This window comes from Enterobacter sp. Taxon_8 (assembly GCF_058354585.1).
On the sequence record NZ_CM177989.1, the window covers coordinates 1602835 to 1660505 of the forward strand.

Annotated in this window: 51 protein-coding genes, 4 tRNA genes and 1 other annotated feature (2 of these 56 only partly in view); of the genes, 25 read left to right on the forward strand and 30 right to left on the reverse strand. The window is 56.0% G+C overall.

The genetic code is table 11. The annotated features are described in order from the left end of the window. From AC4IBF_RS07555 to ugd, 3 genes are all read left to right on the forward strand, one after another. Positions 1 to 382, forward strand: partial view of a glycosyltransferase gene (locus tag AC4IBF_RS07555; RefSeq protein WP_491463240.1) — the end only. It extends 428 nt beyond the left edge of the window; only the last 382 of its 810 coding nucleotides appear in the window; the start codon falls outside the window, past its left edge; the stop codon is at positions 380 to 382. Between the two features lie 152 nt (positions 383 to 534). Beyond that, the gene (gene gnd, locus AC4IBF_RS07560; RefSeq protein ID WP_491463241.1) at positions 535 to 1941 is read left to right on the forward strand and encodes an NADP-dependent phosphogluconate dehydrogenase; all 1407 of its coding nucleotides are present in this window, start codon (positions 535 to 537) and stop codon (positions 1939 to 1941) included. 226 nt (positions 1942 to 2167) lie between these two features. After that, entirely contained in the window at positions 2168 to 3334 is a 1167-nt protein-coding gene (gene ugd, locus AC4IBF_RS07565; RefSeq protein WP_111966133.1) for a UDP-glucose 6-dehydrogenase, read from the forward strand. Between the two features lie 79 nt (positions 3335 to 3413). On the opposite strand, the gene AC4IBF_RS07570 is transcribed toward ugd, so the two are convergent. Continuing rightward, a complete protein-coding gene (locus tag AC4IBF_RS07570) occupies positions 3414 to 3968 on the reverse strand; it encodes a GNAT family N-acetyltransferase (RefSeq protein WP_491463242.1) in 555 nt (184 codons plus the stop codon). A gap of 35 nt (positions 3969 to 4003) precedes the next feature. Next, entirely contained in the window at positions 4004 to 5008 is a 1005-nt protein-coding gene (locus tag AC4IBF_RS07575) for an NAD-dependent epimerase (protein ID WP_491463243.1), read from the reverse strand. Positions 5009 to 5200: 192 nt separating this feature from the next. Between AC4IBF_RS07575 and wzzB the strand changes: the two genes are divergently transcribed. Continuing rightward, positions 5201 to 6181, forward strand: coding sequence for an LPS O-antigen chain length determinant protein WzzB (wzzB, locus tag AC4IBF_RS07580; protein ID WP_491463244.1), 981 nt, complete (start codon positions 5201 to 5203; stop codon positions 6179 to 6181). Between the two features lie 38 nt (positions 6182 to 6219). On the opposite strand, the gene hisIE is transcribed toward wzzB, so the two are convergent. The 9 genes from hisIE to hisL form a co-directional block, all read right to left on the reverse strand. Then, complete coding sequence (gene hisIE / locus AC4IBF_RS07585) at positions 6220 to 6831, reverse strand: bifunctional phosphoribosyl-AMP cyclohydrolase/phosphoribosyl-ATP diphosphatase HisIE (RefSeq protein WP_133294760.1); 612 nt, start codon at positions 6829 to 6831, stop codon at positions 6220 to 6222. Continuing rightward, complete coding sequence (gene hisF / locus AC4IBF_RS07590; protein WP_111966136.1) at positions 6825 to 7601, reverse strand: imidazole glycerol phosphate synthase subunit HisF; 777 nt, start codon at positions 7599 to 7601, stop codon at positions 6825 to 6827. The genes hisIE and hisF overlap by 7 nt, the downstream gene beginning before the upstream one ends. Beyond that, positions 7583 to 8320, reverse strand: a complete 738-nt coding sequence (gene hisA / locus AC4IBF_RS07595) for a 1-(5-phosphoribosyl)-5-[(5-phosphoribosylamino)methylideneamino]imidazole-4-carboxamide isomerase (protein ID WP_111966137.1) — start codon at positions 8318 to 8320, stop codon at positions 7583 to 7585. The genes hisF and hisA overlap by 19 nt, the downstream gene beginning before the upstream one ends. Then, entirely contained in the window at positions 8320 to 8910 is a 591-nt protein-coding gene (hisH, locus tag AC4IBF_RS07600) for an imidazole glycerol phosphate synthase subunit HisH (RefSeq protein WP_111966138.1), read from the reverse strand. The genes hisA and hisH overlap by 1 nt, the downstream gene beginning before the upstream one ends. Then, positions 8910 to 9977 (reverse strand): bifunctional histidinol-phosphatase/imidazoleglycerol-phosphate dehydratase HisB, encoded by a 1068-nt coding sequence (gene hisB, locus AC4IBF_RS07605; RefSeq protein ID WP_491463245.1) that lies wholly within the window; start codon positions 9975 to 9977, stop codon positions 8910 to 8912. The genes hisH and hisB overlap by 1 nt, the downstream gene beginning before the upstream one ends. Further along, positions 9974 to 11035 carry a histidinol-phosphate transaminase gene (gene hisC / locus AC4IBF_RS07610; RefSeq protein ID WP_111966140.1) on the reverse strand — a complete coding sequence of 354 codons (1062 nt, stop codon included), beginning with the start codon at positions 11033 to 11035 and terminating at the stop codon, positions 9974 to 9976. The genes hisB and hisC overlap by 4 nt, the downstream gene beginning before the upstream one ends. Next, positions 11032 to 12336 (reverse strand): histidinol dehydrogenase, encoded by a 1305-nt coding sequence (gene hisD, locus AC4IBF_RS07615; protein WP_248174578.1) that lies wholly within the window; start codon positions 12334 to 12336, stop codon positions 11032 to 11034. Before hisD ends, hisC begins: the two co-directional genes overlap by 4 nt. 5 nt (positions 12337 to 12341) lie before the next feature. Further along, entirely contained in the window at positions 12342 to 13241 is a 900-nt protein-coding gene (hisG, locus tag AC4IBF_RS07620) for an ATP phosphoribosyltransferase (RefSeq protein WP_000886595.1), read from the reverse strand. Positions 13242 to 13286: 45 nt separating this feature from the next. Beyond that, positions 13287 to 13410: a sequence feature (His leader region), on the reverse strand. Next, positions 13386 to 13436: a his operon leader peptide gene (gene hisL, locus AC4IBF_RS07625; RefSeq protein WP_001364200.1), complete on the reverse strand. Its 51-nt coding sequence runs from the start codon at positions 13434 to 13436 to the stop codon at positions 13386 to 13388. Its footprint overlaps the feature before it by 25 nt. Before the next feature lie 175 nt (positions 13437 to 13611). On the opposite strand from hisL, the gene AC4IBF_RS07630 reads away from it, so the two are divergent. The 4 genes from AC4IBF_RS07630 (at position 13612) to plaP (ending at position 17037) form a co-directional block, all read left to right on the forward strand. After that, on the forward strand, positions 13612 to 14436 hold the full coding sequence (locus AC4IBF_RS07630) for an SDR family oxidoreductase (protein ID WP_111966141.1): 825 nt from the start codon (positions 13612 to 13614) through the stop codon (positions 14434 to 14436). 41 nt (positions 14437 to 14477) lie between these two features. Further along, entirely contained in the window at positions 14478 to 15407 is a 930-nt protein-coding gene (locus AC4IBF_RS07635; RefSeq protein WP_111966142.1) for a LysR substrate-binding domain-containing protein, read from the forward strand. 219 nt (positions 15408 to 15626) lie between these two features. Next, a complete protein-coding gene (gene yoeI, locus AC4IBF_RS07640) occupies positions 15627 to 15689 on the forward strand; it encodes a membrane protein YoeI (RefSeq protein WP_111966150.1) in 63 nt (20 codons plus the stop codon). Then, the gene (gene plaP, locus AC4IBF_RS07645) at positions 15679 to 17037 is read left to right on the forward strand and encodes a putrescine/proton symporter PlaP (RefSeq protein ID WP_023312362.1); all 1359 of its coding nucleotides are present in this window, start codon (positions 15679 to 15681) and stop codon (positions 17035 to 17037) included. Before yoeI ends, plaP begins: the two co-directional genes overlap by 11 nt. Positions 17038 to 17160: 123 nt before the next feature. Here the strand turns inward: plaP and sbcB are convergent, their stop codons facing one another. Beyond that, on the reverse strand, positions 17161 to 18597 hold the full coding sequence (sbcB, locus tag AC4IBF_RS07650) for an exodeoxyribonuclease I (protein ID WP_414146661.1): 1437 nt from the start codon (positions 18595 to 18597) through the stop codon (positions 17161 to 17163). A gap of 198 nt (positions 18598 to 18795) precedes the next feature. Here sbcB and dacD point away from each other — a divergent pair, with 198 nt between their 5' ends. From dacD to AC4IBF_RS07670, 4 genes are all read left to right on the forward strand, one after another. After that, on the forward strand, positions 18796 to 19962 hold the full coding sequence (dacD, locus tag AC4IBF_RS07655) for a serine-type D-Ala-D-Ala carboxypeptidase DacD (RefSeq protein ID WP_032646438.1): 1167 nt from the start codon (positions 18796 to 18798) through the stop codon (positions 19960 to 19962). A 119-nt stretch (positions 19963 to 20081) separates the two neighbouring features. Further along, positions 20082 to 20555, forward strand: a complete 474-nt coding sequence (gene sbmC, locus AC4IBF_RS07660) for a DNA gyrase inhibitor SbmC (protein WP_149367481.1) — start codon at positions 20082 to 20084, stop codon at positions 20553 to 20555. A 92-nt stretch (positions 20556 to 20647) separates the two neighbouring features. Further along, positions 20648 to 21706, forward strand: coding sequence for an FUSC family protein (locus AC4IBF_RS07665; protein WP_133294755.1), 1059 nt, complete (start codon positions 20648 to 20650; stop codon positions 21704 to 21706). A 158-nt stretch (positions 21707 to 21864) separates the two neighbouring features. Further along, positions 21865 to 22200, forward strand: coding sequence for a DUF496 family protein (locus tag AC4IBF_RS07670; protein WP_008499467.1), 336 nt, complete (start codon positions 21865 to 21867; stop codon positions 22198 to 22200). A gap of 47 nt (positions 22201 to 22247) precedes the next feature. On the opposite strand, the gene AC4IBF_RS07675 is transcribed toward AC4IBF_RS07670, so the two are convergent. Next, complete coding sequence (locus AC4IBF_RS07675; RefSeq protein ID WP_133294754.1) at positions 22248 to 22583, reverse strand: gamma-glutamylcyclotransferase family protein; 336 nt, start codon at positions 22581 to 22583, stop codon at positions 22248 to 22250. 53 nt (positions 22584 to 22636) lie between these two features. Next, positions 22637 to 22712, reverse strand: a tRNA-Asn gene (locus tag AC4IBF_RS07680). 161 nt (positions 22713 to 22873) lie between these two features. Between AC4IBF_RS07680 and emmdR the strand changes: the two genes are divergently transcribed. Both emmdR and AC4IBF_RS07690 read left to right on the forward strand, forming a co-directional pair. Continuing rightward, positions 22874 to 24328, forward strand: coding sequence for a multidrug efflux MATE transporter EmmdR (gene emmdR, locus AC4IBF_RS07685; RefSeq protein ID WP_252093215.1), 1455 nt, complete (start codon positions 22874 to 22876; stop codon positions 24326 to 24328). Between the two features lie 103 nt (positions 24329 to 24431). Next, a tRNA-Asn gene (locus tag AC4IBF_RS07690) sits at positions 24432 to 24507 on the forward strand. Between the two features lie 142 nt (positions 24508 to 24649). Here the strand turns inward: AC4IBF_RS07690 and AC4IBF_RS07695 are convergent. From AC4IBF_RS07695 to shiA, 3 genes are all read right to left on the reverse strand, one after another. Next, positions 24650 to 26416: an aminopeptidase P family protein gene (locus AC4IBF_RS07695; protein ID WP_491463246.1), complete on the reverse strand. Its 1767-nt coding sequence runs from the start codon at positions 26414 to 26416 to the stop codon at positions 24650 to 24652. An 18-nt stretch (positions 26417 to 26434) separates the two neighbouring features. Beyond that, positions 26435 to 27889 (reverse strand): AMP nucleosidase, encoded by a 1455-nt coding sequence (locus AC4IBF_RS07700; RefSeq protein ID WP_133294751.1) that lies wholly within the window; start codon positions 27887 to 27889, stop codon positions 26435 to 26437. A gap of 73 nt (positions 27890 to 27962) precedes the next feature. Beyond that, positions 27963 to 29276 carry a shikimate transporter gene (gene shiA / locus AC4IBF_RS07705; protein WP_133294750.1) on the reverse strand — a complete coding sequence of 438 codons (1314 nt, stop codon included), beginning with the start codon at positions 29274 to 29276 and terminating at the stop codon, positions 27963 to 27965. Positions 29277 to 29529: 253 nt separating this feature from the next. Here shiA and pagP point away from each other — a divergent pair, with 253 nt between their 5' ends. Beyond that, the gene (gene pagP / locus AC4IBF_RS07710) at positions 29530 to 30105 is read left to right on the forward strand and encodes a lipid IV(A) palmitoyltransferase PagP (RefSeq protein ID WP_045403108.1); all 576 of its coding nucleotides are present in this window, start codon (positions 29530 to 29532) and stop codon (positions 30103 to 30105) included. Here the strand turns inward: pagP and AC4IBF_RS07715 are convergent. Genes AC4IBF_RS07715 through AC4IBF_RS07725 form a run of 3 tightly spaced genes read right to left on the reverse strand, consistent with a single transcriptional unit; the run spans position 30102 to position 35211 of the window. Continuing rightward, positions 30102 to 31067, reverse strand: a complete 966-nt coding sequence (locus AC4IBF_RS07715; RefSeq protein WP_133294749.1) for an acyltransferase — start codon at positions 31065 to 31067, stop codon at positions 30102 to 30104. The genes pagP and AC4IBF_RS07715 overlap by 4 nt on opposite strands. Further along, positions 31064 to 34126, reverse strand: a complete 3063-nt coding sequence (locus AC4IBF_RS07720) for an efflux RND transporter permease subunit (RefSeq protein ID WP_252093214.1) — start codon at positions 34124 to 34126, stop codon at positions 31064 to 31066. Before AC4IBF_RS07720 ends, AC4IBF_RS07715 begins: the two co-directional genes overlap by 4 nt. Continuing rightward, the gene (locus AC4IBF_RS07725; RefSeq protein WP_252093213.1) at positions 34126 to 35211 is read right to left on the reverse strand and encodes an efflux RND transporter periplasmic adaptor subunit; all 1086 of its coding nucleotides are present in this window, start codon (positions 35209 to 35211) and stop codon (positions 34126 to 34128) included. Before AC4IBF_RS07725 ends, AC4IBF_RS07720 begins: the two co-directional genes overlap by 1 nt. 396 nt (positions 35212 to 35607) lie before the next feature. On the opposite strand from AC4IBF_RS07725, the gene AC4IBF_RS07730 reads away from it, so the two are divergent. From AC4IBF_RS07730 to ldtA, 3 genes are all read left to right on the forward strand, one after another. Then, the gene (locus tag AC4IBF_RS07730; RefSeq protein ID WP_111966056.1) at positions 35608 to 36039 is read left to right on the forward strand and encodes a universal stress protein; all 432 of its coding nucleotides are present in this window, start codon (positions 35608 to 35610) and stop codon (positions 36037 to 36039) included. Between the two features lie 47 nt (positions 36040 to 36086). Then, the gene (locus AC4IBF_RS07735; protein ID WP_133294747.1) at positions 36087 to 38780 is read left to right on the forward strand and encodes a cation-transporting P-type ATPase; all 2694 of its coding nucleotides are present in this window, start codon (positions 36087 to 36089) and stop codon (positions 38778 to 38780) included. 61 nt (positions 38781 to 38841) lie between these two features. Next, positions 38842 to 39738 (forward strand): L,D-transpeptidase, encoded by an 897-nt coding sequence (gene ldtA / locus AC4IBF_RS07740; protein ID WP_133294746.1) that lies wholly within the window; start codon positions 38842 to 38844, stop codon positions 39736 to 39738. 117 nt (positions 39739 to 39855) lie between these two features. On the opposite strand, the gene AC4IBF_RS07745 is transcribed toward ldtA, so the two are convergent. Further along, positions 39856 to 39931: transfer RNA gene (locus AC4IBF_RS07745), tRNA-Asn, on the reverse strand. 320 nt (positions 39932 to 40251) lie between these two features. On the opposite strand from AC4IBF_RS07745, the gene nac reads away from it, so the two are divergent. Continuing rightward, complete coding sequence (gene nac / locus AC4IBF_RS07750; protein WP_111966053.1) at positions 40252 to 41169, forward strand: nitrogen assimilation transcriptional regulator NAC; 918 nt, start codon at positions 40252 to 40254, stop codon at positions 41167 to 41169. Between the two features lie 96 nt (positions 41170 to 41265). Beyond that, positions 41266 to 42216: an HTH-type transcriptional regulator Cbl gene (gene cbl, locus AC4IBF_RS07755; RefSeq protein WP_028013741.1), complete on the forward strand. Its 951-nt coding sequence runs from the start codon at positions 41266 to 41268 to the stop codon at positions 42214 to 42216. Positions 42217 to 42270: 54 nt separating this feature from the next. Here the strand turns inward: cbl and AC4IBF_RS07760 are convergent, their stop codons facing one another. Continuing rightward, positions 42271 to 43191: a LysR family transcriptional regulator gene (locus AC4IBF_RS07760; RefSeq protein ID WP_133294745.1), complete on the reverse strand. Its 921-nt coding sequence runs from the start codon at positions 43189 to 43191 to the stop codon at positions 42271 to 42273. Positions 43192 to 43332: 141 nt separating this feature from the next. Here AC4IBF_RS07760 and AC4IBF_RS07765 point away from each other — a divergent pair, with 141 nt between their 5' ends. After that, positions 43333 to 43722, forward strand: coding sequence for a RidA family protein (locus AC4IBF_RS07765; protein WP_111966047.1), 390 nt, complete (start codon positions 43333 to 43335; stop codon positions 43720 to 43722). 191 nt (positions 43723 to 43913) lie between these two features. Here AC4IBF_RS07765 and AC4IBF_RS07770 read toward each other — a convergent pair. From AC4IBF_RS07770 to AC4IBF_RS07795, 6 genes are all read right to left on the reverse strand, one after another. Continuing rightward, positions 43914 to 43989: transfer RNA gene (locus tag AC4IBF_RS07770), tRNA-Asn, on the reverse strand. Positions 43990 to 44153: 164 nt separating this feature from the next. Further along, positions 44154 to 46343 (reverse strand): TonB-dependent siderophore receptor, encoded by a 2190-nt coding sequence (locus tag AC4IBF_RS07775; protein WP_491463247.1) that lies wholly within the window; start codon positions 46341 to 46343, stop codon positions 44154 to 44156. 26 nt (positions 46344 to 46369) lie between these two features. Continuing rightward, complete coding sequence (locus tag AC4IBF_RS07780) at positions 46370 to 47695, reverse strand: lysine N(6)-hydroxylase/L-ornithine N(5)-oxygenase family protein (RefSeq protein WP_491463248.1); 1326 nt, start codon at positions 47693 to 47695, stop codon at positions 46370 to 46372. Further along, positions 47692 to 49434, reverse strand: a complete 1743-nt coding sequence (gene iucC / locus AC4IBF_RS07785) for an aerobactin synthase IucC (protein ID WP_491463249.1) — start codon at positions 49432 to 49434, stop codon at positions 47692 to 47694. Before iucC ends, AC4IBF_RS07780 begins: the two co-directional genes overlap by 4 nt. Beyond that, positions 49431 to 50378, reverse strand: coding sequence for a GNAT family N-acetyltransferase (locus tag AC4IBF_RS07790; RefSeq protein ID WP_491463250.1), 948 nt, complete (start codon positions 50376 to 50378; stop codon positions 49431 to 49433). Before AC4IBF_RS07790 ends, iucC begins: the two co-directional genes overlap by 4 nt. After that, positions 50378 to 52120 (reverse strand): IucA/IucC family protein, encoded by a 1743-nt coding sequence (locus AC4IBF_RS07795; RefSeq protein WP_133294741.1) that lies wholly within the window; start codon positions 52118 to 52120, stop codon positions 50378 to 50380. The genes AC4IBF_RS07790 and AC4IBF_RS07795 overlap by 1 nt, the downstream gene beginning before the upstream one ends. A 138-nt stretch (positions 52121 to 52258) precedes the next feature. On the opposite strand from AC4IBF_RS07795, the gene AC4IBF_RS07800 reads away from it, so the two are divergent. Next, entirely contained in the window at positions 52259 to 53470 is a 1212-nt protein-coding gene (locus AC4IBF_RS07800) for an MFS transporter (protein WP_136195819.1), read from the forward strand. Here the strand turns inward: AC4IBF_RS07800 and mtfA are convergent. Then, the gene (mtfA, locus tag AC4IBF_RS07805; RefSeq protein WP_111966040.1) at positions 53467 to 54264 is read right to left on the reverse strand and encodes a DgsA anti-repressor MtfA; all 798 of its coding nucleotides are present in this window, start codon (positions 54262 to 54264) and stop codon (positions 53467 to 53469) included. The two genes, AC4IBF_RS07800 and mtfA, sit on opposite strands and share 4 nt — an antisense overlap. Before the next feature lie 215 nt (positions 54265 to 54479). Here mtfA and AC4IBF_RS07810 point away from each other — a divergent pair, with 215 nt between their 5' ends. The 3 genes from AC4IBF_RS07810 to psrA all read left to right on the forward strand — a co-directional run bounded on the left by AC4IBF_RS07810 (position 54480) and on the right by psrA (position 57144). After that, positions 54480 to 54626 carry a DUF2256 domain-containing protein gene (locus tag AC4IBF_RS07810; RefSeq protein ID WP_252093207.1) on the forward strand — a complete coding sequence of 49 codons (147 nt, stop codon included), beginning with the start codon at positions 54480 to 54482 and terminating at the stop codon, positions 54624 to 54626. Further along, the gene (locus AC4IBF_RS07815; protein WP_133294739.1) at positions 54623 to 56152 is read left to right on the forward strand and encodes a cryptochrome/photolyase family protein; all 1530 of its coding nucleotides are present in this window, start codon (positions 54623 to 54625) and stop codon (positions 56150 to 56152) included. Before AC4IBF_RS07810 ends, AC4IBF_RS07815 begins: the two co-directional genes overlap by 4 nt. Before the next feature lie 92 nt (positions 56153 to 56244). After that, positions 56245 to 57144, forward strand: a complete 900-nt coding sequence (gene psrA, locus AC4IBF_RS07820; RefSeq protein ID WP_133294738.1) for an L-proline-binding transcription factor PsrA — start codon at positions 56245 to 56247, stop codon at positions 57142 to 57144. On the opposite strand, the gene AC4IBF_RS07825 is transcribed toward psrA, so the two are convergent. Continuing rightward, positions 57119 to 57671, reverse strand: the 3' portion of a protein-coding gene (locus tag AC4IBF_RS07825) for a substrate-binding domain-containing protein (protein ID WP_248174552.1). 236 nt of this gene lie beyond the right edge of the window; 553 of the gene's 789 nt are visible here — the last part of the coding sequence; its start codon lies off the right edge, out of view; it ends in the stop codon at positions 57119 to 57121. The genes psrA and AC4IBF_RS07825 overlap by 26 nt on opposite strands.

Here is a 57671-nt window from a genome sequence, read left to right on the forward strand (position 1 = left end):
GATTTTACAATTTTCCAAAAAGAGAAATCCTTTTAACCATATGGCTGTAGCCTTCAAAAAGGACTTGGTATTAGCGGCTGGTGGTTACCAACGCGAGTATTTATATGAAGATTATGCGCTATGGATTAGAATGATTCAAAATGGTGTTATTACTGCTAATTTACCTGAAACGCTGGTTTATGCAAGAACTGGAAATGGGATGGCGGCTCGACGCTCAGGCTTAAAATATGCAAAATCAGAGTTCACTGCACAGGTTAATTTTTATAAAACAGGCTATCTTAATTTTTTTGAATTGATTAGGAACTTATCAATCAGAATACCCTTAAGGCTTATTCCCGTCTCATTTCTATCATTATTATATTCAACAGCTCTTCGTAAATGAATTATAATTTGATGGGGCATTTTTCTAAAAGTGCGTTTAAAAAACAAAAGTTAAGATAAACGTTTATCGCAAGACATCTATCCGCTAAGATACCAAGCAGTATGAAATACTCAGCCGTACTTGCTGAGAACCACACCTGACAGGAGTATGTAATGTCCAAGCAACAGATCGGCGTTGTCGGTATGGCAGTGATGGGGCGCAACCTGGCGCTCAACATCGAAAGCCGTGGTTATACCGTCTCCGTTTTCAACCGCTCCCGTGATAAGACCGAAGAAGTCATTGCCGAGAACCCAGGCAAGAAACTGGTTCCTTTCTATACGGTGAAAGAGTTCGTTGAGTCTCTGGAAACGCCTCGTCGTATCCTGTTAATGGTGAAAGCGGGCGCAGGTACCGATGCAGCTATCGACTCCCTGAAGCCTTACCTCGAAAAAGGTGACATCATCATTGATGGCGGTAATACCTTCTTCCAGGACACCATTCGTCGTAATCGTGAACTTTCTGCTGAAGGTTTTAACTTCATCGGTACCGGTGTTTCCGGTGGTGAAGAGGGCGCTCTGAAAGGCCCATCCATCATGCCTGGCGGCCAGAAAGAAGCATACGAACTGGTTGCGCCTATTCTGACTAAAATCGCTGCTGTTGCAGAAGATGGCGAGCCGTGTGTGACTTATATCGGTCCTGACGGTGCCGGTCACTATGTGAAAATGGTGCATAACGGCATCGAATACGGCGACATGCAGCTGATTGCTGAAGCTTATTCCCTGCTGAAAGGCGGTCTTAACCTTTCTAACGAAGAGCTGGCTGAAACCTTTACCGAGTGGAACAAAGGCGAACTGAACAGCTACCTGATCGACATCACCAAAGATATCTTCACTAAAAAAGATGAAGAAGGTAAATACCTGGTTGATGTGATTCTGGACGAAGCAGCGAACAAAGGCACCGGTAAATGGACCAGCCAGAGCTCTCTGGATCTGGGCGAACCGCTGTCACTGATCACCGAATCCGTCTTCGCGCGTTACATCTCTTCCCTGAAAGAGCAGCGCGTTGCGGCATCTAAAGTGCTGTCTGGCCCTCAGGCTAAACCAGCGGGTGATAAAGCCGAATTCGTTGAAAAAGTGCGTCGTGCACTGTACCTGGGTAAAATCGTCTCTTACGCGCAGGGCTTCTCTCAGCTGCGAGCGGCATCAGACGAGAACAACTGGGATCTGAATTACGGTGAGATCGCGAAGATCTTCCGCGCGGGCTGCATCATTCGTGCGCAGTTCCTGCAGAAAATCACCGATGCCTATGCTGAAAACTCCGGTATCGCCAACCTGCTGCTGGCACCGTACTTCAAGAAAATTGCTGACGAATATCAGCAGGCGCTGCGTGATGTGGTTGCCTACGCTGTCCAGAACGGTATCCCGGTTCCGACCTTCTCTGCTGCAGTAGCCTACTACGACAGCTACCGTGCGGCTGTTCTGCCGGCTAACCTGATTCAGGCACAGCGTGACTACTTCGGTGCGCATACTTACAAACGTACCGATAAAGAAGGCGTGTTCCATACCGAATGGATGGAATAAGTTAGCTTACTCGCTGTCATCAAAACCCGGAGCCTGTCTCCGGGTTTTTTTATGCAAAAAATGTCGCCTGTTATTCGAAGTTGTCTGAATCTCGCCCCGCTCGTAGTGATTACTCCTGGTTTGCCTTGACAGTTCAGTTTCCCAGGAGGTACAAAGCCCAACAGTTATGTTTATCGCGATGGTCTGGCGGCCATCAGTACAGTTAACTCACAGAAGTCATTAGCGAATGAAAATAACAATCTCCGGAACAGGGTATGTCGGTCTTTCTAACGGCATTCTGATTGCTCAGAATCATGAAGTGGTTGCGCTGGATATCGTGCAGGCCAAAGTGGATATGCTTAATCAGAAAAAATCGCCGATTGTGGATAAAGAAATCCAGGACTATCTCAGCCATAAAACGCTGAATTTCCGCGCCACGACAGATAAAGAAGATGCATACCGCGATGCGGATTACGTCATCATTGCGACGCCTACTGACTACGATCCTAAAACCAACTATTTCAACACCTCAACGGTAGAAGCGGTAATCAAAGACGTTATCGCGATCAACCCTGATGCGGTGATGGTGATTAAATCGACCATCCCTGTCGGTTTTACCAAATCCATTAAAGAAAAATTCGGTATTGATAATATCTTCTTCTCGCCGGAATTCCTGCGTGAGGGGAGAGCGCTTTACGATAACCTGCACCCTTCGCGTATCGTTATTGGCGAACGTTCTGAGCGCGCTGAACGTTTTGCTGCGTTGCTACAGGAAGGGGCGCTGAAGAAAGATATTCAGGTGCTGTTTACCGACTCCACTGAAGCTGAGGCGATCAAGCTCTTCGCGAATACCTATCTGGCAATGCGAGTGGCTTATTTCAATGAACTGGACAGCTACGCAGAGAGCCTCGGACTGAATACCCGTCAGATTATTGAAGGGGTATGTCTCGACCCACGCATTGGCAACCACTATAACAACCCTTCATTTGGCTACGGTGGCTATTGCCTGCCAAAAGACACGAAGCAACTGCTGGCAAACTATCAGGCGGTGCCGAATAATCTCATTTCGGCGATTGTTGATGCGAACCGTACCCGTAAAGATTTCATCTCCGACTCCATCCTCGCGCGTCAACCCAAAGTGGTGGGCGTATATCGTCTGATCATGAAGAGTGGTTCCGATAATTTCCGCGCCTCTTCTATTCAGGGGATCATGAAGCGCATTAAAGCCAAAGGGGTTGAGGTTATCATCTATGAGCCTGCCATGCCGGACGATCAGTTCTTCAATTCTCGTGTGATCCGCGACCTGGATGCATTCAAGAAAGAAGCCGATGTCATCATTTCAAACCGCATGGCTGAAGAACTGGCTGACGTAGCGGACAAAGTCTATACCCGAGATCTCTTCGGTAGTGATTAAGAGAACAATTTAGCTTAAAAGGACAGCCTGTTACGAGCTGTCCTTTTTAATCTCTAAGCTTAGAGCAGTTAAACGTTTCTTATTTGATTAAAATGCGCTCAGGAAGATATTTTTTAAATTTTTTCATTGAGTGCAGAATGCTGTCTTTCGAAATGGTGAAAAGAACATCATCTTCAGTTTCTTTTTGACGAACAGCACCGAAACGCTCATGAAATCTGAGGACAGAAAGATTACCTTTACGAACGTCGAAGTGGGCACTGGTAAATCCTAATTTCAAAGCGTAATAATAAACTAGAAGTGCCGATTCAATTGCAAAGTGTGAAGGTGCATCCTCATGAATGACCCATGATCCCCAGCAGAAAGAATCTTGCTGCTGATCGTAAATTCTTACCGTTCCAAAAGGTATATCTTCAAGGTCGGTAATGATGAAGTAGGCTTGGCCCTCGCTTTTAAGATAACTTTCGATCCATTTCTCCTGAGCTTTAATATCATCAGAGGTGGTGCTTATAAATCGCCCCTTTTTCTCATTCGTTCTCAGCGCAACAATGAAAGCTGCATCATCGGCTTTAACATTTCGAAGTTTAACAGAGCGACCAACGATAAGGTCTGTCTGGTGAATTACTGGAATAGACATAGCAGTTCCTTTTTGCGTAGACATATTGAATGTATTCAAATTTTATAGAAACGTTTGTACCAGTCTACAAAGTTCTTCACCCCATCTTTAATCGAGGTTTGCGGTTTAAATCCGATCGCATCATAAAGTGGCTGGGTATCGGCGCTGGTTTCCAGAACATCCCCGGCCTGGAGTGGCATCATATTTTTTTCCGCTTTTTTACCCAGGGCCTCTTCCAGAGCGGTGATGTAGTCCATCAGCTCTACTGGTGAACTGTTGCCGATGTTATAAACCCGATAAGGCGCTGAGCTGGTCGCAGGTGAGCCGGCCTCAACGGTCCAGTTTGGGTCTGACCGAGGAATAACATCCTGAAGGCGAATAATGGCTTCAGCGATATCATCAATGTACGTGAAGTCGCGCTTCATCTTACCGTAGTTATAGACATCGATGCTTTTGCCTTCAATCATCGCCTTGGTAAACTTAAACAGTGCCATGTCAGGGCGTCCCCACGGACCGTATACGGTAAAGAAGCGCAGCCCAGTTGTCGGCAGGTGGTAGAGATGCGAATAGGTGTGCGACATCAGCTCATTGGCTTTTTTGGTCGCGGCATAAAGCGAAACCGGGTGATCCACGGAATCGTCAGTCGAGAAGGGCATCTTGCGGTTGAGGCCATATACGGAGCTGGATGAGGCATAAAGCAGATGCTGAACATTGTTATGGCGACAGCCTTCCAGCACGTTGAGATGCCCAATAAGGTTGGCATCAGCATACGCGTGCGGGTTTTCCAGGGAGTAGCGTACACCCGCCTGCGCGGCAAGATGAATCACACGATCAAACTTCTCAGCCGCGAAAAGCGTGGCCATACCTTCCCGGTCGGCTAATTCCAGCTTGTGAAAGGTGAAACGCTCAGATTTTAACAGTTCCAGGCGTGCCAGCTTCAGGTTGACATCGTAGTATTCATTGAGGTTATCGATACCGACAACCTGATGACCAGCCTCAAGGAGGCGTTTACTGACATTCGCACCGATAAAACCTGCGGCACCCGTGACCAAAAATTTCATAGCTTCCCTCATAAACCTTATTCTTTAGATGCCGTAACGCATCACATGGCGTCTATGATAGCGCGAAGGGGGTTAGTTACATAACCCATCTTTCCGATATTACTCATCGGATTCTTATAGAAAAATCGCCAGTAATCGTTAAACTATACAAACTTAATTATGTTTGCCCTTTTTTTACCAGTTAGGGATTGTATGACGCAAAACAAGAATGACCAGGCCGCTCCAGGTAACGAGCTTGAGCAAATTGATTTACTTGATTTAGTGCTGCAGCTATGGCGTGGAAAATGGGTGATAGCAGCCTTTGTCGTTGTTTCTATCGCCCTGGCAATTGGATTTTTATCCGTTGCAAAAGAAAAGTGGACCTCAAGTGCAATTATTGCACAACCTGACGCAGCTCAGATTGCCAGCTACTCCAATGCATTGAATATTCTTTATGGTACCGCAGCGCCTTCAATGCTTGACAATCAAACGCGCGCTATTGACCGTTTTAGTGCCTCTTTCTCTGCATTATCTCAGGCGCTGGACAATCAGGCAGAGCCTGAAAAGCTCACCATCGAGCCTGCTGTTAAAGGGCAAGCGCTACCATTAAGCGTTTCCTATACAAGTACATCCGCAGAAGCCGCACAAAAGCAGTTGGCGCAATACATTCAGCAGGTTGATGAGCAAACGGCTAAAGAACTCGCTGCTGATCTTAATGACAACATCAAAGCGCAGATAAAAACCCTGAACGATTCTCTGAAAAACCAGGAGAAGGTCGCTCAGGAGCAGAAAGATCTGCGTATCAAACAGATTGCTGAGGCGTTGAAGAACGCTGAAGCGGCGAAAATTACCTCGCCTCAGCTTCAGCAAACCCAGGAGGTAACTCAGGAAACGATGTTCCTGCTGGGAAGTGAGGGGCTGAAATCAATGATTGACAACGAAGCTTCTCTCCCGTTGGTTTTCCCAAGAGCCTATTATCAGACACGAAGAAATCTCCTTGATATCCAGAATCTGAACGTAAACCCGGACACAATCCACGTTTATCGTTATGTCATGAAGCCGGATCTTCCTGTTCGCCGTGACAGCCCGAAAAAAGCCGTGATCCTGATTCTTGCCGTGCTACTGGGCGGAATGATTGGTTCTGGCGTGGTGCTTGGCCGCAACGCATTGCGCAACTACAAACCAAAAGCCTGATTTGCAGATAAAAAAACCGGGGATATTCCCCGGTTTTTTTATTTGTGCCGTTTGCGAAGATTTTCAATCACCGCCGTCAAATCCAGCTCCTGATCCTGCAGCAGCACCAGCAGGTGATACATCAGGTCCGACGCTTCATTCGTCAGCTCCTCGCGGTCATGCACCGTCGCGGCCAGCGCGGTTTCAACGCCTTCTTCACCTACCTTCTGCGCAATACGCTTGGTTCCGCTGGCGTACAGCTTTGCGGTATACGAACTTTCAGGGTCAGCCGTTTTACGCTCTGCCAGCAGCTTTTCCAGTTTATACAGGAACAACCACTGGTGGCTCGCCTCGCCGAAGCAGCTGCTTGTGCCCTTATGGCAGGTTGGGCCGATTGGGTTTGCCAGCACCAGCAGGGTGTCGTTATCGCAGTCTGGCGTAATGCTCACTGCATTCAGGAAATGACCCGAGGTCTCGCCTTTGGTCCACAGGCGCTGTTTCGTGCGGGAGTAGAAGGTCACTTTGCCGCTGGCGAGCGTTTTCGCCAGCGCGTCCTGATTCATATACCCCAGCATCAGCACTTCGCCTGAGACTGCATGCTGGACAACCACCGGCAGTAATCCGTCCGTTTTTTCCCAGTCCAGCTGCGCCTGTTGTTGCTCTGTTAACATACCCTGATCTCCACGCCCTGGTCGGCCAGGTACGTTTTTAACTCACCAATATTAATAATCTGCTTGTGGAACACGGAAGCGGCCAGCGCGCCGTCCACGTTCGCATCGCGGAAGGCTTCCAGGAAATGTTCCATGGTGCCCGCGCCGCCGGAGGCAATCAGCGGAACGTGGCAGACCTCACGAACTTTTTTCAGCTGTTCGAGGTCATACCCGTTACGCACGCCATCCTGATTCATCATGTTGAGGACAATCTCGCCAGCGCCACGCTTCTGCACTTCCTGCACCCAGTCGAGCGTTTCCCACTGCGTCACGCGCGTGCGGCTTTCATCCCCCGTGTACTGGTTGACGTGATACTTGCCCGTTGCGGCGTCATACCAGGTGTCGATCCCAACCACAATACACTGCACGCCAAAACGATCGGCGAGGCGGGTAATGAGCTCCGGGTCGGCCAGGGCAGGGGAGTTGATGGAAATCTTGTCGGCGCCAAACGAGAGGATTTTGGCGGCGTCGTCAGCGGACTTAATTCCGCCCGCCACGCAGAACGGAATGTCGATCACTTCCGCCACGCGTTCCACCCAGCTTTTGTCAACCACGCGGCCATCGCTGGACGCGGTAATATCGTAGAACACCAGCTCGTCTGCGCCTTCATCAGCATAGCGTTTTGCCAGCGGAACGATGTCGCCAATGATCTCGTGGTTGCGGAACTGCACGCCTTTCACGACCTGGCCGTCACGTACGTCCAGGCAAGGGATTATCCGTTTTGCCAGCATTGAATCGCCTCCGTCACAGTAAATTTACCTTCCAGCAAAGCCCGGCCCACAATCACACCCTGCACACCGGTACCGCGCAGCGCGGCTACGTCGCCTATATCACCGATACCGCCGGAAGACTGGAACGCTATCTGCGGATAACGCGCACAAACCTCTTCATAAAGCGAGACGTTGGAGCCAGCCAGCGTGCCGTCGCGGGAGATGTCAGTGCATAACACGTGCTTCAGGCCAACGGGCAGATAGATATCAACCAGCTCTTCCAGCGTCACGCCGGAGTTTTCCTGCCAGCCGCTGACGGCCACCTGCTTGTTGCCCTGTTCGTCAATACGCACGTCCAGCGCCAGTACAAGGGCGTCGGCGCCAAAGCGGCGGAACCAGCCCTTCACCGTCTCAGGATCTTTCACGGCGGTTGAACCTACCACCACGCGGGCCACGCCAGCGTCCAGCAGCGCCGCGACGTCATCTTCCGTACGCACGCCGCCGCCAACCTGTACCGGCACATCAACACCCGCAACAAGTTGTTTAAGCAGCGGGATCTGGCGTTTCGCCGGGTCTTTCGCGCCAGTCAAATCCACAAGATGCAGTACCTGTGCACCCTGGGCGGCATAATCCTGCAGACGCGGCAGCGGATCGTTTCCGTAGTCTCGCTGCTGCCCGTAATCACCCTGATGCAGACGGACAACCGTACCGTCAATTAAATCTAACGCGGGAATAATCATCACATCTCCAGGAAGTTTTTCAGCAGCTGCGCGCCCGCGGCGCCAGAGCGCTCCGGGTGAAACTGCACGCCGAAGAAATTATCTTTCTGCACGGCTGCCGTAAACGCCTCGCCGTAAGTGCACTGGGCGATCGTATTCACGTGCACCGGCATGGCGTAGCTGTGCACGAAGTAAAAATACGCGCCGTCTTCGATGCCGCGAAACAGCCTGTCGCCGGCTTTGGGGTACACGCGGTTCCAGCCCATATGCGGCAGAGGCAGACCGTGGTCAGTCATTTTCGGCACGTCTTCGTCAATAATGCCCAGCAGGTCAACGCCGTTATTCTCTTCGCTGCGGCGGCCCAGGATCTGCATGCCCAGGCATATGCCCAGCACCGGCTGGGTACAGGCCTTGATCAGATCGATCAGATCGCGTTCGCGAATCTGATCCATTGCAGCCTGCGCGGTACCTACGCCCGGTAAAAAGAGTTTGTCGGCTCGCAGCACCACGTCCGGGTCACGGCTCACCACCGGCTCGTAGCCGTGGCGAGCAATGGCCGATTTTACGGAGTTCAGGTTGGCGCATCCGGTATCCAGAATCACCACATTCATTACAGCACTCCTTTCGATGAAGGCAGGGCGTCACCTTCCACGCGAATTGCCTGGCGCAGGGTACGACCAAAGGCTTTGAAGAGACTCTCCACGCGGTGGTGGTCGTTCTTGCCTTTGGTTTTCAGGTGCAGCGTCAGTCCCATGGTGTAGGACAGGGAACGGAAGAAGTGCTCCACCATTTCGGTGCTGAGATCGCCGACGCGCTGGTAGGTGAAATCAGCTTTGTATTCCAGGTGCGGACGACCCGAGATGTCCATGGCGCAGCGCGCCAGGCACTCGTCCATCGGCAGGACAAAGCCAAAACGGTTGATGCCGCGTTTATCACCGAGCGCAAGCTTCAGTGCTTCACCCAGCGCCAGGCCGGTATCTTCCACTGTGTGGTGATCGTCAATATAAAGATCGCCTTTTACCGTAATTTCCATGCGGAAACCGCCGTGGGTGGCAATCTGGTCCAGCATGTGGTCGAAAAAACCCACGCCGGTGTGGATCTTGCTGCCGCCTTCGCGATCCAGCCAGACCTTCACATCAATTTGCGTCTCTTTGGTGTTACGTTCAACGTGCGAGTAGCGGTCACGTTTTGTCAGCTGCTCGCCAATCATCGTCCAGTTCAGGTTGTTGCGGTCGTATCGCAGTCCCGCGATGCCCATGTTTTCCGCCAGCGTAATATCGGTGATGCGATCGCCGATAACATAGCTGTTGGTTTTATCCAGCGCATCTTCAGCCAGGTAGCGCTCAACCAGCTTCACCTTTGGCTTACGGCAGTCGCACTCGTCGGCCGGCATGTGCGGGCAAATCAGCACCTCATCAAATACCACGCCCTGAGAGGCCAGCACCTGCATCATTAAATTATGCGGGCCGTCAAAGTCTGCCTGCGGGAAGCTGTCGGTACCCAGACCATCCTGATTGGTGATCATCACCAGCCTGTATCCGGCTTTTTGCAGCTTGAGCAGCACCGGGATCACGTCCGGTTCAAAGGCCAGCTTGTCGAATCGATCGACCTGAAAATCGGCTGGTGGCTCCGAAATAAGGGTGCCGTCACGATCGATAAAAAGGATCTTCTGGGTCATACTTTCTCCGCTTTCAGGGCGTCAATCACGCGCTGGCTCTCTGCGCGGGTGCCGACGGTAATGCGCAGGCACCCGCTCAGAGAAGGTTGTTTATTCTGGTCTCGTAAGATAATGCCCTGATCCCATAAAGATTTAAATACGGCACTCGATGCGGTGAAGCGTACCAGGATGTAGTTGGTTTCCGAGTCGAACACCTGCTCCACGCACGGGATATCCTTCAGGGCAGTCACCAGATACTGACGTTCCTCCAGGATTTGCGCCACGCGCTCGCGCATCGCGTTGATCCCCTGAGGCGTCAGCGCCTGTGCCGCAATATCGGCAACCGGCGTTGAGAGCGGGTACGGGGCGATCACCTTCAGCAGCAGGTCGATGACCTCTTTATTCGCCAGCGTAAACCCGCAGCGCAGGCCCGCGAGGGCGAAGGCTTTTGACAACGTGCGCAGCACAACGAGATGCGGATACTCTTCCAGCCAGCCCGTCAGCGTCGCCTGCGGGCAGAACTCGATGTAGGCTTCGTCGGCCACCACCAGCGCTTTACCGCGCGTCATCTCCAGCAGGGTGCGGATATCCTGCGGGTTAATAATCTGCCCGGTCGGGTTGTTTGGGCTGCAGACAAACACGACTTTTACGCCGTCGAGATTGTCGGCAATCCCCTGCAGATCCAGCTGCCAGTTCTCCAGCGCCTGCACGTTGCGGCACGCCACGCCGAAGGTTTCCGCGCTGACGCTGTACATGCCGTAGGTAGGTTGACAGTACATTACCGCGTCTTTGCCCGGCTCGCAGAACGCGCGGATCAGCAGTTCAATGCCCTCATCCGCGCCGCGGCTGACCAGCACCTGCTCTGGCTTCACGCCCGCGTACTGCGCGTAGTTTTCGATAACCGCTTTCGGCTGACACTCCGGATAGCGGTTCAGCGTTTGCTGCGAAAGCTCAAACTGCACCGCAGTCGGGAATTCGTTAGCATTCAGCCAGACATCCCCTTTTCCGCCCAGACGACGCGCAGACTGGTAAGGCGTCAGGCGACGGACATTTTCGCGGGCTAATTCTTCAATGTTCATGCTTGCTCCTTCAGGGCTGCAACGCGCAGCGTAACGGCATTTTTGTGGGCGGTCAGGCGCTCGGCGGCAGCCAGGGTTTCAATGGTCGAGGCCAGTGAGGCAAACCCTTCGCGGGAGAGTTCCTGCACGGTCATTCGCTTCTGGAAATCCGCCAGGCCGAGGCTGGAACAGGTTGAGGTGTAGCCGTACGTTGGCAGCACGTGGTTGGTGCCGGAGGCGTAATCGCCCGCTGACTCCGGTGACCAGTCGCCGAGGAACACCGAGCCCGCGCTGGTAATGCTGTCGACCAGATCGCGCGCGTTGCGGGTCTGAATAATCAGGTGCTCCGGGCCGTACTGGTTAGAAATGGCAATGCACTGCTCAAGATCGCGCGCCACAATCAGGCGGCTGGCCGCTAACGCCTGGCGTGCCGTTTCGGCGCGAGGCAGGTCGGCAAGCTGACGCTCAACGGCTTCGCCCACGCGTTTTGCCATATTGGCGTCCGGCGTCAGCAGGATGACCTGCGAGTCCGGGCCGTGTTCCGCCTGTGAAAGCAGGTCGGATGCCACGAAATCCGGCGTTGCGCCGCTGTCGGCAATCACCAGCACCTCAGACGGGCCGGCAGGCATATCGATGGCCGCGCCGTCCAGACGCTGGCTGACCTGGCGCTTGGCTTCGGTCACATACGCATTGCCCGGACCAAAGATTTTGTCGACCTTCGGAATGGATTCCGTGCCGAGCGCCAGGGCCGAAATCGCCTGCGCGCCACCCACTTTATAGACCGCCTGCACGCCGCACAGCTTCGCCGCGTAGAGGATCTCGTCGGCAATCGGTGGCGGCGAGCACAGCACCACTTTCTGACACCCGGCAATCCGCGCGGGAGTCGCCAGCATCAGTACGGTGGAGAAAAGCGGCGCAGAGCCGCCGGGAATATAGAGGCCGACGGACGCAACCGGGCGGGTTACCTGCTGGCAACGCACGCCGGGCAGGGTTTCGACATCTACGGTCTGCAGCTTCTGCGCGGTGTGGAAGGTATCAATGTTTTTCACCGCAACAGCCATTGCCTGCTTGATGTCGTCACCCAGACGATTGCTGGCATCAATGATTTCCTGCTCGGTAACCTGTAATGCGCCGACTTCCGTCTTATCAAACTTCGCGCTGTATTCACGCAGCGCGTCATCGCCACGGGCTTTGACGTTATCCAGGATCTCTGCCACGGTGAGCGAGATGCTTTCAGAGGCGGAAATCGCCGGGCGCATCAGGAGCTCGCGCTGCCGTGCGTCGCTACAGGTATTCCAGTCGATGATTGTGTTAAAGCTCATGGCCATTACTCCATCATCTTCTCAATCGGCAGCACCAGGATGGAGCTTGCACCCAGCGCCTTCAGTTTTTCCATGGTTTCCCAGAACAGGGTTTCGCTGCTCACCATGTGCATCGCCACGCGCTGCTGATCGCCCGCCAGCGGCAGGATGGTTGGGCGCTCGGCGCCCGGCAGCAGGGCAATCACTTCATCCAGGCGCTCGGTTGGGGCGTGCATCATGATGTACTTGGACTCACGCGCCTGAATGACGCCTTGAATGCGGGTCAGCAGCTTGTCAATCAGCTGCTGCTTGGCATCCGCCATCTCGCCGTCGCGCTGAATCAGGCACGCTTTGGAGCGGTAGATCACTTCCACTTCGCGCAGGCCGTTCGCTTCCAGCGTCGCGCCGGTAGAGACCAGGTCACAGATGGCGTCCGCCAGGCCCGCACGCGGCGCCACTTCAACAGAGCCGTTCAGCAGACAGGATTTAAACTGCACGCCTTTCTGATCCAGATAACGCTTTAACAGGTGAGGGTAGGAGGTGGCAATACGTTTGCCGTTCAGCGCGGCCGGGCCGTCCCAGGCTTCATCAACCGGCGTTGCCAGCGACAGGCGGCAGCCGCCGAAGTCCAGACGACGCAGGGTGAAGTAACGCGGATCTTCGCCCTGCGCGCGGCGGGTCAGCAGCTCTTCTTCCAGCACGTTTTCCCCGATGATGCCGAGGTCAACGACGCCATCCATGACCAGGCCGGGAATATCGTCATCACGCACGCGCAGAATGTCGATGGGCATGTTTTCAGCCAGAGCAATCAGGCGCTGGGTGTGCAGGTTAATTTTAATCCCGCAGCGGGCCAGCAGTTCGCGTGAATCGTCACTCAAACGGCCTGATTTTTGAATAGCTATGCGTAAACGTGAGTTATCTAACATTCTTTATTCCTCGTTAACCTGTTTTAACCTGTCTGAATTCGGTCCAAAAAAAAGCCCCCGGAAGAAGATCTTCCGGGGGCTTTTTCATGCGTTCATGCACCACTGGAAGATCCAAACGTCTTCCAGCACACATCGCCTGAAAGACTAGTCAGGATGATGGTGATGATGGTGGTGTTTAAATTGAACGCGTGTCATATAAATTCTCGATGAATGCTTATTCATTTGATGTCTTTTAACCTAAACCAGTTGTGCGACATATTGCAAGGGCTTTTTTTGATCATTAATTCATTTCATATTGATGCTATGAATTGTGTGTTCTGCCGGGCTGGCGTAGCCTTATGAAAGACGAGTAAGAGTCAGGAGAATTCGCATGAAAAAGGTCGCGATTGTCGGTTTAGGATGGCTGGGAATGCCGCTGGCGATGTCATTAGCCGCGAAAGGCTGGCAGGTGACCGGGAGTAAGACCACCCGAGATGGGGTCGAAGCGGCGCGCATGTGCGGTATTGATGGCGTTGAACTGCGTCTGGAGCCGGAACTGGTGTGTGATGCGGACGATCTGGACACGCTGATGAACGTGGATGCGCTGGTGATTACGCTGCCCGCGCGGCGCAGCGGACCGGGCGAATCATTTTATCTGCAGGCGATGCAGGAGATTGTCGACAGCGCGCTGGCGCATCACGTACCGCGCATTGTTTTCACCAGCTCGACGTCGGTCTATGGCGATGCTGAAGGTGTGGTAAAAGAGAGCTCCGAGCGCCGTCCCGTTACGGCGAGCGGTCAGGTCCTGAAAGAGCTGGAAGACTGGCTGCATAATCTTCCCGGCACGCAGGTTGATATCGTGCGTCTGGCAGGATTGGTGGGGCCTGGACGCCATCCGGGACGCTTCTTTGCCGGAAAGACGGCGCCAGACGGCCAGCATGGCGTGAATCTTGTCCATCTTGAGGATGTTATTGGCGCGATTGAGTTACTCTTACAGGCTCCGAAAGGCGGACACATCTATAATATATGTGCACCGTCTCATCCGGCGCGCAGCACCTTTTACCCGCTGATGGCACGTCAGCTTGGCCTGGCTCCGCCGGTCTTTAGTGAGGCAAAAGATGACAGCAAGGGCAAAATTGTTGATGGCAATCGCATTTGTCATGAGCTGGGGTTTGAGTATCAGTATCCCGATCCGCTGGTGATGCCCATGGAATAAGATCCGCAGCGGAGACGATCGCACACCAGAAGGGGGCGAGCATGAAACCGCTGCTGGATGTTCTTATTATTCTGGATGCACTGGAAAAAGAGGGGAGCTTTGCCGCTGCGTCGGCAAAGCTCTACAAAACCCCATCTGCGTTGAGCTATACCGTTCAAAAACTGGAAAGCGATCTCAATATTCAGATCCTCGATCGCTCCGGGCACCGCGCACGTTTTACCCGAACCGGACAGATGCTGCTGGAAAAAGGCCGCGAAGTTCTGCATACCGTTCGCGAGCTGGAAAAACAGGCCGTTAAGCTCCATCAGGGATGGGAAAACGAGCTGGTTATTGGCGTGGATGATACCTTTCCGTTTTCTCTCCTGACGCCGCTGATTGAAGCTTTTTATCAACACCACAGCGTGACCCGTCTTATCTTTATCAACGGCGTGCTGGGTGGCTCCTGGGATGCTTTAACGCAGGGCAGGGCGGATATTTTTGTCGGTGCACTCCATGAGCCTCCCCAGCTGAGCGATTTTGGTTTTGCCCGGCTGGGCGTGCTGGAGCAGGTATTTGCCGTGGCGCCCCATCATCCCCTGGCTCAGGAGCCTGAGCCGCTTAACCGTCGTATGATTAAAGGCTACCGCGCCATCGTGGTTGGGGACAGCTCTCGTCCGGAATGTTCGGCCTCCTCGCAGCTGCTTGATGAGCAGGAGGCCATCACCGTTTTCGACTTTAAAACCAAGCTGGAGCTGCAAATAAGCGGCCTGGGCTGCGGCTATTTGCCCCGCTATCTGGCGCAGAGGTTTATTGACAGCGGTGCGCTTGTTGAAAAACAGGTACTTGCTCAAAACAGCCATGAGTCGGTGTGGGTGGGCTGGAATGAACAGACCGCCGGGCTGGCCAGTGCCTGGTGGCGCGACGAAATTTTAGCAAATAGTGCTATCGCCGCTGTTTATGCTCAGGGCAGCGTCGAGAAATCAGCCAGTTAGCAAAAAGAAAATTACCCGCTGCGTTGCAAAGTATTGCCTTTTGTATCCGATGTGGGGCAAAATGCCGCCGCTGCAACCAAATGAATAATCGACGATATAAAAGGCGTCGGTTATTTTTTTTTGCATGTACGAAACGAAACTAAAAACCAAGAGGCCGGGCTTCGTACCGGATAGATATTTACTAAAATCCGACAGTTGTTGTCGCTGAGGAAGAAACAAATGGGGCAATTTTTCGCTTACGTGGCGGTTATCACCTTAAAGGAGAATAACTATGTCGCATAACGCAACTCCAAACACCTCTCGCGTGGAATTACGTAAAACGCTTACGTTGATTCCGGTTGTTATGATGGGCCTGGCCTATATGCAACCGATGACGCTGTTCGATACATTCGGTATCGTATCAGGCCTCACAGACGGTCATGTGCCGACGGCTTACGGCTTCGCGCTGATTGCGATCCTCTTTACCGCGCTGAGCTACGGTAAGCTGGTTCGCCGCTATCCGTCTGCCGGTTCCGCCTACACTTATGCACAGAAATCCATCAGCCCGACGGTTGGCTTTATGGTGGGCTGGTCTTCGCTGCTCGACTACCTGTTCGCGCCGATGATCAACATTCTGCTGGCAAAAATCTATTTTGAAGCGCTGGTGCCATCGATTCCATCCTGGATGTTCGTCGTGGCGCTGGTGGCCTTTATGACGGCCTTCAACCTGCGCAGCATTAAGTCTGTTGCCAACTTTAACTCCGTTATCGTTGTGCTTCAGGTTGTCCTGATTGCCGTTATTCTTGGCATGGTGATCTATGGCGTGTTCCACGGCGAAGGCGCTGGTACGCTGGCGAGCAGCAAACCGTTCTGGTCTGGTGATGCGCATGTGATCCCGATGATTACCGGGGCAACCATTCTGTGCTTCTCCTTTACCGGTTTTGACGGGATCAGCAACCTGTCCGAGGAAACGAAGGATGCAGAGCGCGTGATCCCGCGTGCCATCTTCCTGACGGCGCTGATTGGCGGTCTGATCTTTATTTTCTCGACCTATTTCCTGCAGCTGTACTTCCCGGATATCTCTCGCTTCAAGGATCCGGATGCGTCTCAGCCAGAAATCATGCTGTATGTGGCGGGTAAAGCGTTCCAGGTTGGCGCGCTGATCTTCTCCACCATCACCGTACTGGCATCCGGTATGGCCGCGCATGCAGGCGTTGCGCGTCTGATGTACGTAATGGGCCGCGATGGCGTATTCCCGAAAAGTTTCTTCGGCTACGTGCATCCAACCTGGCGTACCCCGGCGATGAACATTATCCTGGTCGGTGCGATCGCGCTTCTGGCGATTAACTTTGACCTGGTGATGGCAACGGCGCTGATTAACTTCGGTGCGCTGGTGGCGTTTACCTTTGTTAACCTGTCGGTTATCTCTCAGTTCTGGATCCGTGAAAAGCGTAACAAAACGCTGAAAGATCACTTCCAGTATCTGTTCCTGCCGATGTGTGGTGCCCTGACCGTGGGCGCGCTGTGGGTTAACCTGGAAGAGAGCTCGATGGTGCTTGGCCTGATTTGGGCGGGTATCGGCCTGATTTACCTGGCCTGCGTTACGAAGAGCTTCCGTAACCCGGTTCCGCAGTACGAAGACGTCGCGTAAGACTGTGTCGGGTGGCGGTTACGCCTTACCCGACCTACATAACCCGTAAGCCCGCGTAAGCGCAGCGCCGCAGGGCAAAAAAAAACCGGAGACCATCGCCTCCGGTTTTTTTATTTCTGACTTTCAGACTATCTCTTGCGCGTACTGGAACAGGGATTTCAACAGTGCCTGTTTCTCAGCATTCCCTTCATACTGGCCATAAAGCATTTCCAGCTCCTGAGCATAGCTGTGCAGATACTCTGGGGTAAATACGTTGCGACGGTGCTGCAGCCAGCGTTCCTGCTCTGCTTCATCCAGGGTTCCCGGGTAATTACGCGCGCGGTAATTAAACATCAGCTTTTCGATGCGCTTATCGGCGAAGGTGATATCAAGCGCCGGTAAGTTACGCGGCTCGGTTTGCAGAACGATATTCATGGCCGCGCGATCGGCATCGCTGAAGAAGCCGTTATAGAGCTGGGCATCCACGTTTTCAGACGGCACGAATGGTTCCGCCTCGGCAAAGATAGCAACCACTTTCTCGCGCACCTGCGGGTTTTCGCGCAGCACTTTCAGGTTATCGAGGCAGTGCTGACGGTTGATGCCCAGCCTGTCTGCATCTTCCGGGCGCAGCGTGTTCGCCTGAGCGAGTACCGGACATTTATTTATATGCACCAGTTTGACCGGCACCGCGGGCAGATCGCCGAGTTCATTTTTTGGCGTGTACAAACGTTCGCGCAGGGTATCGCTGTCGAGCTCCAGCAGGGGTGAAATATCGCCCGCCAGGTCCACCATGATGACCGCATTACGGTTGTCCGGATGCCACGCCAGCGGGGCAACCCAGCTGGTATTGCCGCGCCATGCACCAAACATGCCGGAAATATGCACCAGCGGCTTCATCTGCGGTACGTCGATAAGGGTCATAAGCTTCTGCTTGCTGCGATGGCTTAGCAGATACTCAAACAGCCGGGGCTGTGCGCTTTTCACCAGCTTCGCCATGGCAATGGTGGCATAGACGTCCGCCATCGCGTCGTGGGCGTTGCTGTGCTCGATACCGTTGGCGCGCGTCAGGTGTTCCAGCCGGAAGCTGGTCAGCCCTTCCTCATTTTCCGGCCAGTTAATGCCTTCAGGACGCAGGGCGTAGCAGGCGCGCATGATGTCGAGCAAATCCCAGCGTGAATTGCGGTTCTGCCAGCTCCAGGCATAGGGATCGTAGAAGTTGCGATAAAAGATATTGCGCGTCACTTCGTCATCGAAGCGGATGTTGTTGTAACCGACCACGCAGGTATTGGGGACGGTAAACAGATCGTGGATGCGTCGGGCGAACTCTGCCTCGTTAACGCCTTTCTCCCGCGCTTCCTGAGGGGTGATGCCGGTAACCATGACCGCGCCGGGCTGCGGCAGGTAGTCATCCGCAGGCTTGCAGTAAAAGACCTCGGGCTCGCCAATAATGTTGAATTCGTCGTCGGTACGGATGGCGGCAAACTGCGCCGGTCGGTCCAGCGCCGGGTGAGTGCCAAAGGTTTCGTAGTCGTGGAACAAAAAAGTCGGGCGAGCGGCAGAGTCAGACACCAGTAATACCATCCTGTTAAAAAATGACGTCACTATGGTAAACGATCGCGCGGGTCAGACCGAATAAAAAGCACCGCCGCGTGGCAAATTTGCGCGCCAGCTTCAGAGAAAAATCTGCGTTCTGTCACATTTTTTTGCAATTAAGCCAGGTAACGACATCAGAACTCCCGTAAAAAGGTCATCGATTTTTACTGACCTGAGGATATACCGTTGAAACGCCGTCTGTTTATTGCTGTTTCTTTACTCGCTTCGAGTGTCTCATCTGCTTTTGCGGCCGAACCACTGGATTTTTCGCCGCAGCCTCCGGCCATTCAGGCTGGCTCCTGGGTGCTGATGGACTACACGACTGGTCAGATTTTAACGGCGGGCAACGAACATCAACAACGTAATCCGGCGAGCCTGACCAAGCTGATGACGGGCTATGTGGTTGATCGGGCCATTGATAGCCACCGCATTACGCCGGACGACATTGTCACCGTAGGGCGTGACGCGTGGGCAAAAGGTAACCCGGTTTTTGACGGCTCGTCGCTGATGTTCCTGAAAGAGGGCGATCGCGTCTCCGTGCGCGATCTGAGCCGCGGCCTGATAGTCGATTCCGGCAACGACGCCTGCGTGGCGCTGGCCGATCACGTGGCGGGCGGGCAGCCGCAGTTCGTGAAAATGATGAACGACTACGTGCAGAAGCTGAACCTGCGCGATACGCATTTTGAAACCGTCCACGGGCTGGACGCGCCGGGCCAGCACAGCTCCGCCTATGACCTGGCCGTACTCTCCCGGGCCATCATCCACGGCGAGCCTGAGTTTTACCATATGTACAGCGAAAAGAGCCTGACCTGGAACGGGATCACCCAGCAAAACCGTAACGGCCTGCTGTGGGATAAAACCATGAACGTGGACGGCCTTAAAACGGGGCATACCTCGGGGGCTGGCTTTAACCTGATTGCGTCTGCCGTAGACGGCCAGCGCCGTTTAATCGCTGTGGTGATGGGGGCGGACAGCCCGAAAGGGCGTGAGGACCAGGCCCGAAAACTGCTGCACTGGGGACAGCAGAATTTCGATACGGTGCAGATCCTGCATAGCGGAAAAAAAGTGGGGACGGAGCGCATCTGGTACGGCGACAAGGAACAGGTGAAACTGGGAACCGACCAGGACTTCTGGCTGGCCTTGCCGAAAGCGGAAGTGCCGAACATCAAAGCCAAATACGTGCTGGATAAAAAAGAGCTGGAAGCGCCGATTGCCGCGCATCAGCGGGTCGGAGAAATCCAGCTCTATGACCGCGACAAAGTGGTAGCCCACTGGCCGCTGGTAACGCTGGAAGCCGTTGATAAAGGCGGCCTGTTCTCTCGACTGAGCGATTACCTGCATCACACGCTATAAGTCCTGCTGAGCAGACTGGCAGGGTTGCGAGTCTGCTCACATAATAAACACTCCTCGTTTGCTGATAATGATAATCCAGTTTTATAGTGTATAAATATACAGTAATAAATGGAGGCAGCATGGACTACAGCATTAAGCAGCAACAGAAACGTAAGATTGCCGGTTTTCATTTGGTCGGCCCGTGGGAACACACGGTAAAGCAGGGCTTTGAACAGCTGGTCATGTGGGTTGACGGGCGTCACATTGAGCCGCTGGAGTGGGTTGCGGTCTATTACGATAACCCGGATGAAGTCCCGGCAGAAAAACTGCGCTGTGATACGGCCGTTACCGTACCGGACGATTTCGTTATTCCGGAAAACAGCGAAGGCGTCATGATGACGGAAATCGCGGCCGGGGACTATGCCGTGGCGACGGCTCGCGTGGAAAACTACGACTTCGCCACGCCCTGGTATCAGTTCTTCAATTCCCTGCTGCAGGACAATAAATACCAGATGGCGCTAAAGCCCTGCTTCGAACGCTATCTCAATGACGGCAATGCGGACGGTTACTGGGATATCGAAATGTATATCGCCGTCGAGCATAAAACGGTTTAAGCCTGCTAAATGAAGGGTTTTTCAGCCGGGATCGATCCGCCCGGCTGAAAACACAGTACAATTGTGGTTTGCCGTGTAGCTGGAGAGCGGGTGTGCGTCCCGACAAATCATTAACTCCTTTTGAAATTCGGTTGTATAAACATTACCGCGTTGTGCACGGGTGTCGCATCGCGCTGGCTTTCGTATTGACGTTTGTACTGGTCCGTTTGCTGGACGTTCCGGAAGGGACGTGGCCGCTGATCACGCTGGTGGTGGTGATGGGGCCCATCTCGTTTTGGGGGAACGTGGTTCCGCGCGCCTTTGAACGAATTGGCGGGACTGTTCTTGGCTCGGCCCTGGGTCTTATTGCGCTGAAGCTGGAGCTCATCTCATTTCCGGTGATGCTGGCATGGTGCGGTGCCGCTATGTTCCTCTGCGGCTGGCTGGCGTTGGGCAAAAAGCCCTATCAGGCGCTGCTGATTGGTATTACTCTCGCGGTGGTTGTCGGGGCGCCCGCCGGGGATATGACCACGGCGCTGTGGCGAAGCGGGGATGTCATCCTGGGGTCACTGCTGGCCATGCTTTTTACCGGTATCTGGCCGCAGCGGGCTTTTCTGCACTGGCGTATTCAGATGGCTAACTACGTTACCGCCTTTAACCGCGTTTATCAGGCCGGTTTTTCCCCTAATCTGGTCGAGCGCCCGCGGCTGGAAAAGCACCTGCAAACCATCCTTAACGACGTGGTTAAAATGCGCGGCCTGATCACGCCCGCCAGCAAAGAAACCCGCATTCAAAAATCGATTTTCGAAGCTATCCAGACGGTAAGCCGCAACCTGGTCTGCATGCTTGAACTGCAAATCAACGCCCACTGGGCTTCGCGTCCCAGCCATCTTTTGATGCTTAATGCGCAGACCCTCAAAGAGACTCAGCAGATGACGCAGCAAACGCTGTTGACCATCGCTCATGCGCTTTATGAAGGCAACCCGCAGCCGATACTGGCCAACAGCGAGCGACTGAATGAGATCGTCGCGGAGCTGAAGCAGTTAATCAATGAACGCCAGAGCGATAACGTGGCTGAAACGCCTATTCATGGCTACGTCTGGCTGAGCATGGAACTGGCGCGGCAGCTTGAGCTGTTATCGCACCTTATTTGCCGGGCGCTGCGCAAATAAAAGGCGTATGTGACGGCTGCTGCTTCGATTCAGCAGCAATTGGGGTTATGATAGCTTTAAACGATATACTCATTGTCATTCGCAGCCGCTGTCAGTAAGGTTATTGTTACAACGGTTGCCTTAACGAATCCGAATCTCACATTATCAGGGGTGTAAAAATGGAAACTACCAAGCCTTCGTTCCAGGATGTTCTGGAATTCGTCCGCCTGTTCCGCCGCAAAAACAAACTGCAGCGTGAAATCCAGGACGTTGAGAAGAAGATCCGTGACAACCAGAAACGTGTTCTGCTGCTCGACAACCTGAGCGACTACATCAAGCCAGGCATGAGCGTTGAAGCTATCCAGGGCATCATCGCCAGCATGAAGAGCGACTATGAAGACCGCGTTGATGACTACATCATCAAAAACGCAGAGCTGTCCAAAGAGCGTCGCGACATCTCCAAGAAGCTGAAAGTGATGGGCGAAATCAAAAACGGCGAAGCAAAAAGCGAGTAATCGCAGCGAATCGTGAAAAAGGCTCTCTGGTGACAGAGAGCTTTTTTTTATGACTCAGAACGCGGGTGCAGCTGATAAATCCAGGCCTGAACCTGCTTGCCTTCAGAGGTGGTCACGGTGACCTCAACCCGGTCATAGCCGTCTTCAAATTCATCCAGCATTTGCCAGTGTGCGGCAAGGTTATCAGAGATAAACAGATAGCCTTCGACGCGGGGACCATCAGGGTGGAGCACGATCCCCGGGAAGTCCGCCGCAGCACCCCAGCCGCGTTCGTAAAACGTGCCGGATACGGAACCGGCCAGCCATTCGCCGCCGATGTTCTCAAGAATATGCGCATTAGAGTGGCCCGGGCGCAGCGTGCCGTAGACAAACAGAGCGTTCATTTTCCCTCATCCGCAAAGCAAAAAGCCTGCTTTAAAAGCAGGCTTTTTAAATTTGGCTCCTCTGACTGGACTCGAACCAGTGACATACGGATTAACAGTCCGCCGTTCTACCGACTGAACTACAGAGGAATCGTTGTGGAGGCTTATCTTAGCGGCGAAAAAAGTTTTGTCAAACCTGATCTTAGGGAAAATCGACCGATTGCTGATTCTATCGTCAGTTTGTTGTAAATCCACACATCTTTTTCTGGAAAATACTTTGCAGGATTAGCATTTGTCCCCCATCATTTGAAATGGAGTTTCAACTTTTCTCGCTAAGGTCCATTTTGAACGTCACTGCCTCCTTACGCCAGGCGATAACGCGCACGCCATGGTATGCAAAACGTAAAAGCTATCGTGTCCTGTTCTGGCGTGAAATCACCCCTCTTGCTGTGCCTATCTTCCTGGAAAATACCTGCGTTCTGCTGATGGGGGTTCTGAGCACCTTTCTGGTGAGCTGGCTGGGTAAAGAGGCGATGGCTGGGGTTGGGCTGGCGGACAGCTTTAACATGGTGGTGATCTCGTTCTTTGCCGCCATAGACCTCGGGACGACGGTGGTGGTGGCCTTTAGCCTCGGCAAGCTGGATCCCAAACGTGCACGCGAGGCGGCCCGCCAGTCGCTGATGATCATGATCATTTTTTCGAGCGTCCTGGCGGCGGTGATCCACTATTTTGGTAAAGAGATTATCGACTTTGTCGCCGGGGAGGCCACGAACGAGGTTAAAGACCTGGCGCTGACCTACCTGGAGATGACCGTCATAAGCTATCCGGCAGCGGCCATTGCCCTTATTGGCAGCGGCGCGCTGCGCGGGGCGGGCAACACCAAAATTCCGCTACTGATCAACGGCGGGATGAATATCCTCAATATCATTATCAGCAGCGTGCTGATCTACGGCGTGTTCTCGTGGGACGGGCTGGGCTTCGTCGGTGCCGGACTGGGTTTAACCATTTCACGCTATATCGGTGCGGCAGCCATCATCGGGGTACTGATGGCGGGGATCACTCCCTCGCTGCGCCTCACGCTGAAAAGCTATTTCCGCCCCTTTAATTTCGCCATTATCTGGGAAGTGATGGGGATCGGTATTCCTGCGAGCATTGAGTCGGTGCTGTTTAACGGCGGGAAATTGCTGACGCAGATGTTTGTCGCCGGGATGGGCACCGACGTGATCGCCGGTAACTTTATCGCTTTTTCCATCGCCTCGCTGATTAACCTGCCGGGTAACGCGCTGGGGTCGGCATCGACCATCATCACCGGTAAACGGCTCGGGAAAGGGCAGATAGGCCAGGCGGAGCGGCAGCTGCGGCATGTTTTCTGGCTGTCGACCATTGGACTGACGCTGATCGCCTGGGGAACTGCGCCCTTTGCCGGGCTGATGGCCTCGTTTTATACCCACGAAGACGACGTTAAAGAGGTCGTTAAGATCCTCATCTGGCTCAACGCGGCCTTTATGCCCATCTGGGCGGCCTCATGGGTATTGCCCGCCGGGCTGAAGGGGGCGCGCGACGCCCGCTTTGCGATGTGGGTTTCGATGCTCGGCATGTGGGGATGTCGCGTTGTGGCGGGGTATACGCTCGGGGTAATGCTCGGATGGGGAGTGGTCGGCGTCTGGCTGGGGATGTTCCTCGACTGGGCCGTACGTGGGGCGCTGTTCTACTGGCGGATGGTCAGCGGGCGCTGGCTGTGGAAATATCCGCGGAAAAATGCCTGACAATTGCGCGAAGTGGAGAATAATTCGGCAAACGATCGGAAATATGCATTCTGCCTTTGACATCCCGGGGGAGCATCGATAATATGCGCCCCGTTCACACGATTCCTCTGTAGTTCAGTCGGTAGAACGGCGGACTGTTAATCCGTATGTCACTGGTTCGAGTCCAGTCAGAGGAGCCAAATTTGAAAAGCCTGCTTTTGAAGCAGGCTTTTTGCTTTTCTGCGCAAGGTAAATGCAAAACGGCAACCAGGTTGCCGTTTTTAGTGTTAACTCCCTCTCCCGTGGGAGAGGGGTGGAGTGAGGGCACCAGACCGCACGAAATTACACGCGAACCGGTGCCGTCGCCTCTTCCAGCCACGAACGCGCATCGCCGTTCACCAGCGGTGACAGCGCCTCACGCACCTGCTGGTGATACGCATCCAGCCACTGCTTTTCCTGCTCGCTCAACAGTTCCAGCTCGACCTGGCTTAAATCAATAGGGATCAGCGTCAGAGATTCAAACCTGCAGAATCCCGGTCGGCTCTCCACAACCTCCACCTGGTTTTCAATACGAATACCGTGGCTATCGCCCAGATAGTATCCCGGTTCAATCGTTATGATATTGCCCGCTACCAGCGGCCACGGGTTAACCTTTTTGGCGATGCGATGCGGGTTCTCATGGATCAGCAGCTGGTGCCCCACGCCGTGCCCCGTACCGTGATCGTAATCCAGCCCCATCTCCCACAGCGGGCGACGCGCAAACGCATCCAGCTGATGTCCCTGAGTCCCGGAAGGGAACTGCAGGGTAATCAGCGACAGGAAGCCTCTCAGCACGGCAGTGTAGTGCAGGCGCTGCTCCGGGTCGACCTGACCCCATGCCAGCGTGCGCGTGGCGTCAGTGGTGCCATTAACGTACTGACCGCCGGAATCGTTCAGGTAAAAATGGTCATGGCCGATGGGCTTATTGCTGGCCTCGCTCGAATGATAGTGGCACATCGCCGCATTGCTCGAAGAGGCGGAGATGGTCGCAAAACTCTGCTCGATGAACCCCGGCTGCTGTTTACGGAACGCCAGCTGCTGCGACTGGACTTCCAGCTCGGTGAGCGGATCTCCTGCCGCCTCGCGCAGCGGCACTTCGCGGCTCAGCCAGGCGAGGAAGTTGACCCACGCGGCACCGTCCTGGTAATGACACTCGCGATAGCCTGCCAGTTCTACCGGGTTTTTAGTGGCTTTCATCAGGGTGATGGGGTCGGTCCGCCAGACAATCTCCCCCCGGGGTTCAATGGCGAAGCGCAGGGCAACCGGCGCGGAATCGGCATCCACCATCACCCGTTTGCCTTCAGCAATCTGCTGGCAGCGTTCGACAAAGGCCTTCTGTGGCGCAATGGTGAACGCACTGCGGACGTATTCAGGCAGGGCGCCGAGCTTGTTGTCGTTAACAAACCACTCAACGTGACCGTCACGTCCAAGAAGGGCAAAGGAGAGCGGTACCGGGCTGTATGGGATATCCGCGCCACGAACGTTTAACAGCCAGGCGATATTATCCGGCAGGGTAACGGCGAGATAATCGGCATAGTTTGCAGCCAGCACGGCGGCAACGCGCTGACGTTTGTCTTCGCTGCTTTCACCGCTTATCGCAACCGGCATTTCACGGATAAGCCCCGCCGGTGCGGCAGGGCGATCGGTCCATAAGGCGTCAAACGGTGACGCGTTCAGCGGCACGAGCGCGCACTGTGTGGCAGACAGCTGCGTAAACTCGGTATTCGTCATCAGCATTGGGTCAAAACCGATGCGAGTGCCCGCCTCGACGTTTGCCGTCAGCCAGTCTGCCAGCGGCTCGTTGTGCAGGTGGTGAATTTCAATCTCGTCCAGATTCACCTGAACGCGGGCCTGGACCTGATAGCGCCCGTCAACGAACAGCAGCGCTTTATCCTTCAGTACCAGCGCGACGCCGGCAGAGCCGTCAAAGCCCGTCAGCCAGGCCAGCTTTTCGTCGTACGGCGCGCAGTATTCGCTCTGCCATGCATCCGCGCGCGGGACGATCATCCCGTCGAGATGGCTGGCCTCAAGCCAGTGGCGCAGGGCAGAGAGCGGTGATGTGCTGGACATTGTTTTTCCTTATCGTTATTAGCGGAACGGCGGCTCGTTGAAGGTGCGCAGCTTGCGCGAATGCAGTCTGTCACCTTCCGCCCGAAGCAGGTCGATGGCGCGAATGCCGATTTGCAGATGCTCTGAGATAGCCCCTTCATAGAAACGGTTGGCCTGGCCGGGCAGCTTAATTTCGCCGTGCAGCGGCTTATCGGAAACGCACAGCAGCGTGCCGTACGGAACGCGGAAGCGATATCCCTGCGCGGCGATGGTGGCGCTCTCCATATCGATCGCCACCGCGCGGCTCAGGTTGAAGCGCAGCGCGGAGGCTGAGTAACGCAGCTCCCAGTTGCGGTCATCCGTCGTGACGACCGTACCGGTGCGCAGGCGCTGTTTGACCTCTTCACCCGGCATGCCGCTCACCTCTTTGGTGGCGTCGTACAGCGCGCGCTGCACTTCGGCGATGCTCGGGATTGGGATGTCCGGCGGCAGGACCGCATCAAGCACGTGGTCATCGCGCAGATAGGCGTGGGCGAGCACGTAGTCGCCAATCAGCTGGCTTTCACGCAGGCCGCCGCAGTGACCAATCATCAGCCACACGTCGGGGCGCAGTACCGCCAGATGGTCGCAGATGGTTTTGGCGTTTGACGGGCCGACGCCGATGTTGATCAGCGTAATGCCCTGACCGTCGGCGGTGATCAGGTGCCAGGCGGGCATCTGGTGTTTTTTCCACGCCAGATCGGAGATAGCCTGCTCGGGCGCTTCGGTCTCCGCGGTGATCCAGATACCACCCGCGCAGGAGAGCGCGATATACGGGCTTTCGGGGTCGAGGATCTGGCTGCAGCCCCAGCGGACAAATTCGTCAACGTAGCGGGTGTAGTTGGTAAAGAGCACGAACGGCTGGAAATGTTCGACTGGTGTACCTGTGTAGTGGCGCAGGCGCGCCAGGGAGAAATCGACCCGGCGGGCGTCAAAGTGCGACAGAGGAGAAAATTCGGCCGGGTGATAAATCCCGTCTGCCGTTTCATCGCCAATCTGCGAAAGCTCGGTGGTCGGGAAGTGGCGGGTCAGCCCCGCGCTCATGGAGCGGTCAAGGGTTAACGCCGAACCGTCAATCACGTACGGATAAGGGATCTCATGCTGCGAGGGCTCAACGGAAATGTACGCGCCGTAATCCTGGTACAAAAGCGTAAGCTGTTCTTCAAGATACGGGCGGAAAAGTGCAGGGCGGGTGACGGTGGTGCTGTAGCAGCCGGAGTGGGTAAAACGGGCGTAGGCGCGGGTTTTGGGATTACTGCTGGCGCTGCCGTCCCAGGTCACAGAGAGCGATGGATAAACAAAAAGGCCCTCGGTTCTGGCCTTTTGGTCGGGGAGTTTCCCTGTTTCGATGTATTCGCTGATGGCGCTGCGCAGCGCGTTGACGGACTGTTCATACAGCGCGTCGAGTTTTTCCAGCGCCTGAGCCGGGGTCAGGCTGGAGCCCTTATTATTCATCTCTGTCTCCTTGTTCCACAGGTGTGCGACTCTACCCGATAGTATGTCACACGCCTGTGAAACAAAAGTGAGATCAGCGGTGGCTCGTCTCTTTCATCAGCAGCGCCGTTGCCGCCGACAGCAGGCAACCGGCCAGAAGATAAATCGCCACGCTGTGCCAGTTGCCGCCGGAGAAGGTCACCAGCGCAGCGGCAATAAACGGCGTAAACCCGCCGCCAACCACGCTTGCGACCTGGTAGCCCACGCCCGCGCCGCTGTAGCGGTAGCTGGCGCCGAACAGCTCGGTAAACATCGGCTGCTGCACGCAGACCACCATATCGTGAGCGATGTTAGCGAGCATGATGGCAAAGAAAACAATCCAGAAAACAGACTGCGCCTCCAGCGCCATAAAGAACGGCCAGGCGCTGAGGGTTCCAATCAGCGCGCCGGTGATGTAAACGCGACGGCGACCAAACCGGTCAGCCAGCCAGGCGAAGCAGGGGATAGTCAGGCAGCTGATCCCGCCGACCAGCAGGCCAATATTCAGGAACAGTTCACGGGGCAGGCCGAGATTCTGCGTCGAGTAGTTCAGGGCAAAGGCGGTGACGATATACATCGTCAGCAGCTCGCACAGGCGCAGGGCGATAATTTTCAGAAAAGCGCCAGGGTGCCGGACAAGGGCTTCCATGATAGGAAGTCTTTTGTTAGCGGCCGGTTTTTCCTGCTGCTTTTCGAACTCTGCCGACTCCTCCATTCCGTTACGGATCCAAAGCGCGGCAATGACCAGCACGATGCTGAAGATGAACGGAATGCGCCAGCCCCAGCTCAGGAACTGCTCGTCGGTGGTGAGCTGGCTGATGAGCGATACCAGCCCTGTGGAAAGCAACAGCCCTACGCCGTACCCCACCTGCACGCCGCTGCTGTAAAACGCTTTCCTGTGCTTCGGCGCGCTCTCAACGGACAGCAGCGCCGCACCGCCCCATTCGCCGCCTACGGCGAAGCCCTGGATGGCGCGCAGGGTGACCAGCAGTACCGGTGCCCACCAGCCGATAGAGGCAAACGAGGGGAGAATACCGATAAGCGCGGTGGCGATCCCCATCATCCAGACGGTGAGCATCAGCATGCGCTTGCGGCCCAGGCGGTCGCCGAAGTGGCCGAAGATCACACCGCCCAGCGGGCGAAACAGAAAGCCGACGCCGAAGGTGGCAAACGCGGCGAGCGTGCCCATCGCGGGGCTGACCTGAGGAAAAAACTCGCGGTTAAACACCAGCGCGGCGGTAATGCCGTAAAGCAGAAAATCATACCAGTCGACGACGGCACCCGCGAAGCTGCCGAGTGCGGCGCGGCGGGCACGATTGAGCGAAGGGGTCTCCTCGTTGGGACGATCGGAGATGAGGGTGGAGTCCATAGTTGTCCTGTCCGTACTAATTTTTAATTATTGGTATAAGAAAAGGTCACTCACATTGCGCCGTCATATAAACGGAACCTATGAGACTACCGCGACAAAACGCCCGAGAAAACGTTTTTATCTTTCCTGAAGGTGCTGAATAAATAAATTTCATCTTCGCCTGCAGCGATATAATTGTGTCTTCTGGCTCCGTTAAAGGCTGAATGGTTTACAGTAATAGTGACCGCGCGTGAGTTAAGCTGAGGGAATAACGATGCAACGCACCTTTTCGGCATTCTGGATGATTCTGTTTTTATTCGTCGCACCGCTTCATGCGGAGCCCAACGTCTATGGTGAACAGCGTATCAGCGGCTGGTGGAACGCGCTGACGGACGATATTTCGCAAACCTGGGAGCAGCCTCAACGTTACGATCTGTACCTGCCGTTTCTGAGCTGGCACGCTCGCTTTATGTACGACAAAGAAAAAACCGATAAGTACAACGAAATGCCGTGGGGCGGTGGCCTGGGCGTTTCCCGCTATAACGAAGAGGGCAACTGGAGCGCGCTTTTCGCGATGATGTTCAAGGACTCGCACAACGAATGGCAGCCCGCGATGGGCTATGGCTGGGAGAAGGGCTGGTATCTGGATAATGCCAAAGATTTCCGCCTTGGGCTCGGTGCTGCAGCGGGCATCACGGCGCGAGATGATTTTGCAAACTATGTCCCGCTACCGTTTATCTTCCCGCTGTTCTCTGCCGGCTACAAGCGCGTTACCGTCCAGTTCACCTATATTCCTGGAACCTATAACAACGGCAACGTGCTTTTTGCCTGGCTGCGCTTAGGCTTTTAAAGGGTGATCACCTTTTTTGCCACGGCGTTAGACAATACCAGCATGGAGAAGAGAACAGAGGTGACGAACGTAAGCACAATCAGCGCCAGCTTCATTCCGAGAGAGGTCACCGGTATCAGCGCCGTCAGCAGATGAAACACCGAGTAGTGCACAATATATACGCCGGTCATCGTTTTGCTGATGGCGGCCAGAATGGACTCCTTGAACTCAGCATTGCGGCGAAAGCGCACGCCGTTCGCCGCAATCACCAGGGCAATAATCAGGATGTAGATCTGCGAGCCGGTGAGAATAAAGGCGTTTCTGTCGGCCTTAAACAGGGCAAAAAAGAAGTGGCGCTCGTAAAACCAGGTGAAAAGATAGATAAACGGGATGGCGATAACCGCCGCCCTGACTACATTTTTGCGGCTTATCCACTCGGCGATTTTAGGGTCGCAGAAAAGTTGCCCCGTCAGATAAAACAGCAGCCACGTCCACAGCCGATACTGCGGTGAAAGAGAAAGGACGTGCGTTTCAGGATAAAGCGCCGATAGCAGATCGTAGCCGTAAGAAAAGAACAGCAGGGCAGCAATTACGCCGCTGAACAGCGCTCTTCGCTGGCTAAGCCACTCAACCACCGGGTGGAAGGTGTAAATTACGACAAAGGCGAACACGAACCAGGGCTGGATTAAATACCCGCGCTGATAAGGTTCCCACAGGTAGTAGATCGTTATCCAGAACAGAAAAACAATCACCAGACTTTTAATTTTACCCAGCTGCCAGCGCGTGCCGTGCCGCGATTGTCCGTCGAGATAGCCCGACACCACAAAAAACAGCGGTGTGGCAATCGTCGAGATAAAGGTTAAAAACCCCAGGATCCAGTGATAGTCATAATCATAATGATCCCAGGTGTTGTAGATGGTAAAGAAGGTCACCGCCGTCATACAGCCCAGCGTCTTGATAATGTTCAGCCCTGTCGCATTCATTGTTGTTTGGCTTCGTCCTTACGATGGAAACACGCGTAGATCACGGGGAGTACCAGCAGCGTCAGGATTGTAGCAAACCCCAGTCCAAACATAATCACAACGGCCATGCTCTGGAAGAAAACATCCAGCAGTAGCGGAGCCAGGCCAAGTACGGTAGTGAACGCGGTGAGCAGGATAGGGCGCAGGCGCGAGGTGGCGGCATAAACGATCGCGCTGTGCTGATCCTTTTGCATTTTCTGCTGTTCAATCTCTTCCACCAGCACGATGCCGTTGCGGATGAGCATTCCGCTCAGGCTCAGCAGACCTATCAGCGCCATAAAGCCAAAGGGAATCCCGGTAATTAAAAATCCTGGCGTGACGCCAATCAGCGCCAGCGGTACGGTCAGCCAGATTGCGACGGCATTTTTTACAGAGCTGAACATCAGCACCGTTATGACAAACATCACCAGATACCCGAGGGGCAGCGTTGTGAATAGTCCTTGCTGCGCTTCGCTGGAGTTTTCCGCATCGCCTCCCCACTCGATGCTGTAGCCATGTGGCAGGGTAAGGGCATCCACTTGCGGCTTGACGCGGGCGAGAATATCGCCGGAGGTTTGCTGGCTCAGCGGGTCCGGGTCCGTCTGAACCGTCAGTACCCGCGAGCGGTCGCGTCGAAGGATGAGCGGATCTTCCCACTCCAGCGAGAAGCTGCTGACGACGTTACTCAGCGGGATATACTGCTGCCGCGCCTGGCTCCACACCAGCACGTTGTTCAGGTGGCTGGCATCCAGCCTTTCGCTTTCCGGGGGCCTCACCACCACGGGCAGCAGGTCGCTGCCTTCCCGATACAACCCCGCTCGGCTGCCGGAGAAATTCATTTCCAGCGCGTTGTCGACGTCCTGCTTATCCACGCCAAGCTCGCGTCCCAGCGCGGCGACGTACTGCGGACGGATCACTTTGCTGCGGTTTTGCCAGTCGTTTCGGACGCTCCCCGTGGCCGGGTCGCGCGCCAGAATATCGTCCACCTGGCTGGCAATCAGGCGCAGCCTGTCAGGATCCGGGCCTTTAATACGCACTTCAATGGCGCTGTCGCCGGAGGGTCCAAACATCACCCGCTTCGTGCTGGCGTTGACCTGCGGGTAGTTTCGCGCGATGTACTCATCCACGTAGCGCGTCAGAGCGGAGATGTTGCGCTGGTCATCCATGCGCACCATGATCTGCGCGTAGTTGCTGTACTGCCGCTGTCCGCTGTAGGTCAGAATAAAGCGCATGCTCCCCTGACCGATGGTAGAGACGGTGGTTTCCACGCCGGGCTGGCCCGTGATGGTTTTCTCAATATCGCCGGTCATTTTCTCGGTCCATTTGATATCGGTCCCGTAGGGTAACCACAGGTCGACAAAGAAAATCGGCGTATTGGACGACGGGAAAAAGTTTTGCCGCACCGCGCCAAACCCCCAGACAGACGCGGCCAGCAGGGCGGCCATCACTACCAGCGTCGGTGCCTTATGGTGCAGCAGCGTGTTAAGCAGGCGCTGGTAGAGGCGGTAGAGACGTTTGTCGTAAGGATCTGACTCGTCGGCGTTGTCCGGCGCGCTGTCGTTTTTAAACAACCACCACTTAATCAGCACCGGGGTGAGGGTGAGCGCCGAAAACCAGCTCAGCATCAGGGAAATCAGCAGCACCTGGAAAAGGGATTTACAGTATTCCCCGGTTGAATCCTGCGACAGCCCGATAGGCGCAAACGCCAGGATGGCGATCACCGTCGCCCCCAGCAGCGGCAGGGCGGAGCGGCGGATGATAGTGTTAACGGCGGTTAACAGCGGTGAGCCCTGCTGCCGGGCAATCAACACCCCTTCGACAATCACGATGGCGTTATCCACCAGCATGCTGAGGGCAATAATCAGCGCCCCGAGCGAGATCCGCTGCAGCTCAATGCCACACAGATACATAATCAGCAGCGTACCCAGCACGTTAAGGGCCAGAGAAACCGCGATGATTATCCCGCTGCGCACCCCCATAAAGATCAGCAGCACGCCGATGACGATCGCCAGCGCCATCAGAAAGTTAATAATAAAACCGTTAACAGAGTGGCCCACTTCGGCTGCCTGATCGTAAAACAGGGCTATCTGTATGCCTGCCGGTTTTTCCGCCGACATCTGGTTTAGCTTCGCCTCCAGCGCGTGGCCCACGTCGATCACATTCACGCCGGGAATAAACGAGACGCCCATGGTGACGGCTTTTTTGCCGTTGGCATGGTAGATACTGGCCGGCGATTCGTTTAGCCCGCGCGACAGCGTGGCGATGTCCCGCAGACGCGTCGCCGCCCCGGTGCCGGAAGGCGTGATGATGAGATCAGCCAGTTCATCAAGATTCTCGAATTCACCGGTCGGGTGCAGACGAATGGATTCGCTGCCGGAGGTGATTTCTCCGGCGCTGGAAACGACGTTAAGTCTGCTGAGCAGAGCGGAAAGCTGGTTCAGCGTAATGCCGCGCGCGGCCATTTTGGTCAGAGAGATATCGATGTTGACCTGCTGGCTAATGGCCCCGCCGATGGCGACCTTCGCAACCCCGGGAACCAGAATTAACTCGCGGCGCAGCTGTTCCGCATATCTCACCAGTTCAGGATTACTGAATTCATCCCCGGAAATGGCGAAGAAGAAGCCGAATACGTCGCCGAAATCGTCATTTACAAAGGGCGTGACGACGCCGGGCGGGAACTGACGCGAGGCGTCGCCAACGCGGCGGCGCAGTTCATCCCAAATCTGCGGCAGTTCGTTCGAGTGATAGCGTGACGCAATGTTAACGGTGATTTGCGACAGACCGTTTGAAGAGATGGAGCTCACGTTGTCCAGATAAGGCAGCTGCTGGAGGGCATTCTCCAGCGGAAGCGTCACCTCTTCTTCAACCTGCTGAGCGGATGCGCCGGGGTAGTGGGTGACCACCACTGCGGTTTTGATGGTAAAGGCGGGATCTTCCAGCCTGCCGATATTTAACAGGGCGAAAATACCCCCGATGCCCAGCAGCAGAATCGTTAGCCAGACGCGTACGGGGTTATTAATAAATTGACGAGAAATATCCATTACAGTCCCCGTTCACGCGTCCAGATACGCACCGGCTGGTTAGCATGGAGTTCCCCAACGCCTGCGGCAACCACGCGTTCGCCCGCTTTAAGTCCGCTGACGATCGTTACGCCTTCGCTACTCACTTGACCTACGCTGACCTTGCGGTCTTCAAGATGGAGCGCGTCGCCTTCTCCTGCCACGACCCAGACGTGCGGCTCATTGCGCGGGCTGTTGTCCGGGTTAAAGACGGCCTCAACCGGTACGACCAGCGCCTGAGCGCCTGCGCCAGCAGGGAGGTTGGTTAAATTGATGGTCACCGTACCGCTTACGCCACCGACGGCGGGAAAATCATCTGGTCGCGGCATGGTCAGTATCACCTGCCAGGTCAGGGTATTGCTGTCGCTGCTGCCCGAGTGCTCTTTGTAGACGGCGGTAAATTCCCGATCCGGAATGGCGTTAATTCTCACCACGGGGCGATACTGCGCGTTGCGAATATCAAAGGTCTTAAACAGGTTCTCAGGAATACTAAACACAACGTCCAGCAGGTCGGTGCGGGTTAACGTCGCGATGGGCTGACCGGCTGACACCACCTGATGGTTTCGGACATGTACGCTGGCCACCGTCCCACTGAAGGGGGCGACGAGCGTCATCTGATTCAGCTCTTCTCGGGCAATTTGTAGCGCCGCATTCGCCGAATCGCGGTTCGCGCGCTGCACGTCCATTTCTGCTTTCGAAATCGCCTGGCGGCCCGCCAGCGTCTGGAAGCGATCGAATTGCCTCTGGGCCAGCTTCGCCGCCGTTTGTCTGTCATTAACCCGTTGCTGGGCTTCACGGGCATTCAATCTTGCAAGCTGTTGACCCTGCTTGATGACTGCGCCCTGACGCACATCGAGCGCTTCAATTTGGCCTGCGCGCTTGAAGGAAAGGTCTGTGGCATCGCCCGATTCAATGCGGGCGGGGAAAACGCGCTGCTGGGCGTGACCGGGAACCGTCACCTCCGCCACTTTTACCATCCTGGGCAGGGGGGATGCTTGCTTGGGTTTCGGGTCGCACGCCGTGAGCGTTAACAAAACGAACGGTAAAAGAGAGAGGTAGCGGTTCACTGTATTCCCCTAATAAATAACTGTTTTATTTATTCCATAACCTGGACAGGGGTGACACTATTCAGCCAGAACAGTGACGACCATATAGGTAAATAAACCAATCGCCGTGCTGGCGATAATAGCAAGCGCGATAAACATACCCAGGCGGATCAGGCTTAAACCATACATAAATTCCTCCATGAGCCGGAAGCGGTGGCTGACTATGAGCATAGTCTGCGAAAAGATAAATGTTAAATAACCATTATCAGTGGGCAAGCGCTAAACCTGATATTCCTGTGCTACGTTTAATATCATCCATCTCTTTTTACCGTAACTGGCATTAAGGGCAACCCCCTGCATTTAATGCGTTTTTTTGCTTCATTCACTCTCGTGTTGGTTATAAAAAGGATGCTCGATATGTATAAAAACATTCTCGTTCCGGTGGATGTCTACGAGACAAGCCTGGCGGATAAAGCGTTGCAGCATGCACAGTTTCTGGCGCAAAGCGCATCGGGTGACATTCATTTACTGCACGTCATGCCCAAATTTTCAGCCGAACTGACGCGCGGTTTTATTTCAGATGCGCGCAAGATGGATGAATATATGATTAATAATTCGAAAGAAAAACTGTCTGACCTGGTCAAAAAATTGAATCTGCCGGAAGATCGTGTTCATCTCCATGTTCGTAGCGGAAATGTTCGTGATGAGGTTATTAAGCTGGCGGATGAACTTGCTGCTGGCGCGATTATTGTCGGCTCTCGAAATCCCAATATTCAAACCCATTTGTTAGGTTCGGAGGCGGCAAGTATTGTCCGTTACGCCCATGTTCCTGTTTTCGTTATTCGTTAATTACATGAAAGCAAGGTGATTTCTGAATAGAACCTGAGGAAGGAACGATGAAAACAGGAAAACCTGAACGTCCGTATTATCAACAAACCGTTGACGAAACCCTGTCGAATATCCACTCCACTCTGGAAGGACTTAGCGGCACTGAGGCATCAGCCCGACTTCAGCAGCATGGTGAGAATGCGTTGCCGCAAAAAAAGGGCAAACCCGCCTGGCTGCGCTTCCTGGCGCATTTTAACGATGTATTAATTTACGTTCTGCTGGTGGCCGCGTTGCTTAAGCTCTTCATGGGCCACTGGGTAGACATGTTTGTGATCCTTGGGGTTGCCATCATTAACGCGCTGATTGGCCATATCCAGGAGAGCAATGCTGAAAAATCGTTGCAGAGCATTCGCAATATGCTCTCCAGCGAAGCCGTGGTGGTACGACAGGGGAATCATGAAACGATCCCCACCACGGCGCTGGTGCCGGGAGATATCGTGGTGATCCGTGCCGGGGATCGTATCCCTGCGGACCTGCGCGTGATTGAAGCGCATAACCTTCGCGTGGAGGAGGCCATCCTGACCGGCGAATCCACCGTTGTTGAGAAAAACAGCGATGCGTTAAGCGGGGAACTGCCGTTAGGTGACCGGTATAATCTGCTCTACTCAGGCACCACCGTTAGCTCCGGCGGCGGTAAAGGCGTGGTGGTGGCAACCGGGGGCGAGACCGAGCTTGGCCACATCAATCAGATGATGTCCGACATTGAAAAGCACCGCACGCCGCTGATGGTGCAGATGGATAAGCTCGGTAAAACCATCTTTATTACTATCCTGGTGATGATGGTGGCGCTGTTTGTCTTTAGCCTCCTGTTCCGGGATATGCCGGTTTCTGAACTGGTGCTGTCGCTTATCAGCCTCGCCGTTGCCGCCGTGCCGGAAGGCCTGCCGGCCATCATTTCCATCATCCTTTCGCTTGGCGTACAGGCCATGGCGCGACGCAAGGCCATCATTCGCAAGCTGCCTACGGTGGAAACGCTGGGTGCGATGACGGTCATCTGCTCGGATAAAACCGGCACCCTGACGATGAATGAAATGACGGTCAAAGCGGTGATTACCGCTGACACGACCTATCGCGTGGAGGGCGACAGCTACGAACCGGTGGGGAATATTCACCCCGTAGATGACCCGACGCCCGTCAGCGTGACGCAGGGTTCCCTGCTGGAACGCTACCTGCGTACAATCGACCTTTGCAATGACAGCCAGCTGATCAAAGACGAGCAGGGGCTGTGGAAAATCACCGGCGGTCCGACCGAGGGCGCGCTGAAGGTGCTGGCGGCGAAAATTCCGCTTCCACCGCTTGATACCGAAATGCGCAGTAAAATCCCGTTTGATTCGCAGTATAAATACATGTCCACCCTGTACCGGCTGGGCGAAGAAGAGGCGATTTTAATCACCGGCGCGCCGGACGTCCTGTTCCGCCTCTGCCAGTACCAGCAGACGAATGACGGACTGCAGCCTTTCGATCAGCCTTACTGGGAAGGAAAGATTGAAGAGTATGCCCGGGAAGGGTTGCGTATGGTAGCTGCGGCCTGGAAACCTGCCCGCGAGGGGCAGCGCGAGCTGGATCACCCGGACCTCCATGATGGCGTGATCCTGCTGGGTATTGCAGGAATGATGGATCCGCCGCGTCCGGAGGCCATTACCGCGATTGCCGACTGTCTGCAGGCCGGGATCCGCGTGAAAATGATCACCGGCGACCACCCGCAAACGGCCATGAGCATCGGGCAAATGTTGGGGATTGGTAACGCCGCAAGCGCTATCACCGGACGCGAGCTGGAGGCAATGGACGATCGTCAGCTGAGCGACGCCGCGCAGCAGTACGATATTTTCGCCCGAACCAGCCCGGAGGATAAATTCCGCCTCGTGCAGGCCCTGCAAAGTAAACAGGAAGTGGTGGGCATGACCGGGGATGGCGTAAATGATGCCCCGGCGCTCAAGCGGGCGGATGTGGGTATCGCCATGGGGATTAAGGGGACGGAAGTCACCAAGGAAGCCGCCGACATGGTGTTAACGGATGACAACTTTGCCACCATTGCCAGTGCGGTGCACGAGGGACGTCGGGTTTACGATAACCTGAAAAAAACCATTCTGTTCGTTATCCCGAGCAACATCGCGCAGGCCCTGCTGATCATCATCGCGCTGCTGGCGGGGAACCTGATCCCGCTCACCCCGGTCCTGATCCTGTGGATGAACATGGCGACGTCGGCAACGCTGTCGTTTGGCCTGGCGTTTGAAGCGGGTGAGAAGGACATCATGAACCGCCCACCGCGTAAGGCGAATCTGCATGTGATGGATGGCTATGCCATCTGGCGCGTGGTGTTTGTCGGTCTGATGATTGCCATTAGCGCCTTCGTGCTGGAAGCGTGGCTACAGCCGCGCGGCTATTCGGCGGAATTTATCCGTACCGTGCTGCTGCAAACCCTGGTGACCGCGCAGTGGTTCTACATGCTTAACTGCCGCGTTAATGATGGCTTCTCGCTGAGCAAAGGCCTGCTGGCGAATAAAGGGATTTGGATCGTGAGCGGCGTACTGCTGGCGCTACAGCTTCTTATCATCTACGCACCGTTCATGCAGATGCTGTTTGGCACCGAAGCGCTGCCGTTCCGCTACTGGGTCATCACCTTGCTGATTGGTTTTGTGATGTTCCTTATTGTCGAGGCGGAGAAAGTGCTGACGCGCAGGTGGCGCAAAACCGAAGCGTAATAGCGTAAACTGAGAAAGCCTGCCTGAGCCCGGGCTTTCTCTTTTTTGAGCACAGGAAATTATGATGCGACTGACCTGGTTCGTCCTTGCGCTGTGTGCCGCTATACCCGGCGCGTTTGCCGTAACCTATACCCTACCGCCGGAAGGCAGTCGTCTGGTGGGAACCCCGATTATCATCACCGTTCCTGAAGGTAACAAGCTGCCTCTGGAAGCCTTTGCCGCGCAGTACGGGCAGGGGCTGAGCAACCTGCTGGAAGCAAACCCGGGCGTAGATCCTTTTTTGCCTAAATCCGGCACCCGGCTGACGATCCCTCAGCAGCTGATTCTGCCCGACACCGTCCGCGAGGGCATTATCGTGAATGCCGCGGAAATGCGTCTCTACTATTATCCGCCAGGCGGCAATACCGTTGAAGTACTGCCCATCGGTATCGGTCAGGCCGGACGCGAAACTCCGCGTAACTGGGTGACGGCCGTTGAGCGTAAGCAGGAGGGGCCAACCTGGTCTCCGACGCCGAACACGCGCCGTGCCTATGCGGCAGAAGGGAAAACGCTTCCGGCATTCGTACCCGCCGGGCCGGATAACCCGATGGGCCTGTATGCGATTTATATTGGCAGGCTGTATGCCATTCACGGCACAAACTCGAATTTCGGCATCGGGCTGCGGGTGAGCCAGGGCTGTATCCGTCTGCGCAATAACGACATCAAATACCTTTTCGATAACGTTCCCGTAGGAACCCGCGTGCAGCTTATCGACAGGCCGGTTAAAGTCACCACCGAGCCGGACGGCAGCCGCTGGGTGGAAGTTCACGAGCCATTATCACGCAACCGCGCGGAATTTGAATCGACCCGGAAAGTGCCGCTGCCCATCTCCGCCGCGCAGCGGACGCAGCTGATAAACGAGGGGGCAGGAGCCGAACTGGAACGGCGGTCCGGGATGCCGGTGAAGCTTGGCATGTAAAGGCATAGTGCGGGGACACACGAGTCCCGTAGGGCGGGTAAGGCGAAGCCGCCACCCGACAATTTTACCCGACGCAGGAAAGCAAAAAGCCTGCTTCAAAAGCAGGCTTTTCAAATTTGGCTCCTCTGACTGGACTCGAACCAGTGACATACGGATTAACAGTCCGCCGTTCTACCGACTGAACTACAGAGGAATCGTGTGAACGGGGCGCATATTATCGACCTGCGTTCGCCTTGTCAAAGGGTGGATCTACGCCTTTTGATCGTTTGCTGACAAAATCGGCAAAGTGATGTTTTTGGCAGCGGAATGCACCGTCATGGTGCGGGTATACCCCTAATGGGGCAGATCATAAACTGCTGTTTCGGTAATAAAACCCCCCTCCATGATTAGGTTTCCTTATTTTCAGGCGCTTAGCGCCCAATTCAGACCGCCTGGTAAAAGTGGCATTCATATTGCAAAACCTGTTCAACAACGACAGCCGGTTCCGGCACAGCATTTCGAACAGGGGGCAAAATGAACTTAAGACGACTGAAATACTTCGTAAAAATCGTCGATATCGGCAGCCTGACTCAAGCGGCAGAAGTGCTGCATATCGCGCAGCCTGCGCTGAGCCAGCAGGTGGCTACTCTGGAAGGCGAGATGGATCAGCAGCTACTGATTCGTACCAAACGCGGCGTTACGCCAACGGAAGCAGGCAAAATCCTCTATACCCACGCGCGCACCATTCTTCGTCAGTGTGAACAGGCGCAGCTGGCGGTGAACAACGTAGGCCAGACACTGAGCGGGCACGTTTCTATCGGCCTGGCGCCGGGAACGGCCGCGTCCTCTATTACCATGCCGCTGCTGCAGGCCGTCCGCGCCGAGCTGCCTGAAGTTCTGGTCTATCTGCACGAAAACAGCGGTTCCGTACTGAATGAAAAACTGCTCAACGGCCAGTTAGATATGGCGGTTCTTTACGATCGCTCCCCGGTCGCCGGGATCACCAGCCAGCCGCTGCTGAAAGAAGATCTCTACCTCGTGGGCACCCGCGACTGTCCGGGTCAGAGCGTAGACCTTACCGCCGTGGCAGAGATGAACCTCTATCTGCCGCGCGACTACAGCGCCGTGCGCGTGCGCGTGGACGAAGCGTTCTCCCTGCGCCGCCTGACGGCCAAAATCATCGGTGAAATTGACTCAATCTCCACGCTCACCGCGGCCATTGCCAGCGGGATGGGGGTGACCGTGCTGCCGGAATCCGCAGCCCGCTCGCTGTGCAGCGCGGCAAACGGCTGGATGGCGCGGATCACCACGCCTTCCATGAGCCTGCCGCTGTCGCTGAACATGTCTGCTCGCGGTTCGCTGTCGCCGCAGGCGCAGGCGGTAAAAGAAATTTTAATGTCGCTGGTCAGCAAGCCGTCGCTTGAGAACCGTGAACTCCAGCTCGTGAGCTGATATTCCATAAAAGCATAAGATGCTGGTTTTTATTATTTGTTCTGCAGCGCGGCAGACTCTAACAATAGAGCTATGTCAGATGCGCCGGAGTGAATCGTGAATTTCCAGCAACTTAAAATTATCCGTGAGGCGGCCAGGCGGGACTACAACCTGACCGAGGTCGCCAATATGCTTTATACCTCCCAGTCCGGCGTCAGCCGCCATATCCGCGAGCTGGAAGAGGAACTGGGCATAGAAATCTTTATCCGTCGCGGCAAGCGGCTGCTCGGCATGACGGAGCCGGGTAAGGCTTTGCTCACCATCGCAGAGCGGATCCTCAACGAGGCCAGCAACGTGCGTCGTCTGGCGGATCTCTTCACTAACGACGCCTCGGGCGTGCTCACTATTGCCACTACCCACACCCAGGCGCGCTACAGCCTGCCGCCGGTGATTAAAGCGTTCCGCGAACTTTTCCCTGATGTCCGTCTGGAGCTTATTCAGGGCACGCCGCAGGAAATTGAAGTGCTGCTGCAAAACGGTGGGGCGGATATCGGCATAGCCAGCGAACGCCTGAGCAACGACCCGCTGCTGGTGGCGTTCCCCTGGTTCCGCTGGTACCACAGCTTATTACTCCCGGTCGATCATCCGCTCAATCAGGTCTCTCCCCTGACGCTGGAAGACATTGCGAAATGGCCGCTCATTACCTACCGCCAGGGGATCACCGGACGCTCGCGTATTGATGAAGCCTTCAACCGTAAAGGGTTAACGCCGGACATCGTGCTGAGCGCGCAGGATTCTGATGTGATCAAAACCTACGTCGAGCTGGGTCTGGGCATTGGTCTGGTGGCGGAACAGTCCAGCGGAGAACGCGAAGACGGTAACCTGGTGCGTCTTGATACGCGTCATCTGTTTGACGCCAACACCGTATGGCTTGGCCTGAAGCGCGGGCAGCTGCAGCGCAACTATGTGTGGCGCTTTATCGAGCTGTGCAATGCCGGGCTGTCGGTGGATGAGATTAAACGTCAGGTCATGGAGCCGGAAGAAGTGGCGATTGATTATCAGATATAGCTGCTGGCTTGCCCGGCAGCGCTGCGCTGACCGAATCAGAGGGCAGGGATGTCGTCACTTGTTGTAAGTAGTGGGGATATGCTGCTGCATCAACTCAACGATCCAGTCAATAAAAACACGCAGTCTGGCGTTGACATGGCGGTTCGGCGGAAATGCCAGGTACAGGGGCATTGGAGCAATACGCCAGCGTTCAAATAGCGGAATCAAGGCACCGCGAGACTGATGTGCTGCCGCCATATAGACCGGCAGCGCAATCACGCCCAATCCCGCTAGCCCAGCTTCGAGGTAGGCGTTGCCATCATCCACGGCAAGTACATAGTTGCCCGTGATTTCAATATGTTCACTCTCATCGTGCAGTACCAGAGGATCAATCTTACCGGTGCGTGAGGATAAGAATCCCACTATGCGATGGTCGGTATTTTCCAGCTCTCGCGGGTGCGCAGGGGCGCCGAGGCGTTCCACATAGCTCGGTGCGACGTAAATACCGATTTGCAAATCACCGACATGGCGTGCGATCAGGGACTGGTCGTTGATTTCGCCGCCCCGCACGACACAATCCACGTTGTCGCCGATCAGATCCACCACCCGGTCACTCACGCCCATGTCGAACTGGATTTCAGGGTAGCGTGCGTGAAAAGCCGGTAGCGCGGGCACCAGCACCAGGCGGGCGAGAGGAGTCGGCACATCTACCCGCAGGCGTCCCCTGGGCGTCATCGTCGCACTGGACAGGCTGTTTTCAGCATCTTCCATGTCCGCCAGCAGGCGGATGACGCGCTCGTAGTAGACCGCGCCATCAGGAGTAACGCCGAGCCTGCGGGTGGTGCGATGGAGCAATTTGACGCGCAGGCGCGCTTCGAGCTGCTGAATGAGCTGCGTCACTGTAGTTTTGCTCATATGAAGCGTTTGGGCAGCCTTTGTGAAGCTACCTGCCTCCACCACGCGAGCAAAGGCGCGCATCGCGTCGAAACGATCCATCCCTTGTCCTCTCTTTTCACCGATTGTTTGGATATTACAAACAATGATGGACAAAGTCGCTTGTTTATCCGCCCGAACCTGCACCTGTAAAGTGTCTTTATGTTCAACGGGCTGATTTCGCCCTATTTCAAAGGTACAAACATGACAACACGCGAAGCTGTTTTTCCCCTCGGACGCCAGGCGCTCTATGAGCGCAATCGGTATTCACCGGCCATCAAATCCAACGGTTTCCTGTTTGTTTCGGGGCAGGTGGGTAGCCGCGAGGATGGTTCGCCTGAGCCCGATCTGAAAGCGCAGGTCAGGCTGGCCTTCGATAATCTTATTGCTGTCCTCGCGGCTGCGGGCTGCACGTTCGATGACGTGGTTGACGTGACCCTCTTTGTCGTCGATCCCGAGTCAAACCTCGACGCAATCTGGAGTATCCTGCCAGAATATTGGGGGGAAGCGCCTTACCCTACGCTGACCGGGGTCGGCGTGACGTGGCTGTACGGGTTCCAGTTTGAAATTAAGGTGATTGCCAGGCTGCCCTGAGTATTACTGGTCTTTCCGCCAGTCGAAAATAAGACAGAGGAAAAATGATGAGAGCAGCGGTTTATTGCCCGGAGGCGCTGCGCTTACCGTGCCCCAGGGTCCCCTGGGCCGGGTAAGGCGAAGCCGCCACCCGACAAATTTCCGGACGCAGAAAAGCAAAAAGCCTGCTTCAAAAGCAGGCTTTTCAAATTTGGCTCCTCTGACTGGACTCGAACCAGTGACATACGGATTAACAGTCCGCCGTTCTACCGACTGAACTACAGAGGAATCGTGTGAACGAGGCGCATAGTAGCGACCTCAGTTCGCCTTGTCAAAGGGTGAAAACGCGCTTTTTGTTCGTTTGCCGACAATTTCAGCAAATCGCTGATTTTATAGTAAATTTGCGTTGAAATTACACAGCGAAATGCGCCGCCCGCAGGCGGCGCGCAGGATTAGAACAGTACGGAGTAGTTCAGACCAAACGTCCGTCCACGGCCTTTATAGGTATACAGACCCGGTGCACCGTAGGTTGGGCTATACAGCCCCGGCGCGCGCTGGCCCCAGGCGGTGGTGTAGTCTTTGTCCAGCAGGTTTTCCACGCTGAAGCTGACCTTACCCACCGGCAGGGCGTAGCTGCCCAGGAAGTCGACCGTGTTATAGCCATCAATCTTCTTGCTGTCGGAGTCTGACACGTCAAAGGTCTGCGTGCTCTGCACGCGCAGGGTCCAGTCGCCCGGCGCCCAGTTGACCCACGCGCTGGCTTTCGACGGGCTGGCGCTGTCAACAGTCAGCTTCTCCCATTTCCCGTTTTCGCGGGTTTCTGACTTGATGGCGTTAAAGTTCGCGCCCGTGCTCCAGTCGCTGTCGGTGAAGAAATAGTCCACCTGACCTTCCACCCCGTAGATACGACGCTTGTCGTCTTCCAGGTTGATGGTCATATCCGTCTTGTTGATGGTGATGGTTTTATCCGAGAGCGAGTAATATGCCGCGACCTGGGTGCGCAGGTTATCCCCGGTGTAGCGCCAGCCCAGCTCATAAGCGTTGACCTTGATACCGTCCAGCGTCGAGTCGTTGACATTGACGCTGTTCAGCAGGCGATAGTGACCGTTGCTGAGCTGATAGGTGCCGGAGCCGTAGTACTTCGCCAGGTCCGGAATTTCGAAGCCCTGGGAGAAGTTAAACCACAGCTGCTGCTGTTCGGTCAGGCGACCGAGGATCCCGGCGTTAAACAGGAAGTTGTTGTAATCGGTTTTACCGCCCGGCACCGCGTCGGCGGAGGCTGCTTTCCCGGTGGCGATGGCCTGCTGCTGGGTGTAACCGACAAAATCGTCTACCTTGTTCTCGGTGTACTGGTAGCGCACGCCGCCGCTCAGGGTGATGGCGTCAATATCGTAGCTGGCCTGCAGGAACGGGGCGAGGTTGGTGATGCTGTAGCCCGGGTAGCGGCCCACGTTGTAGGCGTTATCCAGCTCCATGCCGCCGCTCGCCGCGGCCTTGCTCAGGTTAAAGAACTGCTGGTTGGCGTCGAAGGTTTCGTGGTCGGCATCCACACCCCAGGTCAGCGTTAAATCGTCCACCGGCTTGCTGTTCAGCGTCAGCTTGCCGCCGTAAAAATCGGTTTTCTGCTGCGACGCGCCGATGCTGCTCACCACGCCTTTGGTCAGGGTCGGGAACGGATAGTAGGTCAGGCTCTCGTCGCGATAATAAATCTGCGCAACAAGATCCTGGCCCCAGAAGTCGGTATTGGAATACTGCAGGTTGATCAGATGGCGCTCGGTACCCGGTACGCGGTCAGAATCCAGATTACCTTTGTTGTACGCGGTCGCATCCCCCGTGACCGCCGAGAAGTTCTTCCCGAGATACAGACCATGCTTACCGTCGGACTCGCTCTTGTAGTACTGGGTCGTCAGCTGCAGCTGCTGGTGATCGTCGATGTTAATGGTGCCTGTGCCCATCACGTCAATACGGTCAGAATACTGTAATCCGGTCTGGGTGTTATCGATGATCACCTCGTTGCCGTTGCCGTCATACCAGCCGCCGTAGCGCTGATACGACACCGACAGACGACCGGAAGCGTTATCGTTGCCGCCGCTGACCGCTCCCGACACGTTCTCATCGTGGTCGTTATGGCTGTTAAAGCCGCTCTTTGTCCCGGTCTGAAACTCGACCTCGGTCTCCGGCTGGCCCTTTTTGGTGACGATGTTCACCAGGCCACCGGTGCTGCCGCCGCCGTAGAGTGACGTGGCGCCGGAGATCACTTCGATACGGTCAATGTTGAACGGATCGATAGAGTCCAGCTGGCGGCTGTCGCTGCGGGACGAGTTCAGGCGAACGCCGTCCACCATCACCATCATGGAGCGGCCGCGCAGGTTCATGCCGTAGTTGGTACGGCCCTGGCTGCTGACGTCCATGCCCGGGATCAGCTGTGCCAGCACCTCTTTAATCTCTTTCCCGCCCTGAACCTGCTGTTCAATTTCAGCCCGTTCAATGACCCAGGTAGTCTGCGCCATCTCCGCCACGCTGCGGTGCGCGCGGCTGGCGGAGACCACGATATTTTCTTCCTTTTGTTCTTCCGCCCACGCAGAGGTAGAAAGCATTGCAAGCAAGCAAGGATTTAAAACCCAAAGATGAGAACGTTTCATTGTTATGTTGACCCTGATTGTGTGTGTCAGTACTCGGTGGTTTTTGCTAAGGATTTAAAAACCTGACTGTTCTCCGGGCTGGTGGTGCTTCGCCAGTGGATAACGCCAGGGGTGGTAGCCAGCTCAAACGGCTCGTCGCCGTGCGCGCGATTCAAAATTCGCGCCGCACGCCAGGCCATCAGGCTGAGCTGGGGTTCGGCAATGCCGAGACGGTGCATCCCGGCATTCACGGCGAACAGGCGGTTGCTCTGCGGGCCATCCCATTCGAGGGTGAAATCGTTGTTGATGCAGAAGGCTTCGTCCGTATCCAGATGCAGGCGGTGAGACAGCGGCGCGAGGAACGCAGGCTGCACGGCGCGATAGCCGGTGGCGAAGATCGTCACGTCGCTCTCCAGCTGCTCGCGGCCGCCGTCGAGATGATGCTTTATGCTCAGGCGCTGGCCGTTTTCCAGGCGCGTCAGGGCCGTCACCGAGCGGGACGGCATCAGGTGCGCCCAGGGTTTTTCACGCAGCACTTCAAAGCGGTGGTACATGGCGCGGTAAATCGCCAGCAGGGACTCGGTGGTGATGCCGTCGGAGGTCATTTTCTGCTCGTGCAGCATCTGACGACGCGCCTCTTCACCGAGCGTAGAGAAGCTGTCCACGTACTCCGGCGTGAAATACTCGTTAGCAAAGGCGGCTTCATCCAGCGCGTTGTAGTTGTTGCGGCGCGAGACCCAGTTCAGGCTCAGCGGCTGGCCCCATTCGCCACGGAAAATATTCAGGAACAGGTCGGCGCCGCTCTGGCCGCCGCCGACGACGGTGACGCGTTTGCCGGTGAGATCCGGCGTGCGCAGCATCATCTCGCTGGCGTGGAAGCAGGTATCGTCCTGTGTCGTAACGCAGTCCGGCAGGTTAATCTGTTTGCCAATCCCCACGCAGACGTGGCGCGCCAGGAAGCGGTCGCGCTGGGTCACCACCTCAAACAGGCCGCTTTTCTCATCAAAGTTCACCTGCTGCACCTGCTGGCTGAAGGCAAGGTTGGTGAGGTTGTCTGCCGCCCAGCACAGGTAGTCCGCAAACTCTTCGCGGGAGACGGTGCGCTGCTCGGTGGTCAGGAAGCGATAGAACTTTTTGCGCTGCACCAGGTAGTTCAGGAAGCTGTGGCGGTTGGTCGGCTCAACGGCGCTGACCAGATCCTTCAGGAAGCTGGTCTGCATGTGGCAGTCCGGCACCATCATCCCCGGGTGCCAGGAGAAGTGCGGTTTGCGCTCAAGAAACAGCGAGCTAAAGCCGTCCAGCCCTTCCGCCAGCGCGGCGATGCTGAGGTTAAACGGGCCGATACCAATGCCGATGAAATCATAGGTTTTCATTGCGCTGACTCCCGGGAGGCCAGAAAAAGAGGGTTATCAAGATCGGTGACGTAGTTCGGCAGCATGCGACTGCCGCCGTCGTGTTCGGAGAAGGTCAGTTTGACCGGGTTGAGGATCACGCGAATAATCTGCGGCTTAAACAGGTCGAACTTCGCGAAGCGATCGGCAAGCTCGGGGTGCGCGGCCATATAGCGGTGCAGAACCCCGGCGAGGATCTGATAGAAACGCGTTTCGCTGACGCCGCTTTGCAGCGTGAGGCGTGAGATAAAACGCAGCACCGTCACAAAGTTGCCGGTTTGCAGATCGTGAATGATGTAATCCGCGCTCAGGCGCGCCGTGACGGCCTTCACCTGTTCCGGCAGGCTCTGGGCCTGAGGGAAATCTTCATCCACCAGGCGCATATCGCCCTGGAAATCCTTCAGCAGGATGCGCTGCGGGATATAGTCCTTCATCACCAGCGTCACGTTCTGGCCGTGGGCGATCAGCGCCACGCCGTAGCGGCAGAGCAGGTGATAGAACGGGATCACCGATGCCTCAAACAGCTTTTCCAGCCATGCGTCGGCGCTTAACCCGGAGCGACTGATCCACGCGTCGATCAGCGCACACCCGGCGTTGTCGGTTTCCATTAGCGCCGCCAGCAGCACCGCCTGTTCGCCGTCCTGCAGATAGCAGGACGGGTTTTCCCGCCAGATCACGCCCAGCATCTCCTGATAGCGATAGGGCGCTTTCGGCAGCGCCGCATAGCCCGGGTGCGACAGGTATCCAGCAGCGGGCTCACCCAGCACCTTCGCGCCAGAGCGGGCAAGCGTGGCGTCGCTGGCGAACTGCTGCTGCAGCCAGCGCGAGGCCAGCGGCCCGGCGGCAATGTATTTGCCCGGAATACCGCGATAGCAGGAGGTGTTGTAGATCGTCAGCGGGAGCTTGATGTCAAACGGCGCGCGACGGCTGGCGTTGGTGAGCGTGCGCAGGGACTGCTGCGCCAGGTACTCATCGCCAAACTCGCCCAGCTCAACCATCTCACCGCGTGCCAGCTGCGCCAGGAAATGAATGGCGATCTTCTGCTGCCACTGCCACGGGTGCAGCGGCACCGGCAGCCAGCCGTCGTTGAGACCCAGCGCCTGCCAGCGGGCGTCAAAGCGGGCGCGCTCGGCGTTGTCCATGGCGCTGGCCAGCAGGGCGCTGATATCGCAATCGGCGTCGCTGCTCCAGACCAGATGCTCCCGCTGAACGGCAACCCAGTGCAGACGAAAACGTCCGCGATACTCAGGCGCGTACTGACGCAGCGCGTCCAGACCCCAGCCGCGGCGACCTTTGTTGAAAATAAACTTCGGGTGACCGCGCATCAGGCACTGTAATTCGTCCGGGTCGAGGTGGATCAGCGCGTCCGCGTCCAGCGCGTCACGCGCCTGCAGCAGCTGTATGTCGCCGCGCAGCGTGGCGTAGAGATCTTCCATGTGCTCCGCCGTCTGCGCGTCACTCATCTCCAGCACCTTCGCCAGCTGCAGCAGCGCGCGCTCCGCCTCCACGGCGGCACCGCTGGCGGCGATCAGGCTGTTCGGGTCGATATGCAACCAGCCCCAGATCCCGCGCGTGGCGCAAAACTGCCAGGACTCGTTGCCCATGGTGATGCGCCAGGCGTCAGGCGCAAGCGGCTCGGCGCGCAGGGTGCGTTCATACTCCAGCTCGGCGAGGATCTTCGCCACCATCTCGCGGTTCACTTTTTCCCAGAGCGCGTTCACAGGCCCACCTCGCTGAAGAAGCGGTGACGCTGGCTCATAATGAGGCGCGAGCGTTTATGCGGGAAGTCGAACTCTTTCACCGTGTCGAAACCGGCAGAGTCCAGATGGCGGAACAGGCGCTGGTTATCGAAGCGCGGCTCGGCGACAATCCGCGTGGTGCGCGGTTCATCCAGATACAGGTAGTGGCTCAGACCGCGCAGCCAGCTGCGGATATACTGCGCACCGCGCCAGTTCTCTTCGCCCACCAGCATGTGCAGCCCGCGGTCAAACGGCTGCCAGCGGTAGTGGCGGCCAATGCGGTCTTCCGCCGCCCAGTAGAGTTCAAAATAGCCGAACGGCTGGTCGTCGAAGCAGCCGATAACCGGGTAGCAGTAGGTCGAGTCGAGCTGACGGCGCAGGTAGTTTTCCTGCTCGGCCTGCGGGCCCGCCATCTCCCAGAAGGCGTTCACGCGCGGGTTGTTCATCCAGCGGGTAAAACGTTCGCCGTCCAGCGCCACGTCGGCCACGCGGAAGCTGAGGGTGCGCTTAATCTGCGGATCGTAACGGCGATACACTTCGCCCTGCGGGCGGTGAGGGCGCAGCGGGAAGTACAGTTGACGGCTCTCGTCAAACTGCATTCCGCCGCTCGCCTGATGCCGTTCGCCTTTCAGCCACAGCGGCAACTGCCAGAAGGCATCGCGCGCCAGATAATCTCCGTGGGCCAGGCCAAACAGCGCCCGAGCCTGTGGTTCATCCTGCCAGTCCGCCCACGGTAACGTAATGCCGGTCAGCGCGGGGGCGGCCACAAACAGCTGATCCAGAGCTTCCATCAACCAGCCGTCCGGGATCCCCTTCAGACGCTCCAGCACCGCGCTGCCGTCGAGACCCAACGCCAGCGGCAGGGTGCGATCCGTTGCGGTGCAGTGAAAGCCGTAGCCGGAATGGACGATATTCGCGATAGCCATCACGCCTTCTCCTTGTAGAACGGGTTGCTAAAGTCGAAATAGATCACCGCCGGATCGGCGATGGTGTTTTCATTGCGATCGTGCAGGTAGCAGAAGAAGTTGCCTTTGCAGTTCCAGGTCGGGCTGTCGAGCACGTAGTCGAGGCAGCGGGTCTGCTTCGCCGTGCGGCGCAGTTCCGCCAGCGCGTCGCGCACCCGGGACATCAGGCTCTCCTCGCTGTCAAAACCGGCGGCAGCAAGGGCGGCGGTAACGGCAAGGGTAGAGTTCAGCAGCAGGTAGTAAGGGAAGTAGCGCAGCAGCTGGCTCTCGCCAAAGCGGTTTTCCACCTCAGTTTCGCCAGCTTCTTTCAGCCACGCGTCGGCGCTTTCGGTCCACGCGCTGCCCTGGCAGTCGCGATAGATCAGCCCGACCGGGAAATCCTGCTGCATCTCAACGAGGATATTTTGCTGGTGCGCCAGCAGGACCAGACCGTAGTCCGCCTCGGCGCTGAACAGCGGAAGCAATACGCGGTCGCAGTAGGCGTCCAGCCAGCAGCGGGCGGCCTGAGCGAGCGATAAATCAAGACGCTGGCTCAGACGGCGCACCGCCGCAGCGAGCAGGCTGTCACCGCCGTCCGGCGCGGCCTGCGTCAGGCTCACCAGCACGTTGGTCTGGGTGTCTGGCGTATCGAACAGCAGATTAACGCGCAGAGCCATCAGGCTCTCTTCCTGAATGACGCCCCTGTCATCGCGCAGGCCCGCCCAGCCGTCTTCCTGCATCACGCGCATGGTCGGGTAGCGCGCCTGTAATTCCTGCCAGCGTTCCGTTTTTGCCAGACGCGCCAGGCGCATGCCGCGCTTCACCTCTTTCACCGACAGCGTGCGCACGGAGTTGGTCAGGCGCACGCTGAGGGAGAACTTAATCATGTCGCTGTTGGTCTCGCTGTACAGCGAGCGGGAGGAGCTGGTGGGCAGCCACTGTGCGCCCGCTTCACCCAGGTCCTGCAGTGAACCGTCTTCCGCCAGACGCTGGCACCAGTCCTGCTCCAGCAGATAGTCGGCCTGCCACGGGTGCATCGGCAGCAGCCAACGGGTGTCGGTGAAGTGGCCGAGCAGCTCGGGCGCGCTCTGGGCCGCAAAGCGCAGCAGACGTTCACGCAGGGAGACGTTCAGGCTGTCGCCGGCAACGAGTGTGCTCTCAACGGCAAACCAGCGCAGCGGGAAGCGGGAGGCGAAATCAGGCAGGTAGCGACGCGCCTCGGTTTCGTTGAACGGCTCGTGCGACTTCGGTGCCGGGTGAAACGCATGGCCGACCAGCAGCGCCTGTTCCGCGTCGGCAAACGTCAGCGGCTTATCGCGCAGGGTTGCCCAGCCGTGGCGTAAATCAATCGCCTGCCAGGTGTGGACATGGCTTTCGAGAACGCGCTGCTTAAAACGCGCCAGCGTATCGGCATCCAGCGAGCCTTTTACGGACGGTTTTTCAATAATTAAATCAACCAGTTGAGAGAATGTGACGGCGTCACCGTTATCACTCTTGCTATGAATCAGCGTTGCCGGGAAACGGTATTGATGGTGCTGGGTGGGAGAGAAATAGCGTACCGGTACCCGAAGCGCCTGGGTTTGGGAAAGCGGGATATGGATCTCAGATAGCGCATCCGCATCGGTAGCGGGGAGATAGCGCCAGTCCTTCGTTTCGCGCAACAGGGCGTTTAAAAAACACTGGGCTGCAACGTCTGTACCGGCGGCGCGGAGCAGAGCACGCATAGATGTACCTCATTCCATGATTGATAATAATTCTCGTTATGATATTCATTCTGTTTACACTCGCAACCATTTTTGCAATATTTGTTTTCATAAATTTCATAATTTCCACACATTTATTGACACTATGTTCACATTCTCATGCGCGCTGACTCTGAAATATTGACCGAAAACGTCACCTCAAAAGCCAACTGGCCCCTGGCGTTATGTGCGGGTTTATTAGGTGTCGGGCAAAACGGCCTGCTGGTGATGCTCCCGCAGCTGGTGAACCTGACCGGGCTGTCGCTCTCGGTCTGGGCCGGACTGTTGATGTTTGGATCCATGCTTTTTTTACCCGCATCGCCCTGGTGGGGGCGTCAAAGCGAGCGAAAGGGGTGTAAGTACGTGATGCTCGCCTCGCTGGGCGGCTATCTGGCCAGTTTTGTAGTGATGGCGCTGATGGTCTGGGCGATGGCGGCCGGAAGGCTGGATACGGTCTGGGGGCTGGCGGGGCTTATATTCTCGCGCCTGCTCTACGGACTGACGGTCTCGGGGCTGGTGCCTGCAGCCCAGACGTGGGCAATTCAGCGTGCGGGACTGGAGAAAAGAATGGCCGCGCTGGCGACGATAAGCTCCGGCCTCAGCTGCGGGCGTTTACTCGGCCCGCCGCTGGCGGCGCTGATGCTCAGCGTTAATCCGGTGGCGCCGCTCTGGCTGATGGCGGTTGCGCCGCTTATCGCTCTGCTGCTGGTGCTTCGCGAAGTCGCTGATCCGCCGCTGCCGCCGGTAGCTCACCAGGCAACCCGTCTGCAGGCCTCCATGCTGCCGTTCCTGCTGCTGGCGCTGCTGCTGGCGGCGCTGGTGAGCCTGATGCAGCTTGGCCTGTCGCCGCATCTTAGCCCGTTGCTGGACGGCAACGCCCGGGAGATCAGCCATCATGTCGCGTTTCTGCTGAGCCTTGCCGCGCTGGCCACGCTCGCGGCACAGTTTCTGGTGGTCCGCCCGCAGCATTTCACCCCGATGACGTTGCTCTGCATCGCGGCGGTGTTGATGGTGGCAGGACTAGGGCTGATGACTGTCGCCGGTTTAGCGCTGTTCTACGTGGGGATTGTTATCACGTCACTCGGGGCGGCGATGGCCACGCCGGGCTACCAGCTGCTGCTTAACGACAGGCTGACCACCGGGAAAGGGGCGGGCGTTATCGCCACCAGCCACACGTTAGGCTACGGCGTCAGCGCGCTGCTGGTGCCCGTGGTGACGCGTTTTTACGGCGAGCAGTCTTTAACGGTAGCCGCATGGGGAATGGCATTGCTGTTTTTAGCGTTGAGCATAGGGGTACGGTCAACCGAGCGTCCCCCTGCTGAAAAACCTTAATGGATCTGGCGGGAGGAATGGCCGCCAGACTCCTCATTTTGCCGCAGACGCTGCAGGGGATCCTGCTGATAAAACTGGCAGAAACGCTGCCACAGCGCCGGGAAACGGGGCGCGAAGAGCTCGGGCGCGCTGAAGAAATACTCCGAGAGCACCGCAAAGCACTCGGCCGGGTCGGTTGCCGCATAGGCGTCAATGCTGGCCGCGCTTTCGCCGACCAGGTCTATTTCATCCTGGATGTTATCCATCGCCGCGTGCAGATCGTGCTCCCAGCCCGCCACTTCGCGAAGCGGGATAAATGGAACGCCGCTGGCGCGATCGCCGTTGCGGGTATCCAGCTTGTGGGCTACCTCATGGATAATCAGGTTAAAACCGGAGGCGTCGAACGAGTCCTGAATGTCGAGCCAGTTCAGAATAATCGGCCCCTGCTGCCAGCTTTGTCCGGACTGCACCACGCGCTGGTTGTGCACCAGCCCGATATCGTCCTGCCATTCGTCATCCACCACGAAAGGTGCGGGATAGATAAGCACTTCGTGGAAACCGTCCAGCCACTCAATGCCGAGCTCAAGCACCGGAAGACAGAAAAGCAGGGCGATGCGGGCGTTTTTAAGCGGATCGAGCTCGAAACCCTGCAGTGGAACCAGGCGTTTTTGCTGTAAAAAACGATCCGCAAGCTGAACCAGTTTCGCTTGTTCATCCGGCTTAAGATTAGCCAGAACAGGGATTGTCAGCGCGTCATTCCATGGCAGCGCCATATCCCGGCCAGCTTCATTCGTTTTCCAGGGCCACTTTATCATCGCTTTGCTCGCAAACTCGTTACTTGAACAAAAATGGGAAAGTCAGGTTCGGTTAAGATGCCAGAAAATCGCGCACTGCGACAATTCCAGCCTGAATAAACTATCATTCGTACGTAGCGGTGGGTAGCGGTTTGCGGGCATCACCTTCATTTTGTGAAGTCTGTCGTAGCCTTCATCCACAGGTTCAGTGAAGAAATCAGTACGGTATTGAAAAGATGAGCGATTTTAAAGGTAACAAGCAGGACATGCCCAGTCGGCTGTGTGTGCACTGCCAGCGACCCATGACGTGGCGCAAGAAATGGGCTAAATGCTGGAATGAGGTTAAATACTGTTCCGAGCGCTGTCGCAGGAGCCACCGTTGACCGAGCTGCGTCTGATCCTGGGCGATCAGCTTAATCCGCATCACAGCTGGTTTGATACCTGCAGTCCGAACGTCATTTACGTGATGCTGGAACTCCGGGCCGAAACCGCCTATGTGCTTCATCACGCCCAGAAAGTTATCGCTATCTTCGCCGCCATGCGCGCGTTTGCCTCTGCATTAAAGGAGAAGGGGCATCGGATGAGGTATGTCCGGCTCTCTGACGGCTCAAACCGCGGCGCGCTTGAAGACAATCTCAACGCGCTTGTCGCGCATTACAGCGCGGGTAGGGTGATATGGCAGGAGCCCGACGAATGGCGTCTGGATACGCAGCTGCAGGCGTGGGCGAAGACGGCCTCCGTTGAAACGGCCTGCGTCAGCAGCGAGCATTTTTTCACCACGCGGGAACAGGTCAGCGCGTTCTTTGCTTCACGCAAAAGCTGGCGAATGGAGTACTTTTACCGGGAAATGCGTCGTCAGCACGGCATTCTTTTGACATCAGAAGGCGAGCCGGAGGGAGGTAAATGGAATTTCGATGCCGAAAATCGCAAGCGCTGGTCCGGCGAGCCGCCCGCGCCGGGCGACTCGCGTCCCGGCCACGATTATTCAGCCTTATGGGCGGAGATCCAACGCTGTGGGGTAAAGACCTTCGGCGAACCGCAGGCCGACAATTTTCGCTGGCCGCTTAACCGTTCGGAAGCCAAAGCCAGGCTTGAGGAATTTATCACTCACGTGCTCCCCCATTTTGGCGCCTGGCAGGACGCGATGCACGCGGAGGAACCTTTTCTTTTCCACTCGTTAATTTCATTCGCGCTGAACGCTAAAATGCTTAATCCGCGGGAAGTGGTCGCAGCCGCCCAGCAGGCATGGCGTTCGGGCCATGCGCCGCTGCCCGCCGTTGAAGGGTTTATCCGACAAATTCTCGGCTGGCGGGAGTACGTGCGTGGGATCTACTGGTCGCAGATGCCGGGCTATCGGGAGCTGAATGCCTTAGACCAGCACGCTCCGCTGCCGGACTGGTTCTGGACCGGCAGGACGCAGATGCGCTGCCTGTCACATGCTATTGGGCAGTCGCTCACGGAGGCTTACGCCCACCATATCCAGCGCCTGATGGTCATCGGCAACTTTAGCCTGCTCAGCGGCCTGTCGCCGCAGGCGGTTCATGAATGGTATCTGGGGGTCTATATTGATGCCTTCGAATGGGTGGAGCTGCCCAACACCCTCGGCATGAGCCAGTTTGGCGATGGCGGGTTACTGGCGAGTAAACCCTACGTCTCGAGCGCGTCATATATTCATAAGATGAGTAATTACTGTCAGGGGTGCCGGTATCAACATAACCAGCGCACTGGGGAGCTGGCGTGCCCCTTTAATGCACTTTACTGGGATTTCTTTGCGCGCAATCAGGCGCGTCTGGGTAACAATCCCCGCCTGGGCATTGTCTTTAAACAGCTTGCGGACATGAAGGAAGAGGAGCGGCAGGCCATTGCCGATCGTGCAGGGTATGTTCGCCTGCATCTCAACGACCTCTGACCTATTTCATCGCCGTACAGGTTGCGGTGGTTCAGTAAGACGCTATTATTTTTGACTTTGTTGCGTATTCCCCGACAGGACATCCAGACGCTATGCCCGTGAATTTTGACCTTAACGATCTTTATGCTTTCAGAGCGTTAGTGGAATACGGTAACTTCCGTGTCGCCGCTGAATCTATCTGTTTATCCCAGTCGGCGCTGAGCCGCAGGATTGAAAAGCTGGAAGCCGCGCTGGGAAACCGGCTGTTCGATCGTACCACCCGCCGCGTGGCCTTAACGTTATACGGGCAAAACTTTGCCGAGCGCTCCGCGCAGCTGCTCGACAACGTTGAGTCAATGCTGGCGGATGTCGATAAAGCCAGCGAAGAGCGGACGGGGCTGATCACGGTTGCCACGGTACCTTCCGCCGCCTGTTACTTTATGCCTGATATGATCCGTCGCTTTCAGTCTCGCTATCCGCGCGTGCGCATTAAGCTCATCGACAGCAGCGCGGGGAATGTGATTGACGCCGTGGCCCGAAGCCAGGCGGATTTTGGTATCTGCTTCGCAGGAAACCTGCCGTCTGAAATCGAATTTTTCCCGCTTGTGGAGGATGTCTACGTCGCGGCGTGCAGAAAGGATCATCCGCTGGCGCAGAAGAGTCACCTGACGTGGCAGGCATTTTATCAGCAGGATTATATCTCTCTCGATAAAACGTCAGGTAACCGTAACCTGCTCGATCGGATGCTGGGGGATATCGTTCCCGAGCGGCCCAGCGTCTGCGAAACGCGCCACGTTACCACGATGCTCGGTATGGTTGAGGCGGGGATCGGCATCGCTGCCGTTCCCGCCATGTCAATGCCGACCTCAGAGCACACGCTGCTAACGCATCTGCCGCTGGTGGCGCCGGAGGTCAAACGCACCGTAGGGCTTATCCGGCGCCGGGGGCGCATCCAGTCTTATATCGCGGCTGAACTGGAAAAGCAGATCACCGAGCAGTATCGCCGGACGTAACGGGGATCATCCCCGTCTTCTCGATGACGGCGCGTGAGGGCGGTGAGGCAAGATAGGTCAACAGTGCTTTCCCCTCCCCGGGATGTTCTGCATGGCGGGTAACCGCGCCCGCGAAGCGCGTGATGTATTGCACATTGTCAGGGATTTTCCCGACAAAGGTGACGCCCTGAACCGGCAACAGCTCGCTAACCTGCTGGAAACCGAGGGTGTATTTTCCATTTGCCACTTCTGAGGCGACCGGAATACGCTCGACCTTTGTCGCTTTACCCGCCACTTCTTTTTCAATCCCCAGCTTTTTGAACAACGTCTGGCTGACGTACCTGCCGCTGGCGCTGTCAGAGTAGGCGATGGAGCTGGCCTGCAGCAGCGTTTTACGCAGATCCGCCTCGCTGCTGATATCAGGGACATCCGCACCTTTTTTCACCACCATGCCAACGGGAGAGTCCGCGAGTTCAGTTCGCGAACCCGGCTGGGTCTGGCTGGCTTTTTCGAGCTTCTCCAGCGCATCGCCCACCATAATCACCACG

Coding starts and splice junctions, on each gene's coding strand:
- AC4IBF_RS07800 (WP_136195819.1), top strand. CDS start 52,259: ATGCGCGCTGACTCTGAAATATTGACCGAAAACGTCACCTCAAAAGCC.
- AC4IBF_RS07780 (WP_491463248.1), bottom strand. CDS start 47,695: ATGAAAACCTATGATTTCATCGGCATTGGTATCGGCCCGTTTAACCTC.
- nac (WP_111966053.1), top strand. CDS start 40,252: ATGAACTTAAGACGACTGAAATACTTCGTAAAAATCGTCGATATCGGC.
- hisIE (WP_133294760.1), bottom strand. CDS start 6,831: ATGTTAACAGAGCAACAACAGGCGCAGCTGGACTGGGAAAAAACGGAC.
- AC4IBF_RS07720 (WP_252093214.1), bottom strand. CDS start 34,126: ATGGATATTTCTCGTCAATTTATTAATAACCCCGTACGCGTCTGGCTA.
- AC4IBF_RS07715 (WP_133294749.1), bottom strand. CDS start 31,067: ATGAATGCGACAGGGCTGAACATTATCAAGACGCTGGGCTGTATGACG.
- AC4IBF_RS07760 (WP_133294745.1), bottom strand. CDS start 43,191: ATGGATCGTTTCGACGCGATGCGCGCCTTTGCTCGCGTGGTGGAGGCA.
- wzzB (WP_491463244.1), top strand. CDS start 5,201: ATGACGCAAAACAAGAATGACCAGGCCGCTCCAGGTAACGAGCTTGAG.
- psrA (WP_133294738.1), top strand. CDS start 56,245: ATGCCCGTGAATTTTGACCTTAACGATCTTTATGCTTTCAGAGCGTTA.
- hisH (WP_111966138.1), bottom strand. CDS start 8,910: ATGAATGTGGTGATTCTGGATACCGGATGCGCCAACCTGAACTCCGTA.
- gnd (WP_491463241.1), top strand. CDS start 535: ATGTCCAAGCAACAGATCGGCGTTGTCGGTATGGCAGTGATGGGGCGC.
- AC4IBF_RS07700 (WP_133294751.1), bottom strand. CDS start 27,889: ATGAATAATAAGGGCTCCAGCCTGACCCCGGCTCAGGCGCTGGAAAAA.
- AC4IBF_RS07775 (WP_491463247.1), bottom strand. CDS start 46,343: ATGAAACGTTCTCATCTTTGGGTTTTAAATCCTTGCTTGCTTGCAATG.
- AC4IBF_RS07635 (WP_111966142.1), top strand. CDS start 14,478: ATGAAACCGCTGCTGGATGTTCTTATTATTCTGGATGCACTGGAAAAA.
- AC4IBF_RS07675 (WP_133294754.1), bottom strand. CDS start 22,583: ATGAACGCTCTGTTTGTCTACGGCACGCTGCGCCCGGGCCACTCTAAT.
- AC4IBF_RS07810 (WP_252093207.1), top strand. CDS start 54,480: ATGAGCGATTTTAAAGGTAACAAGCAGGACATGCCCAGTCGGCTGTGT.
- AC4IBF_RS07630 (WP_111966141.1), top strand. CDS start 13,612: ATGAAAAAGGTCGCGATTGTCGGTTTAGGATGGCTGGGAATGCCGCTG.
- AC4IBF_RS07765 (WP_111966047.1), top strand. CDS start 43,333: ATGACAACACGCGAAGCTGTTTTTCCCCTCGGACGCCAGGCGCTCTAT.
- hisD (WP_248174578.1), bottom strand. CDS start 12,336: ATGAGCTTTAACACAATCATCGACTGGAATACCTGTAGCGACGCACGG.
- AC4IBF_RS07575 (WP_491463243.1), bottom strand. CDS start 5,008: ATGAAATTTTTGGTCACGGGTGCCGCAGGTTTTATCGGTGCGAATGTC.
- AC4IBF_RS07670 (WP_008499467.1), top strand. CDS start 21,865: ATGGAAACTACCAAGCCTTCGTTCCAGGATGTTCTGGAATTCGTCCGC.
- hisA (WP_111966137.1), bottom strand. CDS start 8,320: ATGATTATTCCCGCGTTAGATTTAATTGACGGTACGGTTGTCCGTCTG.
- AC4IBF_RS07570 (WP_491463242.1), bottom strand. CDS start 3,968: ATGTCTATTCCAGTAATTCACCAGACAGACCTTATCGTTGGTCGCTCT.
- AC4IBF_RS07795 (WP_133294741.1), bottom strand. CDS start 52,120: ATGCGTGCTCTGCTCCGCGCCGCCGGTACAGACGTTGCAGCCCAGTGT.
- emmdR (WP_252093215.1), top strand. CDS start 22,874: ATGGAGTTTCAACTTTTCTCGCTAAGGTCCATTTTGAACGTCACTGCC.
- pagP (WP_045403108.1), top strand. CDS start 29,530: ATGCAACGCACCTTTTCGGCATTCTGGATGATTCTGTTTTTATTCGTC.
- mtfA (WP_111966040.1), bottom strand. CDS start 54,264: ATGATAAAGTGGCCCTGGAAAACGAATGAAGCTGGCCGGGATATGGCG.
- hisG (WP_000886595.1), bottom strand. CDS start 13,241: ATGTTAGATAACTCACGTTTACGCATAGCTATTCAAAAATCAGGCCGT.
- AC4IBF_RS07735 (WP_133294747.1), top strand. CDS start 36,087: ATGAAAACAGGAAAACCTGAACGTCCGTATTATCAACAAACCGTTGAC.
- hisB (WP_491463245.1), bottom strand. CDS start 9,977: ATGACCCAGAAGATCCTTTTTATCGATCGTGACGGCACCCTTATTTCG.
- hisC (WP_111966140.1), bottom strand. CDS start 11,035: ATGAACATTGAAGAATTAGCCCGCGAAAATGTCCGTCGCCTGACGCCT.
- ldtA (WP_133294746.1), top strand. CDS start 38,842: ATGATGCGACTGACCTGGTTCGTCCTTGCGCTGTGTGCCGCTATACCC.
- AC4IBF_RS07790 (WP_491463250.1), bottom strand. CDS start 50,378: ATGGCTATCGCGAATATCGTCCATTCCGGCTACGGCTTTCACTGCACC.
- plaP (WP_023312362.1), top strand. CDS start 15,679: ATGTCGCATAACGCAACTCCAAACACCTCTCGCGTGGAATTACGTAAA.
- AC4IBF_RS07730 (WP_111966056.1), top strand. CDS start 35,608: ATGTATAAAAACATTCTCGTTCCGGTGGATGTCTACGAGACAAGCCTG.
- hisF (WP_111966136.1), bottom strand. CDS start 7,601: ATGCTGGCAAAACGGATAATCCCTTGCCTGGACGTACGTGACGGCCAG.
- AC4IBF_RS07695 (WP_491463246.1), bottom strand. CDS start 26,416: ATGTCCAGCACATCACCGCTCTCTGCCCTGCGCCACTGGCTTGAGGCC.
- sbcB (WP_414146661.1), bottom strand. CDS start 18,597: ATGGTATTACTGGTGTCTGACTCTGCCGCTCGCCCGACTTTTTTGTTC.
- shiA (WP_133294750.1), bottom strand. CDS start 29,276: ATGGACTCCACCCTCATCTCCGATCGTCCCAACGAGGAGACCCCTTCG.
- ugd (WP_111966133.1), top strand. CDS start 2,168: ATGAAAATAACAATCTCCGGAACAGGGTATGTCGGTCTTTCTAACGGC.
- sbmC (WP_149367481.1), top strand. CDS start 20,082: ATGGACTACAGCATTAAGCAGCAACAGAAACGTAAGATTGCCGGTTTT.